The organism is Noviherbaspirillum pedocola (assembly GCF_016632335.1).
Taxonomy (GTDB): Bacteria; Pseudomonadota; Gammaproteobacteria; order Burkholderiales; family Burkholderiaceae_D; genus Noviherbaspirillum_A; species Noviherbaspirillum_A pedocola.
Genome location: NZ_JAEPBG010000002.1, coordinates 115,344 through 171,270 on the forward strand (window position 1 = coordinate 115,344; position 55,927 = coordinate 171,270).

Here is a 55,927-nt window from a genome sequence, read left to right on the forward strand (position 1 = left end):
CGACGCCTTTCCTGGCCCTTGTCTGTTCCGCAAAGTGCTTCTTTTCCTCTTCGGACAATTGCTGGTATTGCTGCCATTCGGCGCTTTTCTGATCCGGTTGCAGCTTGCGAGCCCGGGCATAGTTTTCGCGGGCGATTCGGCGCTGTTCCGGCGTGAGCGTCGCCCAGGCGCCCATCCTTTCCTGCATCCGCGCCTGCTGTTCAGGCGAAAGCTCCGCATAGCGGTGAGCCATGGTCAACCATTTGCGCTTGCGCGCGCCCGGCATGCCATTCCATTCCGGCTCGAGCGGCTTCAATACTTCCTTCTGTACCAGCGACAGGTCCTTCCATGCCGGTCCGGTCGTTGCTGCGGCAGCCGGGCGCGGCGTCGGCGTCCCCTGGGGGCCGATGCTGTTGGCCGAGGCGCCAAGCGCAGCTGTCAACAGCAGGGTGCAGCAGGCGAGGCTGACGCAGCGGCGGGACACGGGCATGTTATTCAGCCTGGTTGGAAAGGTAGGCATTGAATCCGTGATCGAGATAGGCATCCAGCGGCAGTTCGTCCACCAGCACCATCGAATCAATCTCGGCAAGCTCCTTGATATGTTCCTGCTTCTCGACCTGATAGATGCCGATCACGCCTGCAATGGCGAAGGCAATCGGCAGTGCTACGCCCATGCGCGCCAGCCAGGACAGACGGCCTGAGGAAAAGTAGCCGCCGGCCGCACCGGCGAAGACCGGGCGCGACGCATGAATACGGCGCGGAGAATCGGGTTTCTTGCGGGAGAGCGCGGCCTGGCGGGCAGCTGCAAGGCGATCAACTGTGGCGGTGGGCAAGCGATCGAGGTTTTCATTGAGTGCGTGACGCACCCGGTAGGCAAAGTTGATTTCGTTGGCATTCATAACCGTATTCCCCTGGATTTGAGAGCCTGGGCCAGCGCATGTGTGGCGCGTGAACAATGAGTTTTCACGCTGCCCTCGGAACATCCCATGGTCGCGGCAGTTTCCGCGACGTCCAAATCCTGCCAGTAACGCAGAAGAAAGGCTTCCCGTTGACGCCCCGGTAGCTTTTGAATTTCTTCATCGATCGCTGTCAATACCTGTCCACGCGCGACCTTGTCCTCGCTCGACTCAGCGGCCTCGCTGCCGGCTTCGGCCTCGTAGCTTTCGAGCAGGTCGAATTCTTCACTTTCCTCGGCATTGCCGCGCAAACCGGAAAACAGGGTCACCCAGGTGCCACGCACCTTCTCGCGGCGGAAGTAATCATGAATGGTGTTCTGCAGAATCCGCTGGAACAGCATCGGCAGTTCACCGGCCGGCTTGTCGCCATACTTTTCGGCGAGCTTGATCATGGCATCCTGGACGATGTCGAGCGCCGCCTCGTCCTTGCGGACAGCGTATGCAGCTTGCTTGAATGCGCGCCGTTCGACGCTTTCCAGGAAATCGGAGAGTTCTTTGTCGGATGCCATTGGTACGGCGTGTTGTCGGGTTCCGGAGCGCGGGAGAAAGTGGCTCCGCGGGGTCATGCGATTTCGCAATGTCGCGCATCCTAGCAAAAAAGACTTTCCCTGTGGGATTCGACAGCGCGGCCAAGCAGAGCGTATCGACAGCCGATTCGGACTGCTTTGTCAATATTTATCTTGACCAAGCTTGCGTAGCGCAGTACCGTTACGATCCTTCGCAAATCGAAGAAATCCCGTCTTTCGGCGCGCGACCCATGATGACGCCACCGACTTAGACCCGCTTCATACGTAAGCTGTTTGCTCTAACCCGCGCCACAAGCGCGAGAAATCCGTATCAGGAATGCAGCACCCCGGGCTGAACGAGTCGCGCTCAGCGCCAGTTTGAAACGCATACAACTCTGCGCAACGAACCGGCGTCACCGCACAAGAAAGGGATGCCCCCGCACTGCCTTCCCTTCGGATTCGCCAGGAGAGAGCATCCGATCAATCTCCTATGGACCTTGAAAGGACTTGTAGCATGACTCAGGAACTTACCGGCGCAGACATCGTTGTCCGCTGCCTGGCAGAAGAAGGCGTCGAACATGTGTTCGGCTATCCCGGCGGCGCAGTGCTCTATATCTACGACGCCATATTCAAGCAGGACAAATTCCAGCACATCCTGGTCCGCCATGAACAGGCGGCCATCCATGCGGCCGATGCCTATTCGCGCAGCTCGGAAAAGGTGGGCGTAGCGATCGTCACTTCCGGCCCCGGCGTCACCAACGCGGTGACCGGCCTCGCGACCGCATACATGGATTCCATTCCGATGGTGATCATTTCCGGCCAGGTGCCGTCCACGGCCATCGGCCAGGACGCCTTCCAGGAATGCGATACCGTCGGCATCACCCGCCCCTGCGTCAAGCACAACTTCCTGGTGAAGGATGTGAAGGACCTGGCGGAGACGATGAAGAAAGCCTTCTTTATCGCCACTACCGGCCGTCCCGGTCCGGTGCTGGTCGACATCCCGAAGGACATCACCACCCACACCTGCGCCTACGAATATCCGCAGACGCTGGAAATGCGTTCGTACAAGCCGGTGGACAAGGGCCATGCCGGCCAGATCCGCAAGGCAGTGCAGCTGCTGCTGTCGGCTGAGCGCCCGATGATCTACACCGGCGGCGGCGTGATCCTCGCGAATGCCTCGCCCGAGCTGAACAAGCTTGTCGATCGCCTCGGCTATCCGTGCACCAATACCCTGATGGGCCTGGGCGCCTACCCAGCTTCCAGCGAGCGTTTTGTCGGCATGCCTGGCATGCACGGCACCTATGAAGCCAACATGGCAATGCAGCACTGCGATGTGCTCATCGCCATCGGCGCGCGCTTCGACGACCGCGTGATCGGCAATCCGAAGCATTTCGCTTCGCATCCGCGCAAGATCATCCATATCGACATCGACCCGTCTTCGATCTCCAAGCGGGTGAAGGTTGATATCCCCATCGTCGGCAATGTGCGCGACGTGCTGCAGGAACTGAATGCGCAGCTGGATGCGGCTGAAGCCCAGGGCACGAAGCCGAATGCGGCAGCACTGTCGCAATGGTGGGGGCAGATCAGCGAATGGCGCGGCCGCGAATGCCTGAAGTATCCGACCTCGCGCGAAGTGATCAAGCCGCAATCGGTGGTCGAGACGCTGTGGAAAGTGACCGACGGCGACGCCTTCATCACCTCCGACGTCGGCCAGCACCAGATGTGGGCGGCGCAGTATTACGGCTTCGACAAGCCGCGCCGCTGGATCAATTCCGGCGGCCTGGGCACCATGGGCGTGGGCCTGCCGTACGCCATGGGCGTGCAGATGGCCAATCCGGATGCAACGGTCGCCTGCATCACCGGCGAAGCCTCGATCCAGATGTGCATCCAGGAGCTCGCCACCTGCAAGCAGTACCACCTGACGCCGAAGATCATCCTGCTGAACAACCGCTTCCTCGGCATGGTGCGCCAGTGGCAGCAGATCGATTACGGCTCGCGCTATTCCGAGTCCTATATGGATTCGCTGCCGGACTTCACCAAGCTGGCGGAATCCTTCGGCCACGTCGGCATGAAGATCGAGAATCCGAACGATGTCGAAGGCGCCATGCGCGAAGCCTTTGCGATGAAGGATCGCCTGGTGTTCATGAACTTCCTGACCGATCAGACCGAAAACGTCTGGCCGATGGTGAAGGCAGGCAAGGGCCTGACGGAAATGCTGCTCGGTTCGGAGGATCTGTAATGCGCCATATCATTTCTGTGCTGCTGGAAAATGAAGCCGGCGCATTGTCCCGCGTGGTGGGCCTGTTCTCGGCGCGCGGCTACAACATCGAGACGCTCACCGTCGCCCCGACCGAGGATGCAACGCTGTCGCGCATGACCATCGTCACCTCGGGTTCCGATGACGTAATCGAGCAGATCACCAAGCACCTGAACCGCCTGATCGAGGTGGTCAAGGTGGTCGACCTGACCGAAGGCGCCCATATCGAGCGCGAACTGATGCTCATCAAGGTGCGTGCCGTCGGCAAGGAGCGCGAAGAGATGAAGCGCACCGCGGACATCTTCCGCGGCCGCATCATCGATGTGACCGAGAAGACCTACACCATCGAGCTGACCGGCAACAAGAGCAAGCTCGACGCCTTCATCGAATCCATCGATCGCACCGCGATCCTTGAAACCGTGCGCACCGGCGGCTCCGGCATCGGCCGCGGCGAACGCATTCTCAAAGTTTGAACAAAGCCACACCATAACCCCTTAGGAAGATCATGAAAGTTTTCTACGATAAAGACTGCGACCTGTCCCTCATCAAGGGCAAGAACGTCGCCATCATCGGCTACGGCTCGCAAGGCCATGCACACGCCCAGAATCTGAACGATTCCGGCGTCAACGTCACCGTCGGTCTGCGCAAGGGCGGCGCTTCCTGGAACAAGGTCGAGGCTGCGGGCCTCAAGGTGGCTGAAGTCAATGAAGCGGTGAAGGCTGCCGACATCATCATGATCCTGCTGCCGGATGAGAACATCGCCCAGGTCTACAACGAGAATGTCGCCCCTAACGCCAAGGAAGGCGCTGTGCTGGCCTTTGCCCACGGCTTCAACGTGCACTACGGCCAGGTCGTGCCGCGCGCCGACCTCGACGTGATCATGGTCGCACCGAAAGCACCGGGCCACACCGTGCGCTCGACCTACAGCCAGGGTGGCGGCGTGCCGCACCTGGTGGCCGTGTACCAGGACAAGTCCGGCAATGCCCGCGACATCGCGCTGTCGTATGCCATGGCCAACGGCGGCGGCCGCGCCGGCATCATCGAGACCAACTTCCGCGAAGAGACCGAGACCGACCTGTTCGGCGAGCAAGCCGTGCTGTGCGGCGGCACCGTGGAACTGATCAAGGCCGGTTTCGAGACGCTGGTGGAAGCCGGCTACGCGCCCGAGATGGCTTACTTCGAATGCCTGCACGAGCTGAAGCTGATCGTCGACCTGATCTATGAAGGCGGCATCGCCAACATGAACTACTCGATCTCCAACAACGCGGAATACGGCGAATACGTGACCGGCCCGCGCGTGGTGACCGAAGACACCAAGAACGCAATGCGCCAGTGCCTGAAGGACATCCAGACCGGCGAATACGCGAAGAGCTTCATCCTGGAAAACAAGGCCGGCGCCCCGACCCTGATTTCCCGTCGCCGCCTGAACGCCGAGCACCAGATCGAAACGGTCGGTTCGAAGCTGCGGGCGATGATGCCCTGGATCGCCAAGAACAAGCTGGTCGATCAGTCGAAGAACTAAGCTGCATTTTCATCCACAAAAAGCTGTGCACTGCACAGCTTTTTTTTCGTTCATCGAATCGCTGTGGATCGTAGGGTGGGCGCAGCCCACGCGTCGATTGCGCGGGCGTGAGCCGCGTGGGCTGCGCCCACCCTACCGGAATGGCAGGATGCCGCCTCTGAATGCCTCCACCTCAATAACACCGCCTCTTCTGCTGAAAGCCAAACATGCGCAAACTTCTTCTCGCCATATTCGTTGCATTGCTACCGCTTGCCACGCTCGCGCAGCAATCCGCCCAGACCTCCGGCACGCTGATCGTCCTGCCGGCATCCGGCGAGGTACGCCACGCGAATGACCGGGCAACACTGCTATTCGTGGTGGAAGAGCAGGATCGCGACAAGTCGGCAGCGGCATCGCGCGTGAACCAGAAGATGAAGCAGGGCATCGATATCCTGAAGAGCCGGGATCCGTCCGCGCAACTGAAGACGCAGGGCTATTCCAGCTATCCGGTCTATCCTCAGCAGGAGGCGCGCACCAACGGGACGATGCGCCAGCCGGTCGGCTGGCGGGTGCGCCAGGCGCTCGAACTCACCACCGGCGATCTCGCCGGCCTGCCGGCTACAGTAGCTGCGGCCCAGGGCGTGCTGGCTCTGGCGCAGCTGCGCTTCGGCCTTGCCGATGCGACCGCAAGAAAGATGGACGAGGACCGCATCGCTGCAACTTACCGCAACCTCGGTGAACGCATGGTGGCGGTGGCCAGAGCAATGGGCCGCAATCCCGCGGACGCGGTCCTGGAAAGCGTGGATTTTGAAGCCTCGGGCGACATCGTTCCGGCAGCCGTCATGGCGAAATCGATGGCAATGTCCGCCGCACCCGCACCCGCAGTCGAAGAGCCCAGCTTCGAGCCCGGCGAAACCACGCTGCAAATGCGCGCCGTTGGCAAGATCCGTTTCCGATAAGCAGGAAGCGCGCGTGTTTGCATCCGTCGCGAAACAGGGCCACCGCTTATAATCACGGCTTTCCATTCGCGCAGCACCCGGCGCGGATCCACCGGCTCGGCTTGCAAAGAGGGGCGACGGCCGGCAAGAAGACGCAATCGATCTCAACGATTCCTATGCAAACATTCAACCGGCGCAAGCCCAAGGGCAACGTCACGCAATTTCCGCGCATGGGCCGCGCATTCCGGCAGGGCTTGCGCCGCGCGCCGCAGGCTGAAGGCACTCCTCCGGAGGTGCAGCCGCCGCGCCGGCGCGGCATTTATCTGCTGCCGAATGCCTTCACCACTGCTGCGCTGTTCTTCGGTTTCTATGCGATCGTGATGGCGATGAACCAGCGCTTCGATCTGGCCGCGATCGGCATCTTCGCCGCGATGGTGCTGGATGCGGTCGATGGCAGGGTCGCACGGCTGACCAATACCCAGAGTGAATTTGGCGCGCAATACGACAGCCTGTCCGACATGGTTTCCTTCGGCGCCGCACCGGCGCTCGTGATTTATGAATGGTCGCTGCGCGGCCTTGGCAAGCTCGGCTGGCTGGCGGCTTTCATTTATTGCGCCAGCGGCGCGCTGCGCCTGGCACGCTTCAATACGAATATCGCGGTGGTGGACAAGCGCTATTTCCAGGGCTTGCCGAGCCCGGCTGCGGCTGCCCTGGTCGCCGGCTTTGTCTGGCTCATGGATGACATGGGATTCGCCGGCGCCGAATTGACCTGGTTCGGCTGGGCCATCACGCTGTTCGCCGGCCTGACCATGGTCACGAATGTGCCGTTCTACAGTTTCAAGGATGTGAACTTCAAGAAGTCGGTGCCGTTCATCGCGGTGTTCGTGATCGTGCTGATTTTTGTCGCGATCTCGAGCGATCCGCCGAAGATGCTCTTCGGCCTGTTCGTGCTGTATGGCTTGTCCGGCTATGCCGTGTTCTTCTGGCGTCTGGCCAAAGGCAAGCCGGTCAGCATCGTGCAGACTGAACCGGAGCCGGAACATCATGACGAACACGAGTGAACGTCCGTTTCGAATCATCCCCATTTGCTAGGAGTGCCGCCATGGCCGCCAGTTCTGAAAAGCTGATCATCTTCGACACCACCCTGCGCGATGGCGAGCAATCGCCCGGCGCGTCAATGACCAAGGATGAAAAGGTCCGCATCGCGCGCCAGCTCGAGCGACTGAAGGTCGATGTGATCGAAGCCGGTTTTGCCGCCTCTTCGCAAGGCGACTTTGAAGCGATCCGGGCGATCGCGTCCCTCATCAAGGATTCCACGGTGTGCTCGCTGTCACGCGCGAACGATCGCGACATCTCGCGCGCGGCCGAAGCGCTGGCCGGCGCGCAGCGCAAGCGCATTCATACCTTCATCGCGACGTCCGCGCTGCACATGGAAAAGAAGCTGCGCATGTCGCCCGAGCAGGTGCTGGAGCAGGCGAAACTGGCGGTGCGCTTCGCGCGGCAGTTCACCGATGACGTGGAGTTCAGCCCGGAAGATGGCAGCCGTTCCGACATGGACTTCCTGTGCCGCGTGCTCGAAGCCGTGATCGCCGAAGGCGCGACCACGATCAATTTCGCCGACACCGTCGGCTATGGCGTGCCCGAGCTGTACGGCAACATGCTCAAGACGCTGCGCGAGCGCATTCCGAATTCCGATAAGGCAGTCTGGTCGGTGCATTGCCACAACGACCTCGGCATGGCGGTGGCGAATTCGCTGGCCGGCGTGATGATCGGTGGCGCACGTCAGGTTGAGTGCACGATCAATGGTCTTGGCGAACGTGCCGGCAATACCGCGCTGGAAGAGATTGTCATGGCGGTGAAGACCCGACGCGATTATTTTGGTCTCGACGTTGGCATCGACACTGCGCAGATCGTGCCGACCTCGAAGCTGGTATCGCAGATCACCGGTTTCGCGGTGCAGCCGAACAAGTCGGTCGTCGGCGCCAATGCCTTTGCGCATGCGTCAGGCATCCACCAGGACGGCATCCTGAAGGCACGCGATACCTACGAAATCATGCGCGCCGAAGACGTGGGCTGGACCGCGAACAAGATCGTGCTCGGCAAGCTGTCCGGCCGCAATGCGTTCAAGCAGCGTTTGGAAGAGCTGGGCGTGGAGCTGGAATCGGAAGCCGAGGTCAATGCCGCTTTCGCCCGCTTCAAGGAACTCGCCGATCGGAAGTCGGAAATCTTCGACGAAGACATCATGGCGCTGGTTGGCGACGAGCAGCAGGCGCATGAGGATGAGCATTACCGCTTCGTGTCGCTGTCGCAGCATTCCGAGACCGGCGAGCGTCCTACGGCGAATATCGTGTTCTCGGTGGGCGGCAAGGAAGTGCGCTGCCAGGGGCAGGGCAATGGCCCCGTGGATGCGATCGTCAACGCGATCGAATCGCAGGCACAGAGTGGTTGCGAACTGCTGCTGTTCTCGGTGAATGCCATTACCACCGGCACGCAGTCGCAGGGCGAGGTGACGATGCGGCTGTCGAAGTCGGGGCGCATCGTCAATGGCGTCGGCGCGGATCTCGACATCGTGGTGGCGAGCGCGAAGGCGTATCTTTCGGCACTGAACAAGCTCCATTCCAAGGCAGAGAAGCTCAATCCTCAGCTCTGAACGCAGGGATGGGCAAGAAAAAAGGCCGTGCATTGCACGGCCTTTTTCATGACTGCGACGACGGCTTGCCGGATCGGGAACTCACTGGATCGCGATCTGCTTCGGCTGGTCTTCCGCCTTCTTCGGCAACGTCAGCGTAAGCACGCCGTTTTCCAGTTTTGCGACGGCCGCTTCGCTGTTGACTTCCTGCGGCAGCACGATGCTACGCGCGAACTTCTGGACTACGCGCTCGGTCAGCAATGCCTTGCTGCCTTCAGGCTTTTCGGTTTCCCGCTTGGTTTCCGCCTCGATTGATACGCGCTTGCCATCGACCGAAATCTTCACGTCCTCCTTGGCAACGCCGGGCAAGTCGGCTTCCACCTGGTAGGCGGCGTCGGTCTCGCTCACATTGATGCGCGGCGCGACCGGGGCATTGTCGACGAGGTTATTGACGAGGCGCTCAAAGCCTCGGTCGAAGGTGCGGGTGGAAAGCAGCGGGAAGGCACGGCTATGCAGAATCAAACTCATGTTCTTTCTCCTATCTGGCATGGAGCACACCGCTCCGATGCTCGATAGATAGGGCGGTGCAGGTTGCTTTCAAGAGTCCGAAAATGGCGAATCATGAAAAATTTCGCCATTCATGGAAGACCGCTTGTCGAGCTCAGAGTCCGCTTCCCGGCATACCGAGACCCGGTGTGCGGCGCCGGTCGGGACCATTCTGCAGCGAGCGCACGATGCCGCCGTCGTCGAAGTAGACGTGCATCACCGAGTCCCAGGTATTGGCTTCGCGATACGGATAGGACCAGACTTCGCGCTGCATCCGCGGGAAGTAGCTGGTATCGCTCGGCGCGCCTATGGTGCGTAGCACATCGTCCTTGGTGAACTTGTCCGGGACGATCTTTGCGAAATGCGCGGTGTCGAGCACTTGTTCATAAGACACCAGCCGCCCATCGCTGCCGATGCGCGCCATGAATGTGGCCTGGCCCCAGGGGCCGGTCATGTATTCCAGCAGATGATTGTTGCCTTCGCCATAACGGTGCGTCGGCTCGCCGAGCCGCTCGATGACCTGTGTTTCCGATTCGCCCGGTTGCGGCGGCGCGGAGTAGACGCGCATCGCGGCGCAGCCGGAAAGCAGCAGGGCGACGCCGGCGAACATCCATCCCGGGAATCCTTTCATATCGGTGTTTCTCCTTGTTTCATTGCGGGTGCGAAAAGTGTTTGAACCCGATGTTTGTGTCGCCGCGCGCGATCCGCTATACTCGCCGGTCTGGCCGATTCCGGCCAGTTTTCATCAACCCCCATCACGGTGCACCGGGGTGCAGACTCCAGGCATCGCATGTGAAAGGCAAATCATGAGCGTAGAAAAAAGCAGCAAGGCAGCCATCATCGCGGACAACGCGCGTGGCCAGAATGATACCGGTTCCCCGGAAGTGCAGGTGGCATTGCTGACCGCCCGCATCAACGACCTCAACAACCACTTCAAGGCCCACACCAAGGATCACCATTCCCGCCGCGGCCTGATCATGATGGTCAACCGCCGCAAGAGCCTGCTGTCTTACCTGAAGAGCAAGGACGCCAACCGTTATCGCGCACTGATCGAAAAGCTCGGTCTGCGCAAGTAAAAGACGGCGCGTTGCCAGCACTGGAATCCCATGTCGAAATGCCTGCGTCAGCCTCCTGATGCGGGCATTTTGCGTTTGTCGTTCCGGTTGGCATGCAGTAAGTCGATGCGCAGAGTGAAGCGTCGGCTGTGGTGAGGTGAACGACAGCCCCTGAAAATCTGTCGGCAAAAAGAGAAAGGAATCACCGTGTTCAATAAAGTAACCAAGACCTTCCAGTACGGACAGCATCAAGTCACGCTGGAAACCGGCGAGATCGCGCGCCAGGCTTCCGGCGCCGTCATGGTGTCGGTTGAAGACACCGTCGTGCTGGCGACCGTGGTCGCCAGGAAGGATCCGAAGCCGGGCCAGGACTTCTTCCCGCTGACCGTCGACTACATCGAGAAGAGCTATGCCGCGGGTCGCATTCCCGGCGGTTTCTTCAAGCGCGAAGGCCGTCCTTCCGAGAAGGAAACCCTGACTTCCCGCCTGATCGATCGTCCGCTGCGCCCGCTGTTCCCGGAAGGCTATCTGAACGAGGTGCAGATCATCATCCACGTGCTGTCGGTGAACCCGGAAATCGATCCGGACATCCCGGCCATGATCGGTGCTTCCGCCGCGCTGTGCGTGGCCGGAATCCCGTTCAACGGCCCGATCGGCGCGGCGCGCGTGGGCTATACCAACGGCGAATACGTGCTGAACCCGACCGTGTCGCAACTGGCGAAATCGGAGATGGACCTGGTGGTCGCCGGTACCGAGACCGCGGTGCTGATGGTGGAATCCGAAGCGCGCGAGCTGTCCGAAGAAGTGATGCTGGGCGCGGTGGTCTATGGCCACGACCAGATGAAGGCCGTCATCGACGCCATCCATGAACTGGTGCGCGACGGCGGCAAGCCGGAAGTGCAATGGGCGCCGCCGGCCAAGAACGACGCGCTGATCGCGCGCGTGACCGAGCTGGCCGAGCCGAAGCTGCGCGAGGCTTACCAGATCCGCGACAAGCAGGCCCGCACCGACAAGCTGCGCGCCGCTTCCGGCGAAGTCAGCGAAGCGCTGGCCGCCCAAGCTGCCGCTGAGGGCGTTTCCGCTCCGGACAGCGTCGAAGTCGGCAATATCCTGTTCGAACTGGAATCGAAGATCGTTCGCTCGCAGATCCTGAACGGCGAGCCCCGCATCGACGGCCGCGACACCCGTACCGTGCGCCCGATCTCGATCCGCACCAGCGTGCTGCCGCGCACTCACGGCTCGGCGCTGTTCACCCGCGGCGAAACCCAGGCGCTGGTGATTGCCACGCTGGGCACCGCGCGCGACGAGCAGAAGATCGACGCGCTGATGGGCGAATACAGCGACCGCTTCATGCTGCACTACAACATGCCGCCGTTCGCCACCGGCGAGACCGGCCGCGTCGGCACGCCGAAGCGCCGCGAAATCGGCCACGGCCGCCTGGCCAAGCGCGCGCTGCTGGCCGCGCTGCCGGCGCCGGAAGAGTTCAGCTATTCCGTGCGCGTGGTGTCCGAGATCACCGAATCCAACGGCTCCTCGTCGATGGCATCGGTGTGCGGCGGCTGCCTGGCGCTGATGGATGCCGGCGTGCCGATGAAATCGCACGTGGCTGGCATTGCGATGGGCCTGATCAAGGAAGGCAGCAAGTTCGCCGTCCTGACCGACATCCTCGGCGATGAAGATCATCTCGGCGACATGGACTTCAAGGTCGCGGGCACTGCCAACGGCGTGACCGCGCTGCAGATGGACATCAAGATCCAGGGCATCACCAAGGAAATCATGCAGGTGGCGCTGGCCCAGGCCAAGGAAGGCCGCATCCACATCCTGGCGAAAATGCAGGAAGCGGTGCCCGCCGGCAATGTCGAGCTGTCCGACTTCGCGCCGCGCCTGATCACCATCAAGATCAACCCGGAAAAGATCCGCGACGTGATCGGCAAGGGCGGCGCGGTCATTCGCGCGCTGACCGAGGAAACTGGCACGCAGATCGACATCACCGACGAAGGCATCGTGACCATCGCGTCCGTCGATGCCGCCGCCGGCCAGGAAGCCAAGCGCCGCATCGAGGAACTGACCGCTTCGGTCGAAGTGGGCAAGACCTACGAAGGCACCGTGCTGAAGCTGCTGGATTTTGGCGCAATCGTGCAGGTGATCCCGGGCAAGGATGGTTTGCTGCATATCAGCCAGATCGCCAACGAGCGCGTGAACGCGGTTTCCGACTACCTCAAGGAAGGCCAGCAGGTGCGCGTGAAGGTCATCGAGACCGACGATCGCGGCCGCCTGAAGCTGTCGATGAAGGCAGTCGCCGCCGAAGCGGCGGAAACGCCGGCGGAATAAGTTCTCCGGCATTGCGCTGTAAGCAACCGCCCGTGTCGCGAGACTCGGGCGGTTTTTTTACGTTTGTTCGCGCTAGGTTAATATAATGGCCATTTTGGCTCGTCCCACGGGGCTCGCCATCCACACGAGCAACGGCGCCGCCGTTGCCGCAAGCGACCTGGCTTATGACGCATATCGTGATCCTTGGCTGCGGCTTCGGAGGTTTGGCCGCAGTGCGCGAGCTGTCCCGCGCGGATGTACGCATTACCCTGATCGACCGCAGCAACCACCACCTGTTTCAACCGCTGCTGTACCAGGTCGCCACCGCTGGCCTGTCCGCGCCGGCGATCGCCGCGCCGATACGTCATATCCTCGCGCGGCAGCCGAATGTCACGACGCTGATGGCCTGCGTGAGCGATATCGATGTCGGGCGTCGCATGGTGCTGTTGAAGGATGGCGGTGCGGTGACTTACGACTATCTGATCGTCGCCACGGGTTCCACCCACAGTTATTTCGGCCACGATGAATGGGCCGAGGCCGCGCCCGGCCTGAAGACGCTGGGCGATGCCTTTGAAATCCGGCGCCGCATCCTGCTCGCCTTCGAGCATGCCGAGCGCGAAGTGCTGGACGATTTACGCACTCCATGGCTGACCTTCGCCGTCATCGGCGCCGGCGCTACCGGCGTGGAAATGGCCGGCACCATGTCCGAAGTGGCGCGGCATACGCTGGCCGATGAATTCCGCCGCATCGATCCGCGCAAGGCAAGAGTGGTGCTAATCGAAGGCAATGACCGGGTGCTCGGCAGCTACCCGGAAGATTTGTCAGCCAAGGCGCAGCGCCAGCTCGAAGCGCTCGGCGTGGAGGTGCGCACTGGCTGCAAGGTGACCGCGATCGATGAGACTGGCATCAGTTTCACTGGGCCGTCCGGCGATGAGCGGCTGCCGGCGCGCACCGTGATCTGGTCCGCGGGCGTGGCGGCATCGCCTATCGGCAAGTCGCTTGGCGTGCCGCTGGATCGGGCGGGCAGGGTGATCGTGCAGCCGGATCTGTCCATTCCCGGGCATCCGGAAATCTTCGTCATCGGCGACCTGGCCGCCGCCAAATCCGACGGCAAGCCGGTGCCCGGCGTCTCTCCCGCGGCCAAGCAGATGGGGCGCGTCGCGGCGCGCAATATCCTGAGCCAGCGGCGCGGCTTGCCGGGTCAGGCGTTTCGCTATCGCGACTATGGCGCGCTGGCCACGATCGGCCGCAAGTCGGCTGTGGCGCAGGTCGGCAGGTTCAAGTTTTCGGGCTTGTCCGCCTGGCTGTTCTGGCTCTTCGTGCACGTCTATTTTCTGATCGGCTTTCGTAACAGGATGATGGTGATGACCGACTGGGCTTTCGCCTATTTCACCTTTCAGCGCAACGCCCGCGTGGTGGCCAGCACCGAAGACGATCCGGAAGTGCTCGAAGGCGGCTGGACACACCGGCATGCACGCGCTGCCGAGGAGCCTGCGCCCGAAGTCGGACATGCTCCCGAGGCCGGGCCTGCGCAGCCCTGAGCCGTTTTTCCTTTTCCTACAACAACCAACCGAATGGATATCCGATGCGAGCAATAGAAATTACCCAACCCGGCGGTCCCGAAGTGCTGCAGCTGTGCGAGCGCCCCATGCCGGAAACCCGTGCGGGCGAAGTGCTGATCCGTGTGCACGCGGCCGGCATCAATCGTCCCGATGTGCTGCAGCGTACCGGCAACTACCCGGTGCCGCCGGGCGCTTCCGATCTGCCGGGCCTGGAAGTCGCGGGCGAGATCGTCGGCGGCGATATCGAAGGCAGCGGCTTTGCCAAGGGCGACATGGTCTGCGCGCTGGTGCAGGGCGGCGGCTATGCCGAATACTGCGCCGCACCGGCAGCGCAATGCCTGCCGATACCGAAAGGCCTGTCCGCGGTGGAAGCAGCCTCCCTGCCGGAAACCTTCTTCACCGTATGGAGCAATGTGTTCGACCGCGCGCGCTTGTCCGGCAACGAGACGCTGCTGGTGCAGGGCGGCACCTCGGGCATCGGCGTGACCGCGATTCAGATGGCGACCGCGCTCGGCCACAAGGTGTATGCGACCGCGGGCTCGGACGATAAATGCCGCGCCTGCGAAAGCCTGGGCGCGGTGCGCGGCATCAATTACCGTAGCGAGGACTTTGTACAAGTTGTCAAGGAAGCCGCTGGCGGACGCGGCGTCGACGTGGTGCTCGACATGGTCGGCGGCGACTATCTGCCGCGCGAGCTGAGCAGCCTGGCCGATGACGGCCGCATCGTCATCATCGCCTTGCTGGGTGGTGCAAAAGCGCAGGTACACCTTGGCGAGATCCTGCGACGCCGCCTGACCGTGACCGGTTCCACGCTGCGCCCGCGGCCGGTGGAATTCAAGCGCGCGATCGCGCAGAAGCTGCGTGAGAACGTGTGGCCGCTGATCGAGTCCGGGAAGATTCGTCCGGTCATTTTCAAAACTTTCCCGCTTGACGCGGCAAAGGATGCGCATGCGCTGATGGAAAGCAGCACGCACGTCGGCAAGATCGTGCTCGAAGTGAAATGAGGTGAAGGAATCCGTCGCGCCACGGTATAGCGGATTCCTGATATTTCCCGGCGGCCGTTTGTCCGCCGGGGAAGGTATTTCCTGCTCCATGACGCTGCATCCAAAGCGGAATGCCGTTCCGTCATTGTTTGACCGCGCAATCAGGACCAAGCTAGAATCGCGGGTTCCCAAAAACGCGAAAATTTATGCGGCGCAAACTGATCAGCGGCAACTGGAAGATGAATGGCATTCTCGCGGCCAATGCCGCGCTGCTTGAGGGCATTAAGGCAGGCGTCGGCCAGGCGAAGTCCGAAATTGCAGTCTGCGCGCCGGCGCCTTATCTCGCGCAATGTCAGCAGCTGTTGTCCGACACGCCGATCGTGTGGGGCGCGCAGGATGTTTCGGAACATGATGCTGGCGCCTACACCGGTGAAGTGTCCGCGACGATGCTGACCGATTTTGGTTGCCGTTTCGTGATACTTGGTCACTCCGAGCGTCGTGCCTATCATGGGGAAAGCGATGCGCTGGTCGGTCGCAAGACGGTGCGCGCGCTGGCGCATGGTTTGACTCCCATCGTCTGCGTCGGTGAAACGCTGGAAGAGCGTGAGGCGGGCCAGACCGAAGCTGTTGTCGGTCGCCAGCTCGATGCGGTGCTCGCGGCTGTCGGAGTTGCAGGACTCGCGAACATCGTCGTGGCCTATGAGCCGGTCTGGGCAATCGGCACCGGCAAGACCGCCACGCCGCAAATGGCGCAGGACGTTCATGCTTTCCTGCGCGCGCGCATGGCGGAAGTCGATGCCGCTGCCGCGCAAGGCGTACGTATTCTCTATGGTGGCAGCATGAAGCCCGACAATGCCGCCGAACTGCTCGCCATGTCCGACATCGATGGCGGCCTTATCGGCGGTGCTGCGTTGAAGGCTGACGATTTCCTTTCCATCATCCGCGCAGCCGGCTGATCCATACCGATTTAAAGATTTCTGAAGGTTTTATCAATGAACATCCTGCTTACCTTAATCGTCGTGATCCAAGTCGTCGCGGCACTCACCATCATTGGTCTGGTGCTGCTGCAGCACGGCAAGGGTGCCGACATGGGTGCCGCCTTTGGCTCGGGCGCATCCGGCAGCCTGTTTGGCGCTTCCGGCTCATCCAACTTTCTTTCGAAATCGACTGCCATCGCCGCTGCCGTCTTCTTTGCCGCGACGCTGGCGTTGGCGTTTTACGGTAATCGCTCGGCCGGTGTAAGCGGCGGCGTGATGGACAAGCTCCCGGTCGCCCCAGCAAACGCCCCCGCGCCCGCAGCGCCTGCCAATACCGCGCCTGTCGCTCCGGCCACGCCCGCTGCCCCGGCGGCGCAGGGTGGGGCAGGCGAGATTCCCAAGTAATTCCGCAAATATATTTCTGGATTGACTGCAAGCTGCATTGAATAAAGACAGTCAACCGGTTAAAATAAGCGGCTTGCCGACGTGGTGAAATTGGTAGACACGCTATCTTGAGGGGGTAGTGGCGAAAGCTGTGCGAGTTCGAGTCTCGCCGTCGGCACCAAAACAATAAAGCCAGCGAGGGGATACCCAAGCTGGCTTTTTCTCGAGAATGTTGTCCGGTTGGCCATTTCTCGCCGCCGGAATCCAGAAACGGCGATTCATTGTGAACCTCGAAAATTACCTCCCCGTACTGTTGTTCATCCTCGTCGGCATCGGCGTGGGTGTCGCTCCTCAAGTCCTCGGTCGCCTGATCGGTCCGCACCGACCCGACGTGCAAAAGAACTCTCCTTACGAATGCGGCTTCGAAGCATTCGAAGATGCGCGCATGAAGTTCGACGTGCGCTACTACCTGGTTGCAATCCTTTTTATCTTGTTTGATCTGGAAACCGCGTTCTTCTTCCCGTGGGGTGTCGCCATGCGCGACCTTGGCTGGAGCGGCTTCATCACGATGCTGGTGTTTATCGTCGAATTCGTGGTTGGCTTCTGGTACATCTGGAAGCGGGGCGCGCTGGATTGGGAATAAGTCATGGCTATTGAAGGTGTATTGAACGAAGGCTTTGTCACCACCACGGCTGACAAGCTTCTGAACTGGACCCGTACTGGCTCGATGTGGCCGATGACCTTCGGTCTGGCCTGCTGCGCTGTTGAAATGATGCATGCAGGCGCATCCCGTTACGACCTCGACCGTTTCGGCGTGGTGTTCCGTCCGTCCCCGCGTCAGTCCGACGTAATGATCGTCGCCGGCACGCTGTGCAACAAGATGGCGCCGGCATTGCGCAAGGTGTACGACCAGATGGCCGAGCCGCGCTGGGTCATCTCGATGGGATCCTGCGCCAACGGCGGCGGCTATTACCACTACTCGTATTCCGTGGTGCGTGGCTGTGACCGCATCGTGCCGGTCGATATCTATGTGCCGGGCTGCCCGCCGACTGCCGAAGCGCTGCTCTACGGCATCATGCAATTGCAGAACAAGATCAAGCGCACCAACACCATTGCGCGCTGATCCGGCGCGATAAGCACTATGACGACGAAACTTGAAACGCTGGAAGCCGCGCTGCGCAATGCGCTCGGCGATCGACTGCAGGCGCTCACCAACCGGCTAGGCGAAATCACTATCCTGGTAAAGGCATCGGACTACGCCGAATCCATGCGCATGCTGCGTGATCACGTCGAGCTGAAGTTCGACGAGATGATCGACCTGTGTGGCGTCGATTATTCGGCCTTTGGCGACGGCCTCTACGATGGCCCGCGCTTCGCGGTGGTGCTGCACCTGCTGTCCGTGGCGCACAACTGGCGGCTGCGCGTGCGCGTTTTCGCGCCGGACGACGACCTGCCCATCGTGCCTTCGGTCATCCCGGTCTGGCCCGCTGCCGATTGGTACGAGCGCGAGGCATTCGACCTGCTTGGCATCCTCTTCGAAGGCCATCCCGATCTGCGCCGCATCCTCACCGACTATGGCTTCATTGGCCATCCGTTCCGCAAGGACTTCCCGGTCACCGGTTACGTGGAAATGCGTTACGACCCTGAGCAGAAGCGGGTGATCTACCAACCGGTCACCATCGAGCCGCGTGAGAATGTGCCGCGCGTGATTCGTGAAGAAAACTACGGTGTCAAATAATGGCTGAGATCAAGAATTACACCCTCAACTTCGGTCCGCAGCATCCGGCCGCGCACGGCGTGCTGCGCCTGGTGCTGGAGCTCGACGGCGAAGTGATTCAACGCGCCGACCCGCATATCGGCCTGCTGCATCGCGCCACCGAAAAGCTGGCCGAGCAGAAGACTTTCCTGCAAGCGCTGCCGTACATGGATCGTCTCGACTATGTGTCGATGATGTGCAATGAGCACGCCTATGTGCTGGCGATCGAGAAGATGCTCGATGTCGAAGTGCCGCTGCGCGCGCAGTACATCCGTGTGCTGTTCTCCGAAATCACCCGTCTGTTGAACCACTTGCTGTGGCTGGGCGCGCATGCGCTGGACGTGGGCGCGATGGGCGTGTTCCTGTATGCGTTCCGCGAGCGCGAAGACCTGATGGACTGCTATGAAGCGGTGTCGGGCGCGCGCATGCATGCGGCTTACTTCCGTCCGGGCGGCGTGTATCGCGATCTGCCGGACTCGATGCCGCAATACACGGCGTCGAAATTCCGCAATGAAAAGGCGATTCGCCAGCTCAACGAAACTCGTCAGGGCTCACTGCTGGACTTCATCGAGGACTTCACCAACCGCTTCCCGGGGTATGTCGACGAGTATGAAACCCTGCTCACCGACAACCGTATCTGGAAGCAGCGCCTGGTAGGCATCGGCGTGGTGTCGCCCGAACTGGCAAAGTCCATGGGCTTCACCGGTCCGATGCTGCGTGGCTCCGGCATTGCCTGGGACCTGCGCAAGAAGCAGCCCTATGAAGTCTACGACCTGATGGACTTCGACATCCCCATCGGCACCAACGGCGACTGCTATGACCGTTACCTGGTGCGCGTGCAGGAGATGCGCGAATCCAACCGGATCATCAAGCAGTGCGTGGAATGGCTGCGCAACAATCCGGGCCCGGTGATGACCGACAACCACAAGGTTGCGCCGCCGGCACGCGTGGACATGAAGTCCAATATGGAAGAGCTGATCCACCACTTCAAGCTGTTCACCGAGGGCTTCCACATGCCCGAAGGCGAGGCTTATGCGGCGGTCGAGCATCCGAAGGGCGAGTTCGGCATTTACATGATTTCCGATGGCGCGAACAAGCCTTACCGCTTGAAGATCCGCGCGCCGGGTTTCGCGCATCTGCAGGGGCTCAACGAGATGGCCAAGGGTCACATGATCGCCGACGCGGTCACCATCATCGGTACCCAGGACATCGTGTTCGGCGAAATCGACCGCTGAGGCGCTTCCATCGCATATCGGATCGCGCGTGCAAGCGCAGCATCGAATATTGAGGCTTAAGACTATGGTGTTATCAGAACAGGCGTATCAGAAGATCGATCGCGAAGTTGCCAAGTTCCCGCCGGACCAGAAGCAGTCCGCGGTAATGGCGGCGCTGGCGATCGCGCAAAACGAGGCCGGCTGGCTTTCCCCGCAGCTGATGGAGGAAATCGCGGTTTACCTGGGCATGGCGCCGATCGCGGTCCAGGAAGTGGCGACCTTTTATGCGATGTACAACCTGAAGCCGATCGGCAAGCACAAGATCACCGTGTGCACCAACCTGCCGTGTGCATTGTCCGGTGGCGAAAGGGCGGCGCATCACCTGAAGCAGAAGCTCGGCATCAACTATCGCGAAACCACCGATGACGGCGAGTTCACGCTGATGGAAGGCGAATGCATGGGCGCCTGCGGCGATGCGCCGGTACTCCTGGTGAACAACGAGCGCATGTGCAGCCTCATGTCGAACGACAAGCTCGATGCGCTGCTGGAGGAATTGAAGAAATGACCAGCCTGCACAACCGCCACATCAAGCCGCTGATCCTGGCTGGCCTGGACGGCGACAACTGGCACCTGAAGGATTACGTTGCGCGCGGCGGCTACGAGTCGCTGCGCCGCATCCTGACCGAAGGCATTACGCCGGAACAGATCATTGCCGAGCTGAAGACTTCCTCGCTGCGCGGACGCGGCGGTGCCGGCTTTCCGACCGGACTTAAGTGGAGCTTCATGCCGCGCCAGTTCCCGGGTCAGAAATATTTGGTCTGCAATACCGACGAAGGCGAGCCAGGCACCTTCAAGGATCGCGACATCATCCGTTACAACCCGCATGCGCTGATCGAAGGCATGGCCATCGGCGCGTATGCCATGGGCATCACCGTCGGCTACAACTACATCCACGGCGAGATCTGGGCCGAGTATCAGCGTTTCGAAGAAGCGCTGGAAGAAGCGCGCGCCGCGGGTTTCCTGGGCGACGGCATCATGGGCAGCAGCTTCAATTTCCAGCTGCATGCCTTTCATGGTTACGGCGCTTATATCTGCGGCGAGGAAACCGCGCTGCTCGAATCGCTGGAAGGCAAGAAGGGCCAGCCGCGCTTCAAGCCGCCGTTCCCAGCCAGCTTCGGCCTGTACGGCAAGCCGACCACGATCAACAACACCGAGACCTTCGCTGCCGTGCCCTTCATCCTGAAGATGGGCGGGGAAGCGTATGCGGCGCTGGGCAAGCCGAACAATGGCGGCACCAAGATCTTTTCGATTTCCGGCGACGTCGAGCGTCCCGGCAATTACGAGATCCCGCTGGGCACGCCGTTCTCGACGCTGCTTGATCTCGCCGGCGGCATGCGCGGCGGCAAGAAGATCAAGGCCGTCATTCCGGGCGGCTCATCCGCTCCGGTGGTGCGCGGCGAAGTGATGATGGACACCACGATGGACTATGACGCCATCGCCAAGGCCGGCTCGATGCTCGGTTCCGGCGCGGTCATCGTGATGGACGAAACCCGCTGCATGGTGAAGTCGCTGCTGCGCCTGTCCTACTTCTATTACGAGGAATCCTGCGGCCAGTGCACGCCGTGCCGCGAAGGCACTGGCTGGCTCTATCGCATGGTGGACCGTATCGAGAACGGCGCAGGCCGTCCCGAAGACATGGACATGTTGAACACCGTCGCCGACAACATTCAGGGCCGCACCATCTGCGCGCTGGGAGATGCCGCTGCAATGCCGGTGCGCGGGATGATCAAAGCCTTCCGCGATGAGTTCGCCTACCACATCGAACACAAGCGCTGCATGGTGCCGACTTATCTGTAAGCGACAAGGGCGCGCCTGCCAATGAAGTGCGCGCCCGTCACGGGAAAAGACAAGCATGATTGAAATTGAAATAGACGGCAAAAAGGTCGAGGTGCGCGAAGGCAGCATGGTGATGGAAGCCGCCAACAAGGTCGGCACCTACATCCCGCATTTCTGCTACCACAAGAAGCTGTCGATCGCGGCCAACTGCCGCATGTGCCTGGTGGAAGTCGAGAAGGCGCCCAAGCCGTTGCCGGCCTGCGCGACTCCGGTCACCAACGGCATGATCGTCCGCACCCACAGCGAAAAGGCAGTGACGGCGCAGAAGAGCGTGATGGAATTCCTGCTGATCAACCATCCGCTGGATTGCCCGATCTGCGATCAGGGTGGCGAATGCCAGCTGCAGGACCTGGCCGTTGGCTATGGTCCGTCGTCCTCGCGCTATGAAGAAGACAAGCGCGTCGTCGTGCCCAAGGATGCCGGTCCGCTGATCTCGATGCGCGAAATGGCGCGCTGCATTCATTGCACCCGCTGCGTGCGCTTCGGCCAGGAAGTGGCCGGCGTGATGGAATTCGGCATGCTGAATCGCGGCGAGCACTCGGAAATCACTTCCTTCGTCGGCAAGACCGTCGACTCCGAGCTGTCCGGCAACATGATCGACCTGTGCCCGGTCGGCGCGCTGACCTCCAAGCCATTCCGCTACAAGGCCCGCACCTGGGAGCTGTCGCGTCGCAAATCCGTCAGCCCGCACGACGGCCTCGGCTCGAACCTGATCGTTCAGGTCAAGGCCGGCGAAGTGATGCGCGTGCTGCCGCTGGAAAACGAAGAGATCAACGAATGCTGGCTGTCCGACCGCGACCGCTTTTCGTATGAGGGTCTCAAGGCCGAGCAGCGCCTGAAGCATCCAATGCTCAAGCAGGATGGCAAGTGGATCGAGACCGATTGGCAGACCGCGCTGGAATATGTCGCGCACGGCCTGCGCAACATCCGTCACGAGCATGGCGCCGACGCGATCGCCGCATTGGCTGCGCCATACTCGACGCTGGAAGAGCTGTCGCTCCTGAAGAAGCTGGTCAAGGGCATCGGTTCCGAAAACATCGACTTCCGCCTGCGTCAGTCCGACTTCGCGCTGTCCGGCGAAGTCACACCGTGGCTGGGCATGAGCATTGCCGAATTCAGCCAGATCAAGCGTGCCTTCGTCATCGGTTCGTTCCTGCGCAAGGACCATCCGCTGCTCGCGGCCAAGCTGCGCAGCGCGGTCAAGGGCGGCGCGCAATTGTCGGTGCTGCATGCCAGCGACGATGAACTGCTGATTGCGACCGCGAACAAGCTCATCGCTGCGCCGTCGGCCTGGCTGTCGGCGCTTGGCGAGATCATGTCTGCTGTCGCGGCCGCGAAATCGGTCGCGCTGCCGGCCGGCTTCAACAATGTTGAAGCCTCTGCCGAAGCCAAGGGCATTGCCACCAGCCTGATGTCCGGCGAGCCACGCGCGATCTTCCTCGGCAATGCCGCGGTCCAGCATCCGCAGGCGTCACAGCTGCACGCCGCCGCGCAATGGCTGGCCGAGCAAACCGGCGCTACCCTCGGTTATCTGACCGAAGCGGCGAATACCGTGGGCGGCCACATCGTCGGCGCGTACCCAGGCAATGGCGCGAACGCGCTGCAATTGGTGCAACAGCCGCGCAAGGCCTACATCCTGCTGCATGCGGAGCCCGAACTCGATACTTACGATCCGCAAGCTGCACGCGCTGCGCTCAGTGGCGCCGAGATGGTGGTCGTGATGTCGCCGTATGCCCATGGCGCAGACTATGCCGACGTGCTGCTGCCGATCGCGCCCTTCAGCGAGACCGCCGGCACCTTCGTCAACTGCGAAGGCCGCGCGCAAAGTTTCAATGGCAGCGTCAAGCCGATGGCGGAAACCCGTCCGGCATGGAAGGTGCTGCGCGTGCTTGGCAATCTGCTGGATCTGCAGGGCTTCAATTACGAGACCTCGGAAGAGGTACGCAATGAAGCGCTCGGTTTCGCGTTGAACGAGAAGAACATCGACGGTGACCTGCGCAGCCGCCTGTCCAACCGCTCGAAGCTGGCGCCGCAAGCCGTCGCTGCTTCCTCCGGCGAGACGGTCGAGCGCATCGCTCCGGTGCCGATCTATCAGACGGACGCCATCGTGCGCCGCTCGCCGCCGCTGCAGGAAACCCGCGACGCGCTGCCGCCGGTGGCTGCCATGTCGCCGGCGCTGGCAACAAAGCTCGCCGTAATCGATGGCGACATGGTGCGCGTCACCCAGGGCAATGGCAGCGCGGTGCTGCCGGCAGCCATCGACGCGCGCCTGCCGCAGAACGTGGTCCGGGTCGCCGCTGCGCACCCGAGCACCAGCATGCTGGGCGGCATGTTCGGTGAAGTCCGAGTGGAGAAAGCGTGATGGACGGATTGCTGCTCAATATTCAGAACGGTGGACAAGCCGTGTTCGGCGTAATCTGGCCGGTGGTCTGGAACCTGATCAAGATCATTTGCGTGGTGCTGCCCATCATGGGTTGCGTCGCCTACCTCACGCTGTGGGAACGCAAGATGATCGGCTGGATGCACGTGCGTATCGGCCCGAACCGCGTCGGTCCCGCCGGCCTCTTGCAGCCGATCGCCGATGCGTTAAAGCTTTTGACGAAGGAAATCATCGTCCCGGCCCGCGCGAACAAGGCGCTGTTCATCATTGCGCCGATCATGACCATCATGCCGGCGCTGGCCGCATGGTCGGTGATCCCGTTCGGCCCGGAAGTCGCGCTGGCCAACATCAACGCCGGCCTCTTGCTAGTGATGGCGATTACCTCGATGGAGGTGTACGGCATCATCATCGCCGGCTGGGCATCGAACTCGAAGTACGCGTTCATCGGCGCGATGCGGGCCTCGGCGCAGATGGTGTCCTACGAAATCGCGATGGGCTTTGCGCTGGTGATCGTGCTGATGGTGTCCGGCAGCCTGAACTTCACCGACATCGTCGTCGGCCAGAACACCGGCATGTTCGCGTCGCGCGGCCTGAACTTCCTGTCGTGGAACTGGCTGCCGCTGCTGCCGGTGTTCTTCGTCTACGTGATTTCCGGCATCGCTGAAACCAACCGCCATCCGTTCGACGTGGTGGAAGGCGAGTCCGAGATCGTCGCCGGCCACATGGTCGAGTATTCGGGCATGTCGTTTGCGATGTTCTTCCTGGCGGAATACGCGAACATGATCCTGATCTCGGCGCTGGCTTCGCTGATGTTCCTCGGCGGCTGGGCGTCGCCGCTGGACTTCGCGCCGTTCAACTGGATTCCGGGCTGGATCTGGCTCGGCATCAAGACCTTCCTGGTCGTATCGATCTTCATCTGGGTACGCGCATCCTTCCCGCGCTACCGCTATGACCAGATCATGCGCCTGGGCTGGAAAGTGTTCATTCCGCTGACCCTGGCGTATCTGCTGATCGTCGCGATCTGGATGCAGACGTCCTGGAACATCTGGAAGTAAGAGGAGAGGCTGAATCAAATGGAAGCCATCAGAGATTTTTTCAGCAGCCTGATGCTGCGCGAGCTGTTCAAGGGCCTGGCCCTGACCGGCCGCTATATGTTCGCCCGCAAGATCACGGTGCAGTTCCCGGAAGAGAAGACGCCGCTGTCGCCGCGCTTCCGTGGCCTGCATGCGCTGCGCCGCTACCCCAACGGCGAAGAGCGCTGCATCGCCTGCAAGCTGTGCGAAGCGGTGTGTCCGGCCATGGCAATCTCGATCGAGTCCGATGTGCGTGACGACGGCACCCGCCGCACCACGCGCTACGACATCGACCTGACCAAATGCATTTTCTGCGGATTCTGCGAGGAATCCTGCCCGGTGGACTCGATCGTGGAAACCAACATCCTGGAATACCACGGCGAAAAGCGGGGCGACCTGTACTTCACCAAGGAAATGCTGCTGGCGGTCGGCGATCGCTACGAACCGTCCATCGCCGCCAACCGCGCGGCAGACGCCCCTTACCGTTGATTTGATTAATGCGATGCCGGCGCGCGCCGACTCAGGTCGGCGCCGTGGGCGGATGATCACCCTGGTCCATCATGGAATTTAAAACTGCGTTGTTCTACGTGTTCTCGGCCATCCTTGTGGTAGCCGCGACGCGCGTCATCACGGATCGCAACCCGGTGCATGCCGCGTTGTACCTCGTGCTTTCCTTCTTCTCGGCCGCCGGTATCTGGATGTTGCTGAAGGCGGAATTCCTCGCCATCGTGCTGGTGCTCGTCTACGTCGGCGCGGTGATGGTGCTGTTCCTGTTCGTCGTGATGATGCTGGACATCGACATGGACAAGTTGCGGCAGGGCTTCTGGGGTTACTTCCCGTTTGCCGCGACCATCGGCGTGATCATCGTGCTCGAGATGTCCACCGTGCTGTTCCGCGGCTTCATCACCCTGGACAGCCAGGCACCGGCCGCCGCGAACACCATCGGCAATACCCGCGAGCTCGGCAAGCTGATCTATACCCAGTACGTGTATGCGTTCGAGATCGCCGCGGTGATCCTGCTCGTGGCAATCGTCGCGGCTGTCGCGCTGACGCTGCGCCGTCGCAAGGACATCAAGTACTTCGATCCGGCCAGCGCGGTGAAGGTCAAGAGCACCGATCGTCTGCGCATCGTCAAAGTTCAACCCGAGTCGGTACGCAGGGCCGCGCCCAGCGCTTCCATGCCGGCCAACCCGGAACAATAAGGGCTGCATCGTGAATCTGTCTCTCGCTCATTACCTGGTCCTCGGCGCGATCCTGTTCGCGATCTCGATCGTCGGTATTTTCCTCAACCGCAAGAACATCATCATCCTGCTGATGGCGATCGAGCTGATGCTCCTGGCGGTGAACATGAACTTCATCGCGTTCTCGCACTATCTGGGCGACGCCGCGGGTCAGATCTTCGTGTTCTTCATCCTGACTGTGGCTGCCGCGGAATCCGCGATCGGCCTGGCGATCCTTGTCGTACTGTTCCGCAATCTCGACACCATCAATGTCGAAGATCTGGACAGTCTCAAGGGCTAACAACAAAACAGACGATAAGGTTCATCATGGCGGGGCAACTCAATCCTCAACTCCTCCTGGCCGTACCGCTGGCGCCGCTGGCGGGGTCCGCAATTGCCGGCCTGTTCGGCACCAGGTTCTTCGGCAACAAGATCGGCCGCACGGCATCGCACAGCGTCACCATCCTGGGCGTGCTCATCGCCCTCATCATCTCGGTGCGGACGCTGCTCGCCGTCATGGACGGCGCGACCTACAACGGCACGCTGTACAACTGGATGACGGTCGGCAGCCTGAAGCTCGAGATCGGCTTCATGATCGACAGCCTCACGGCAATGATGATGTGCGTGGTGACCTTCGTCTCGCTGATGGTGCACATCTACACCATCGGCTACATGCATGAGGATCCGGGCTACAACCGCTTCTTCTCCTACATCTCGCTGTTCACCTTCTCGATGCTGATGCTGGTGATGAGCAACAACTTCCTGCAGCTGTTCTTCGGCTGGGAAGCGGTGGGTCTCGTCTCGTATCTGCTGATCGGTTTCTGGTACACCCGCCCGACCGCGATCTACGCGAACATGAAGGCATTCCTGGTGAACCGCGTCGGCGACTTCGGCTTCATCCTCGGCATTGGCCTGTTGCTGGCGTATTCCGGCTCGATGAACTACACCGAAGTCTTCGCCAAGCGTGAAGCGCTGGCCGCGATGACCCTGCCCGGCACCGGCTGGATGCTGCTGACCCCGGCCTGCATCTGCCTGTTCATTGGCGCGATGGGTAAATCCGCGCAATTCCCGCTGCACGTATGGCTGCCGGATTCGATGGAAGGCCCGACCCCGATTTCCGCGCTGATCCACGCCGCGACCATGGTGACCGCGGGCATCTTCATGGTGTCGCGCATGTCGCCGCTGTTCGAGCTGTCGGATGTCGCGCTGTCCTTCGTGCTCGTGATTGGCTCCATCACCGCGCTGTTCATGGGCTTCCTCGGCATCATCCAGAACGACATCAAGCGCGTGGTCGCATACTCCACGCTGTCCCAGCTCGGCTACATGACGGTCGCGCTTGGCGCTTCGGCCTACCAGGTTGCCGTGTTCCACCTGATGACGCACGCGTTCTTCAAGGCGCTGTTGTTCCTCGGCGCCGGCGCGGTCATCATCAGCATGCACCACGACCAGGACATGCGGAACATGGGCGGCCTGCGCAAGTACCTGCCGATCACCTGGATCACTTCGCTGGTCGGCTCGCTGGCCCTGATCGGAACGCCGTTCTTCGCCGGCTTCTACTCGAAGGACAGCATCATCGAAGCGGCCGCCGCGTCGCATATCCCGGGTTCCGGCTTCGCGTACTTCGCGGTGCTGGCCGGCGTGTTCGTCACCGCCTTCTATTCCTTCCGCATGTACTTCCTGGTGTTCCATGGCGAAGAGCGCTTCGGTCTGGAGCATCACCATGACGTGCATCATGCGCGCGCCGAGCATGCGCACACTTCGGACGACATCCACGCCAGCGACGTGGAAGAGGAGGAGGGCCATGATGAGCATCACGGCCTGGCTCCGGGCGAGAAACCGGTGGAAGCGCCTTGGGTCGTGACCCTGCCGCTGATCCTGCTGGCGATCCCGTCGGTCATCATCGGCTACTTTGCGATCGGCCCGATGCTGCATGGCGATTTCTTCAAGGGCGTGATCTTCGTCGGTGAGAACCATCCGGCGATGGAAGAGCTGGCGCATGAATTCCACGGCGCACTGGCCATGGGCCTGCATGGCTTCATGTCGCTGCCGTTCGCCCTGGCGCTGGCCGGCGTGGTCTCGGCCTGGTACTGCTACATGGTCAACCGCAAGGTGCCGGCCTGGTTCTATTCCAAGTTCCACGCCATCTACACGCTGCTGGACAACAAGTACTACATGGACCGCATCAACGAAATCGTCTTCGCCGGTGGTGCACGCCTGCTGGGCCGCGGCCTGTGGAACGTCGGCGATCGCGCGCTGATCGATGGCCTGATCGTCAATGGCAGCGCCCGCTTCGTGGGCTGGTTCTCCGTGGTGACCCGTGCCTTCCAGACCGGCTACATCTACCACTATGCGTTCACGATGATCCTGGGCATTGCGCTGTACCTGGGTTATCTGCTGCTCCATTCCACTGCGAAGTAAGTCGCGCCACCAGAAAAACAGAACATGATGCAGTCATCTCTACCACTACTGAGTCTTTCCATCTGGTTGCCGATCCTTTTCGGCTTGCTCGTGCTGGCCGTCGGCAATGACAGGCAGCCCGGTGTCGCGCGCTGGCTGTCGCTGATTGGTTCCATCATCAGCTTCCTGCCGACGATCCCGCTGATGCATGCATTCGACAAGGCTGCGCATGGCATGCAGTTCGTCGAGCGCGCTTCCTGGATCGCCAGCTTCCACATCGATTACTACCTCGGCATCGACGGCCTGTCGCTGTGGTTTCTGCCGCTGACCGCGTTCATTACCATCATCGTCATCATCGCCGGCTGGGAAGTCATCGAGAACAAGGTGTCGCAATACATGGGCGCCTTCCTGATCCTGTCGGGCATCATGATCGGCGTGTTCTCGGCGCTGGACGGCATGCTGTTCTACGTCTTCTTCGAAGCCACGCTGATCCCGATGTTCATCATCATCGGCGTCTGGGGCGGCGCGAACCGGATGTACGCGGCGGTGAAGTTCTTCCTGTACACCTTCTTCGGCTCGCTGCTGATGCTGATCGCGATCATCTATCTGTACTTCCGCGCCGGCCACAGCTTCGACATTCAAGCCTGGCAGGCGCTGCCGCTGCCGATGTCGGCGCAGGTGCCAATCTTCCTGGCCTTCCTGCTCGGCTTCGCGGTCAAGGTGCCGATGTGGCCGGTGCACACCTGGCTGCCAGATGCCCACGTTGAAGCGCCTACCGGCGGTTCCGTGGTGCTGGCCGCAATCATGCTGAAGCTGGGTGGCTACGGTTTCCTGCGGTTCTCGCTGCCGGTCACGCCGGACGCCAGCCATTACCTCGCGCCGCTAGTGATCACGCTGTCGCTGATCGCGGTGATCTACATCGGCCTCGTGGCCATGGTGCAGGCTGACATGAAGAAGCTGGTCGCTTATTCATCGATCGCGCACATGGGCTTCGTGACCCTGGGCTTCTTCATGTTCAACGACATGTCGGCGCAGGGCGCGATCATGCAAATGATCTCCCACGGTTTCGTCTCTGGCGCGATGTTCCTGTGCATCGGCGTGCTGTACGACCGCATGCATACCCGCCTGATTGCCGAATACGGCGGCGTGGTGAACGTGATGCCGCGCTTTGCCGCGTTCTTCGTGCTGTTCTCGCTGGCCAACGCCGGCCTGCCTGGCACCTCCGGCTTCATCGGCGAATTCATGGTGATCCTGGGCGCGGTCAAGTTCAATTTCTGGATTGGCGTGCTGGCCGGTACCGCGCTGATTCTCGGCGCTGCCTATTCGCTGTGGCTGGTCAAGCGCGTGATTCTCGGTGCGGTTGCCAATGGCAAGGTCGCCGAGCTGTTCGATCTGAATGGCCGCGAGTTCCTGATCCTGGGCATCATGGCCATCGCTACCATCGTCATGGGCGTGTACCCCGCGATGATCGGCGACAGCATCCAGACTTCGGTGGCGGACCTGCTGCATCACGTGTCGATCAGCAAGCTGCAATAAGGCTCATCGCATCCTGATAACGATATTTGCGCAAGCGGAAAACATGAACAACCTCAACCTAGCGCCGCTCTACCCGGAAGTCTTCCTGGTCATCGCGGCATCCGCCATCCTGCTGATCGACATGTTCCTGTCGGATGCGAAGCGGAACCTGACCTACATGATGTCCCTGGCGGCGCTTGTCATCGCCGGCATCCTGACCTGGACCGACTTCAGCAGCGGCGCCACTGTCTATACCTTCCGCAACATGTTCGTGTCCGACCCGATGTCGAACCTGCTGAAGCTGTTCTGCTATCTGGCCGTCGGCCTTACCTTCGTCTATTCGCGTCAGTACGGTTCGTTGCGCAACATGACCAACAACGGCATCGGCGGCGAGTTCTACGTGATGTCGCTGTTCGCGCTGGTCGGGCAGATGGTGATGGTGTCGGCCAACAATTTCCTGGCCATCTATCTCGGCCTGGAACTGATGTCGCTGTCGACCTATGCGCTGGTGGCGCTGCGCCGCGACCATACCGCTTCGACCGAAGCTGCGATGAAGTACTTCATCCTCGGCGCGATGGCTTCCGGCTTCCTGCTGTATGGCATCTCCATGCTGTATGGCGCGACCGGTTCGCTCGATTTGTCCGAGGTGGCGCGCGTGACCGCTTCCGGCACCGCGAACCATACCGTGCTGGTGTTCGGCATCGTGTTCGTCGTTGCTGGTATTGCGTTCAAGCTCGGCGCGGCTCCTTTCCACATGTGGGTGCCGGACGTCTACCAGGGTTCGCCGACTTCGGTCACGCTGATCCTTGGTGGCGCGCCGAAGCTGGCCGTCTTCGGCATGGCAATGCGCCTGCTGGTTGAAGGCATGTGGAGCCTGGCCATCGACTGGCAACAGATGCTGACGGTGCTGGCCGTGGTATCGATGGCGGTCGGTAACATTACCGCGATCGCGCAGACGAACCTGAAGCGCATGCTCGCCTACTCGACGATTTCACAGATGGGCTTCATGCTGCTGGGCATGCTGTCCGGCGTCTATGCCGGCGGCGATGCCAGCGCGGCTGCCAACGCCTACAGCTCGTCGATGTTCTATTCGATCACCTATGTGATCACCACCCTTGGTTCCTTTGGCCTGATCATGCTGCTGTCGCGTGCAGGCTTCGAGGCCGAGAACATCGACGACTTCAAGGGCCTGAATCAGCGCAGCCCGTGGTTCGCGGCGATGATGCTGATCATGATGCTGTCGCTGGCCGGCGTGCCGCCGATGGTTGGATTCTATTCGAAGCTCGCAGTGCTGCAGTCGGTTCTGGCTACCGGCAAGCTCTGGCTGTCGATCGTCGCGGTGATGTTCTCGCTGGTCGGCGCCTACTACTACCTGCGCGTGATCAAGGTGATGTACTTCGACGAAGCCGTGGACAAGACCAAGATCCACGCTTCGGCCGATATGCGCGTGGCGCTGTCGCTCAATGGTGTCGCTGTGCTGGTGCTGGGCCTGCTGCCGGGCCCGCTGATGGCTGCGTGCGTTACCGCCATCGTCCGTACTCTCGCTTCCTGATCCCGGGCGCGGCGTGGATATTTCGGCCTCAAGCTGGCTGGTCATTGTCCTCGCCGTGCTCGCGGCGAATCTTCCCTTCTTCAGCGAACGCGTCTTCGGCATCCTGCCGTGGCGCGCTGCCGGCAAACCTTTCTGGCTGCGCCTGGTCGAACTGATCGTGCTGTACTTCGTGCTTGGCGCGGTCGCGTTCTTCATCGAAGCGCGCCAGGGCAACCGTTTTCAACAGGGCTGGGAATTCTATGCCGTCACGGCATGCCTGTTCCTGGTGCTGGCTTATCCCGGCTTTGTGCTGCGTTACCTGCGTAGGCGTCCGAGCTGATTCACCGAGGAATTCCATGACTGATGCGCATCTGAAGGAAACACGTGTCGATGGCGAAACCGTCTATGACGGCCATTTTCTGAAGGTGCAGAAGGATAGGGTGAAGCTGCCAGACGGCAGTCATTCCGAGCGTGAATTCATACGGCATCCGGGCGCGGTGGTGATACTGCCGGTGCTCGACGATGGCCGCATCCTGATCGAGCGCCAGTACCGCTATCCGAATGACCGTGTGTTCTATGAATTCCCGGCCGGGAAGATCGATCCTGGTGAAGACCATCTTGAATGTGCAAAGCGGGAGTTGAAGGAAGAGACCGGATATACCGCGACTGAATGGAAATTTGTCTGCACCATTCATAACGCGATTGCGTATTCGGATGAGCATCTCGAGATCTTTCTTGCGCGCGGCCTGATCGAAGGCGAGGCCGCGCTCGATGAAGGCGAATTCCTGGAAACGCAGGTCGTGACCGTGGATGAATTGCTGGCTTGGGTCAGGGAAGGGCAGATCAGCGATGTGAAGACAGTGATCGGTAGCTTCTGGCTGGACAAGCTGCGCCGGGGAGAATGGTCGCTGGATTGATATGCGTTGCCCGTAGGGTGGCCGGAATTCACGCCTTCGCCTGATCAAGCTGCTCTGTCCGCGTGGGCTTCGCCCACCCTACGAAAACAAAAAAGCCGCATCACGCGGCTTTTTTGCTAATGCGAACGACCCATTACATGTTTGGGTAGTTCGGCCCGCCGCCACCTTCCGGCGTGACCCACACAATGTTCTGCGTCGGGTCCTTGATGTCGCAGGTCTTGCAGTGCACGCAGTTCTGCGCATTGATCTGCAGACGGTCCTGGCCCTCGTCGCTCTTCACGTACTCATACACGCCCGCCGGGCAATAGCGCTGCTCGGGGCCGGCATAGGTGGGCAGGTTGATCCGGGTCGGCACGCTGGCATCCTTCAGCGTCAGGTGCACCGGCTGGTCTTCACCGTGGTTGGTGTTCGAGATGAATACCGAGGACAGGCGATCGAAGGTCAGCTTGCCGTCCGGCTTCGGATAAGCAATCGGCTTGAAATCCGAAGCGGGGCGCAGGTATTCATGGTCCGCGCGCTTGTGATGCATGGTCCACGGTGCACGGCCCTTGAACAGCACTTGGTCGATGCCGACCATCAGCGTTCCCGACATCAGGCCCAGGCCCATGAATGGCTTGAAGTTGCGCGCCTTGTGCAGTTCCTCGTGCAGCCAGGACTTCTCGAACGCGGCCGGATACGCCGCGAGCTCGTCATGCTGTCGTCCGGCGCCGAGTGCATCGAAAGCGGCTTCGGCGGCCAGCATGCCGGTCTTGATCGCCGCATGGCTACCCTTGATGCGGCTCGCATTCAGAAAGCCCGCATCGCAACCGACCAGCGCGCCGCCCGGGAACACCAGCTTCGGCAGCGACTGCAAGCCACCCGCCGTGATCGCGCGTGCGCCATACGAGATGCGGCGACCGCCTTCGAAGAACTTGCGGATCTCCGGATGGGTCTTGTAGCGCTGGAACTCTTCGTACGGCGAGATATAGGGATTCTCGTAAGCCAGGCCGACCACGTAGCCGACCGCGACCTGGTTGTTCTCGAGGTGGTACAGGAACGAGCCGCCGTAGGTGCTGTTGTCCAGCGGCCAGCCGGCGGTATGGATCACCAGGCCGGGCTGATGCATCTTTGGATCGATCTCCCACAATTCCTTGATGCCGATGCCGTAGGCCTGCGGATCGCGGCCGGCATTCAGGTCGTACTTCGCCATCAGCTGCTTGCCGAGATGGCCACGCGAGCCTTCGGCGAACAGCGTGTATTTCGCATGCAGCTCCATGCCGAGCTGGAAGGCGTCGGTCGGATTGCCTTCGCGGTCCACGCCCATGTTGCCGGTGGCGACGCCTTTCACCGAGCCGTCATCGTTGTACAGGATCTCGGCAGCCGGAAAGCCCGGGAAGATTTCTACGCCCAACGCTTCAGCCTGCTGGCCGAGCCAGCGGGTGACGTTGCCCAGCGAGATGACGTAGTTGCCGTGGTTCTGGAAGCACGCGGGCAGCATCCATCCGGGGGTTTTCCGGGCCTTGGTTTCAGTGAGGAACAGGAAGCGGTCTTCGGAGACGGGCACGTTCAGCGGCGCGCCCATCTCCTTCCAGTTCGGAAAGAGCTCATTGATCGCAATCGGATCCATCACGGCACCGGAGAGGATGTGCGCGCCGACTTCGCCGCCTTTTTCCAGTACGCAGACCGACACCTCCTGTCCACGTTCCGCAGCCAGCTGCTTGAGCCGGATACCGGCCGAGAGGCCAGCGGGTCCGCCGCCGACGATGACGACGTCATACTCCATAGCCTCGCGCGGGCCGTATTGCTCAAGAAGGTTCTGGTTCTGCGTCATGGGTTCCACCACTGTGAATTATTTTCGAACGTCCGTGCTAATTGTCCGGGATTTTACGGCAGAATGCTAGAGCGGTTATTGCGCCGGCAAGCCTCATCCTCTCGAAAGAATGGCTCAACAGGAAGAAACCGCTCTACTTATTGCCGCAATATCCAGTAATCTACTGAGCGTTTTTCCGCGCTCGAAGAATAACAGGCTATTGCCAAATTACTGCGTGTGCCGATCCTGGGACTTGAGGTGCTCACCGTACTATTCGTACGATTCCGTTCCTCAACCCGCTCGCTACGTTTTTCAATAGTCTGACAAGGCATCAGAACAGAAAAAGGGGAACACCATGGGTATCGAAATGAATTTCGAAGGCAAGATCGCGCTGGTCACCGGGGCTTCCAGCGGCCTGGGCGCGCGTTTTGCCAAGGTACTGGCACAGGCCGGTGCGCAAGTCGTGCTGGCGTCGCGCCGCATCGAGCGGCTCAAGGAATTGCGTGCCGAGATCGAAGCCGATGGTGGCGCCGCGCATGTGGTCAGCCTGGACGTGACGGACTACGGCAGTATCAAGGCGGCGATCGCGCATGCGGAAACCGAGGCAGGTCCCATCGATATCCTGGTCAACAATTCCGGCGTCTCCACCACCCAGCGCCTGATCGACGTCACCCCGGACGACTATGCATTCGTCATGGACACCAACCAGCGCGGCGCCTTCTTCGTCGCGCAGGAAGCTGCCAAGCGCATGATTGCCCGCGCCAAGGGGGATCCCAAGAAGCAGCACCGCATCATCAACATCGCTTCGGTCGCGGGCTTGCGGGTACTGCCGCAGATCGGCATCTACTGCGTCAGCAAGGCCGCAGTGGTGCATATGACGAAGTCGATGGCGGTGGAATGGGGCCGCTACAACATCAATGTGAATGCGATTTGCCCCGGCTACATCAGCACCGAGATCAACCAGGAGCATTTCGAAAGCGAGCAGGGCAAGAATCTGATCAACATGCTGCCGCGCAAACGCGTCGGTGAACCGAAGGACCTGGACGGCCTGTTGCTGCTGCTGGCGTCCGACGAAGCGCATTTCATCAATGGCGCAATCATGACCGCCGATGACGGCATGAGCGCGAACTGATGACGGCCGAACGCACGCTGGTGCATGTGACCCGCATGCCGATACGCTGGGGCGACATGGACATGATGGGACATGTCAACAACGCGATGTATTTCACCTATCTCGAGACCGCGCGCATCGACTGGTTCAGCGCGGCCGGCGCGCCGCCGAATCCGCAGGGCGAGGGACCGGTGCTGATCAATGCCAGCTGCACATTCCTGAAGCAGCTGGAGTATCCGGGAGAAATTGAGATCAGGACTTTCGTCGGCGCCTTCGGGCGTTCGAGCTTCGAGACCTATCACGAAATCCGGCGCGTCGATCAGCCCGAAGTGCTGAATGCCGAAGGCGCGGCGAAGGTAGTGTGGGTAGACTTCACTGCGGGGAAATCGAAGCCACTGCCGGAAGAGATGCGGGAGCGGCTTTCTCGTCGCTGCTGAGGATTAACGCGAAATCGTCGCTTCGGTCCGCGGCAGGTCCGCCGCCTGCTTCGTCACACCGAGCAACCTGTTCACCAACTCACTCGACGTCGCTGCAGCGAATTTGCGCATCAGCTTGGCGCGATGCATCTCCACCGTCCGCGGCGACAGACCGATCTGCCGCGCGATCAGCTTGCTGGTCTTGCCCTCCACCAGCAGCGCCGCGATCTCGCGTTCACGTGCGGTCAGCTCGGCGGTGACCGGGCGGCGCGCGCTCAGATCTTCGAAAGTCCAGATGCCGGCTGCATGCGCATCATCCTTGATCAGCGCGCTGCCGGTCACATGGCACCAGAACATCTCACCATTGGCGCGCTTCATGATGCGCTCATCCGAGTAATGCCCGCAGGCATTCATGATCGGCACAATGCGCGCGCCAGTGCGCTCGTACTCATCGGTAGACGGATACAGAACCGAGAACGATTTCCCGATCAGGTCGGTGGGGCCGTATCCGAACATGCGAATCAATGCCTGGTTGCAAGCCTGGATGACCCGTTTCTCGGACACGCACATGCCGATCGGCGCATGCTTGAAGATGATTTCAAAATCGATCGCTGCTGGCTGTCTCATCTGGTGGTAGGCTCGATGGCCCGTTGTTATGTTTGTGCTTCGTACTTCTACGGTATTGTGCCGCGCCGCGCGACGGAATTATCCTTCGGGGCGTTAGCAAAAGGGCATATTCCAAACGGAATGCAACCCACTTTACACAAAGGGAAGCCATGAAGAAAGTTTATCCCGATGCCGCGAGCGCGCTCGCGGACATTGTCAAGGACGGACAGATGATCGCCGTCGGCGGCTTCGGCCTCTGCGGCATCCCGGAAGCGCTGATCGCTGCGCTGCGCGATTCGGGAGTGAAGAACCTCACCGCCATCTCGAACAACGCCGGCGTCGACGGCTTCGGTCTCGGCCTGCTGCTGGGCACGCGCCAGATCCGCAAGATGATCGCTTCCTATGTCGGTGAAAACAAGGAATTCGAGCGGCAGTACCTCGCCGGCGAACTCGAGCTGGAATTCACGCCGCAGGGCACGCTGGCTGAAAAGCTGCGCGCCGGCGGTTCCGGCATCCCGGCTTTCTTTACCAAGACCGGCGTGGGCACCATCGTTGCAGAAGGCAAGGATGTGCGCGAATTCGATGGCGAGCAGTATGTGATGGAGCGCTCGCTGGTGCCGGACATCTCGCTGGTCAAGGCCTACATGGCCGACAAGTCCGGCAACCTGGTCTACAACAAGACCGCGCGCAACTTCAATCCAAACGTGGCCATGGCCGGCAAGATCACCGTGGTAGAAGTCGAGAAGCTGGTCGAGGTTGGTGAGCTCGATCCGGACCAGGTGCACACGCCCAGCATCTTCGTGCATCGCATCGTCGTGAATCCGAACCCGGAGAAGCGCATCGAGCAACGCACCGTACGCGCACAATAATCGGGGGACAAGATCATGGCATGGACACGTGAAGAAATGGCCGCGCGTGCGGCGAAGGAATTGCAGGACGGCTTTTACGTCAACCTCGGCATTGGCATGCCAACGATGGTGGCGAACTATGTGCCGCAAGACATGGAAGTGTGGCTGCAGTCGGAAAACGGCTTGCTTGGCATCGGCCCGTTCCCGACGAATGACTCGGTCGACCCCGACCTGATCAACGCCGGCAAGCAGACCGTGACCGCGCTGCCGGGCTCGTCTTATTTTTCGTCGGCGGATTCATTTGCGATGATCCGGGGCAGCAAGATCAATCTGGCCATTCTTGGCGCGATGCAGGTTTCCGAGCATGGCGACCTGGCGAATTGGATGATCCCGGGCAAGATGGTCAAGGGCATGGGCGGCGCGATGGACCTGGTGGCCGGCGTGAAGCGCGTCGTGGTGCTGATGGAACATGTCGCCAAGGCCAAGGACGGCAGCGTCTCGCACAAGATCCTGAAGCAATGCGATCTGCCGCTGACCGGCGTGGGCGTGGTGAACCGCATCATCACCGACCTCGGTGTGATTGATATCACCGACAAGGGTCTGAAGCTCGCGGAGCTGGCGCCCGGCGTCACCGTTGATGAGATCGTCTCGAAGACCAGCGCACCGCTGGATGTGTCGGCCGTGCAGTAATGCCGGCAGTCATGTAAGAGCAATGGCGCCCGCGGGCGCCATTTTCCTTTGCGGAAGGAATGCAGACCGGCATCGCGGCCGGCCGCCGCGACTCGGTTACTGCGCGACCCAGCCGCCATCCATGTTCCATGCCGCGCCGCGTACCTGCTGCGCGGCGTCGCTGCACAGGAACACGGCCAGCGCGCCGAGCTGCTCGGGCGTGACGAATTCGCCGGAGGGCTGCTTCTCCAGCAGCAGCTTGCGCTTGGCTTCTTCAACGGAGATACCGCCTTCCGCGGCGCGCGCATCAACCTGCTTCTGCACCAGCGGCGTCAACACCCACCCCGGGCAGATCGCATTGCAAGTGATGCCGGTTTGCGCGTTCTCCAGCGCGGTGACCTTGGTCAGTCCGACGATGCCATGCTTGGCCGCGACATAGGCGGACTTTTGCGCGGAAGCGACCAGGCCATGGGCTGACGCGATGTTGATGATGCGTCCCCAGTTGTTGGCCTTCATGCGCGGCAGCGCCAGGCGCGTGGTGTGAAATGCCGAGGACAGGTTGATGGCAATCACCGCATCCCATTTCTCCACCGGGAAATCTTCGATGTTGGCCACATGCTGGATGCCGGCATTGTTGACCAGGATGTCGACGCCGCCGAACTCATCGGCAGCGGCGCGCATCATCAGCTCGATCTCCTGCGGGCGCGACATGTCGGCGTTGTGGTAGGAAGTCTTGATGCCGAATTCCTTGGCCGTGTCCGCCTGCAGCTTGGTGATCGCGGTCGGGTCGCCGAAACCGTTGAACATGATGTTTGCGCCTTGCGCCGCCAGCGCGAGCGCGATTCCCAGGCCGATGCCGGAGGTGGAGCCGGTGACGAGGGCGGTCTTGCCTCTGAGAGTCGTTCCTTGCATAGTATCCTCGGTGGTGAATGACGATGACGGTTGATTCGGCTAATGATTCTAAATGCTGGCATCGTTAGAATGTTGCCTTCATGCCGAGCTGGCCCTTCCTTCAGTACTTCTACGGTAACGCCTATGATTCTTCCCGCAACTTCCGTCCCCGCGCAAAAGACGGTGCAGTGCCTGTCCCCGGCCGGCCTTCATACCATGGCCTACAAGGAATGGGGAGACCCGCGCAATCCGCATGTGCTGGTCTGCGTGCATGGTGTCACCAGGGTATCGGATGACTTCGACGACCTGGCCCGCGTGCTGTGCGATCGTTTCCGTGTCGTCTGCCCGGATGTGGTCGGGCGCGGCCGCTCTTCCTGGCTGCGCAATCCGGCCTTTTATGTGCTGCCGCAGTATGTGTCGGACATGGTCACGCTGCTGGCCCGGCTCGATGCCGAAACGCTGGACTGGTGCGGCACTTCGATGGGTGGTTTGATCGGTATGGGCGTGGCATCGCTGGAAGGCAATCCGCTACGTCGCCTGGTGCTCAATGATGTTGGCCCGGCGCTCAATGGCGAGGCGCTGGCGCGCATCGGCGCCTATATCAGCCTGCAACGCCGCTTCGATAGCCTCGATACCGCGCGCGCCTACATCCGCGAAATCAGCGCGCCTTTCGGGCCGCATACCGAAGACCAGTGGAACAAGATTGCCGACGATGTGTTGAAGCAGGATGCCGACGGCAAGTGGATACGCCATTACGATCCGCAGCTGGCCGCGCCGTTCCAGAGCACGACAGTGGAAAGCGCAGCGCAGGCACAGGCCTTGCTCTGGGCTGCCTATGACGCGATACGCTGCCCGACGCTGCTGTTGCGAGGAAGCGAGTCGGACTTGCTGACTTCCGATGCTGCGCGGGAAATGACGCAACGCGGCCCGAAGCCGCAACTGGTGGAATTCGAAGGCGTCGGTCATGCACCGACGCTGATGCATCTGAACCAGATCGCGGCCGTACAGAATTTCCTGCTCGATTGAGCGGGTTGGAAAAGACAAGAGGAACTGAGATGGATATCAAGCGGCTGCATGTGGGCCCGACGCTGTCGGAAGCCGCGATCTGCAACGGCATCGTCTACCTGGCAGGCCAGATCGCCGAGAACGTCACGCACAATATCGAAGGCCAGACCCGCGAGGTGCTGGGTCATATCGACAGGCTGCTGGCCGAATGCGGCAGCGACAGGACACGCATCCTGATGTGCCAGATCTTTCTTGCTGACATGGCGGATTTCGATGCGATGAATGCGGTATGGAAGGAGTGGGTGCCGCAGGGTCATACGCCGCCGCGCGCAACGGTTGAGGCCAGACTGGCACGACCCGAGCTGCTGGTCGAGATAGTCGTCACTGCAGCCCAGGCGGCACAGCAATAAGCGGCAATGGTCTCCATCGCGGTCGCACAGAACGATGTGTCTTCGCAGCTGATTGCCAGCCTGAGCGAGGAAGAGGGCGCACGGGTGCTGGAGGCGCTGGAATTCGTGCGCCCGCTGTATTCAGGCCACCCGGTAGCCACCGGCCAGGACGCCTTCGTGTTTGCCGGGAATGTGGCGGCAACCCTTGCCTCGCTGCGTACCGATGCGCCGACACGCATTGCCGGACTGCTGTTCGAGCTGCCCGTCATCGATGCCAAGGCCGCGGAAACCATCGAAGCCCGCTTCGGCGCGGAAATCGTGGAACTGGTCGACCGTATCCGCCAGATGATGAAGCTGCACGAAACCACTTTCGGACAGCACAAGGCCGCGCCGGACAAGGGTGCAGCACAGGCTGGCGCGCAGGTGGAAGCGCTGCGCAAGATGCTGCTGGCCATGGCTGCAGACATGCGCGTGGTGCTGGTGCGCCTTGCGTCGCGGCTGACCACGCTGCGATACTTCGCCGACAACAAGATCCAGAACGAACGCACTTCGCAATATGCGCGCGAGACGATGGACCTGTATGCGCCGCTGGCAAACCGGCTCGGCATCTGGCAGCTGAAATGGGAGCTGGAGGATTTGTCCTTCCGCTTCCTCGAGCCGGAAACCTACAAGCGCATTGCCAGCATGCTCGAGGAAAAGCGCATGGGTCGCGAGCAGTTCGTCAATGCCGCGATCGCGCGCCTGAAGGCCGAGCTCGCGGCGGCCGGCATCAAGGCCGAGGTCAGCGGCCGGCCCAAGCACATCTACAGCATCTGGAACAAGATGCGCGGCAAGTCGCTGGACTTTTCCGAGCTCTACGATGTGCGCGCCTTCCGCGTCATCGTCGACGATGTGAAGACCTGTTATGCAGTGCTGGGCATCGTGCACAACATCTGGCAGCCGATACCAAAGGAGTTCGACGACTACATCTCGCGGCCGAAGGCCAATGGCTATCGCTCGCTGCACACCGTGGTGATGGCCGAGGATGGCCGCCCGCTCGAAGTGCAGGTGCGCACCAGCGAGATGCATCACTTCGCCGAATATGGCGTGGCCGCGCATTGGCGCTACAAGGAAAGCCCGGGCTCGGCCGGCCAGAAGTACGACGCGAAGATTGCCTGGCTGCGGCAGTTGCTGGCCTGGAAGAGCGAGGTCGTGGATGCGGTCGTTGGCGGCGAGGAGATCCGGCGCGACTGGGTCGAGCAATTGAAATCAGCAGCGCTGGACGACAAGGTCTATGTATTGACGCCGCAGGCCCGCGTGATCGAACTGCCCAAGGGCGCGACGCCGATCGACTTCGCTTATCACCTGCACAGCGATGTCGGCCATCGCTGCCGCGGGGCGAAGGTCGATGGCGTAATGGTGCCGTTGAATACCCAGCTGCGGAACGGACAGACAGTGGAGATCATTACCGCCAAGGGCGAGGCTGCCGCGACCGGGGCCGCGGGACCGTCGCGCGATTGGCTCTCCGGCGACTATGTCGCCAGCCCGCGCACTCGCACGAAGATACGCGCCTGGTTCAATGCGATCGAGCATCAGGAAACCTTGACCGCAGGCCGCGCGCTGCTGGAGAAGACGCTGCAGCGTGAAGGCAAGACCGCGGTGAACCTGGAAGACCTGGCGCACCGGCTCGGTTTTGCCAAGCTGGATGATTTGCTCGGTGACATCGGACGCGAAAAATTCAGCCTGCGTCATGTCGAACAGGCATTGCATGCGGATGATGAGGACAAGGCCAGCAAGACCGTCAATCCGGATGAGGCGGTCGTGCCGCGCAAGAGTCGCGCATCGAGCGTTGCAGCGGGAGCGAAATCGGGCGTGCTGGTCGTCGGCACTGAAGGCTTGCTGACGCAGCTCGCGCGTTGCTGCAAGCCGGCGCCGCCGGATCCCATCATAGGATTCGTCACCCGCGGCAAGGGCGTATCCATCCACAGGAGCAGCTGCAAAAACTTTCGGGCAATGGAAGCTGCCGCGCCGGAGCGTGTGATCGAAGCCGAATGGGGCGCATCCGGCGCGGGTACGGTGTACCCGGTGGATATCTTCATCCTTGCCCAGGATCGTCAGGGCTTGCTGCGCGATATTTCGGATGTGCTGCTGCGCGAAAAGATCAACGTAATCGGTGTGAGCACGCAATCGAGCAAAGGCCAGGCGCGCATGGGCTTCACCGCGGAGATCGAGTCCACCGAGCAGTTGCAGCGCGCATTGCACATCATTCGGGAGGTGAAGGGTGTGCAGGAAGTGCGCAGAAACTAGGACCCGGAACGGCACTTGCCGAATATTGAAAATGAGCCTTGGCAAAATCGTTTCGCCCCCCTATAATCCTGCTTCCTCAGGCGCGTAGCTCAGCTGGTTAGAGCACTACCTTGACATGGTAGGGGTCGTTGGTTCGAGTCCAATCGTGCCTACCAATGAATGTTGGTCTTCATCAGAGGAACAAGATCCATTGGGCTGAAAAACACCATCCTTGTGATGGTGTTTTTTTTCGTCCTTTCACTTCTTCATTCATGTCCAGCCTGCCTTTGTGGCTGGCGCGACTCACAACCTGTATACCTCTGCTTTTCCTGAGGCTGCGCAATCCGCCCGTTGCTGTAATTTTTGATGTATGTCAAGCGCGCTACTTCAGGTGACGACAAGTGCCGGCTAGTATGAAACTTCGTTCATTCGGCTTAACGCTCGCGCCCTGTCCGGAGGTCGTCATGTCTTCATGCTTCCCTATTGCTGCGGCATTGGTTCTGGCCACTCTTCCACTTTTCGCTGTCGCTGATAACGAAACGGTAAAAAGCTCCGCGGCTGAAACGCGCTACCTGAGCGGCGGTGTGGTCAAGGTGAATGTGCCGGTTGAGGGCGATCTGTATGCCTTTGGCGGGCAGGTGAACGTGGCGCAATCGGTTAGCGGCCTTGCCACGCTGGCCGCGGGGGATGTGCGTGCGGCAGGCGACATGGGCGGCGACCTGCGCGCTGCAGGAGGGAGGGTCAATATCGACGCGCGGGTCGGCAAGGACTTGTCGGCGGCCGGCGGCGAAGTCCACCTCGGTCCTGCCGCGCAGGTGCTTGGCAATGCCAGCATCGCTGGCGGCGAAGTGGCTATCAACGGCAGCATCGATGGCAACGCCAAGGTTTATGCGGGAAAAATCACGCTTGCCGGCAGGGTCGGCGGCGATGCACGTTTGGTTGGTGATGAGCTGCAGCTGCTCCCCGGAGCAGTGATTGTCGGCAATCTGCATTATGCAAGCCGCAATCCCTTGTCCGATGAACAGAGGCACCTAGTGAGAGGGCAGGTGATACGCGAAGACGAAGAACGGCCTGCGGCAGCGCAGGTGAAATCCGGTTTCTGGTTCCACCCGATGTTTGGGCTCAGCATGCTGGCTTGCGGATCGCTGCTTTTCCTGCTGTTCCCGAATGCAATCGGCGGCGTGCAGCAGTCGATCGGACAGGCGCCCTTGCGCAGCGCCTTGCTCGGCTTGGCGACTCTGGTCGCGCTGCCGCTGCTGGCGCTGTTTTTCGTGCTGACCATCATTGGCATTCCGATCGGTTTTACCTTGATGCTGATGTATCCCCTGGTGCTGATGCTCGGTTACCTAGGCGCCGCTTTCGTCATCGGGCGCAAGGCTTGCGAAACGCTGCGCCAACATGACGGCACAACGACGCCCGCAAGACAGATCCTGTTCTTCGCATTGGCGCTGGTGCTGCTCGGTATCGTTGCGGGCATACCGTTTCTTGGTCGGATTCTGGTGTTCTTCGCTCTGATTACCGGCATCGGCGGCTGGGCTGGTTGGGCCTACCGCCGGCTGCGCCAGCAGCGTGCCGTGCCAGGGTCGGAAGTCGCAGTGTAATTACGGCGAGGCAGTGGCATGGGAAGGCGCGTATTGCTGATACAAGGACATCCGGATAACGGCGAGCGGCATTACCTGCATGCGCTGGCGGATGCCTACGCTGATGGCGCAAGGGAGGGCGGGGCAGAATTGCGGCTTATTACGGTCGCTGAACTGAACTTCCCGCTGCTGCACAGCCAAAAGGAATGGGAGCATGAAGCTTGTCCGCAAGCCTTGCTTGCTGCTCAGGATGCGCTGCGCTGGAGCGATCACCTCGTTATTCTTTATCCAATGTGGCTGGGCGAAATGCCCGCATTGATGAAGGGATTTCTCGAGCAGGTGTTGCGGCCGGGATTCGCTTTCGATGCGGCGGGCGCGCGCGCAGCCAAGCCGCTCGCGGGTCGCAGCGCCCGGGTGGTGGTCAGCATGGGAATGCCTGCGCCCGTGTATCGCTGGTTCTTCCGGGCGCACAGTCTCAAGAGTCTGGAACGTAATGTGTTGCGCTTCGTTGGGATTGGCCCGGTCAGATCGACCCTGATTGGTAGTGTTGAGACACAGGGTGACGAGGGGCGTGCGCGCTGGTTGAAGCGGATGCACGATCTCGGGCGCCGGGCTCGCTAGCAAAAGCTTGCGGACTCTGCTATTCTCGGCAGCCTTATTTCCATCCATTTTGTAAGAGCGAGAAAGGCAGCAACGGTTATGACACCGCGAACTACGACTTTGATGTTCCTCACGCGACGCTAGTCGGGTTCTTTTTCGTTCCTGCATCATGAAAAAGCGCGGCTGGTCCGCGTTTTTTTTCGTCCTCGTTTTTCCCTTATTCGATTGCGGCAGGGTGACATCCCGGCCGATGGAGAACACCATGATTTCAGTCAGACTTCCCGATGGTTCGCAGCGACAGTTCGAACAAGCTGTAACGGTAGCGCAAGTCGCGGCCAGTATCGGTTCCGGCCTGGCCAAGGCTGCGCTCGCTGGCAAGGTCGATGGCAAGGTCGTCGACACCTCTTTCCTCATCGATCATGACGTCGATCTGGCCATCGTTACCGACAAGGATCCGGAAGGCATCGACGTCATTCGTCATTCCACGGCGCACTTGCTGGCCTATGCGGTCAAGGAGCTGTTCCCCGAAGCGCAGGTGACCATCGGCCCGGTGATCGAAAATGGTTTCTACTACGACTTTTCCTACAAGCGTCCGTTTACGCCCGAAGATCTGCAGGCAATCGAGAAGAAGATGGCGGAACTGGCCAAAAAGGATGAGCCAGTGACGCGCTCGGTGCTGCCGCGCGACGAGGCTGTCTCTTTCTTCAAGTCGATCGGCGAAGACTACAAGGCGGAAATCATCGCTTCGATTCCGCAGAACGAGGACGTGTCGCTGTACAGCGAAGGCAAGTTCACCGATCTGTGCCGCGGCCCGCACGTGCCATCCACTGGCAAGCTGAAAGTCTTCAAGCTGATGAAGCTTGCCGGAGCCTATTGGCGCGGCGATTCGAAGAACGAGATGCTGCAGCGTATCTACGGCACCGCATGGACGAAGAAGGAAGATCAGGAAGCCTATCTGCATATGCTGGAAGAGGCGGAAAAGCGCGACCATCGCAAGCTCGGCCGCCAGCTCGATTTGTTCCATTTCCAGGACGAGGCGCCAGGCCTTATCTTCTGGCATCCAAAAGGTTGGACGATCTGGCAGCAGGTCGAGCAATACATGCGGCGCGTGTACCAGGAGAATGGTTTCCAGGAAGTGAAGGCGCCGCAGATTCTCGATCGCAGCCTGTGGGAGAAATCCGGCCACTGGGAAAACTACAAGGAGAACATGTTCACGACGGAATCGGAAAACCGCGCCTATGCGTTGAAACCGATGAATTGTCCGGGACATGTGCAGATCTTCCGATCCAATCTGCATTCCTATCGCGAACTGCCGCTGCGTTACGGCGAGTTTGGACAGTGCCATCGCAACGAGCCGTCGGGTTCACTGCACGGCATGATGCGGGTGCGTGGTTTTACGCAGGATGATGGCCACATTTTCTGCACCGAGGATCAAATCCTCGATGAATGCGTAAATGCGACCGCACTGCTGCAAAAGGTTTATCGGGATTTCGGTTTCAACGAGATCATCTACAAGGTCGCTACTCGCCCCGAGAAGCGTGTTGGTGCGGATGAGTTGTGGGACAAGGCGGAGCAGGCGCTGATCGAGTCGCTGCGTCGTTCCGGTTGCGAGTTTGAAATCGCTCCAGGCGAGGGCGCTTTCTATGGCCCGAAAATCGAATACACGTTGAAGGATGCGATCGGCCGCATGTGGCAGTGCGGCACTATCCAGGTTGACTTTTCAATGCCAGTTCGTCTCGACGCCGAGTATGTCGCGGAAGACAACACGCGCAAGACGCCGGTAATGCTGCATCGCGCGATCCTCGGTTCGCTCGAGCGTTTCATCGGCATGCTCATCGAAAACCATGCGGGTGCATTACCCCTTTGGCTGGCGCCAGTGCAGGTCGTTGTGCTCAATATTTCGGATGCACAGGCTGAATATGCACAAAATGTTGCACAAGCTCTGAAAAAACAAGGATTTAGAGTCAACGCCGATTTGCGGAACGAGAAAATAACCTATAAAATACGCGAGCATTCTGTCCAAAAAATCCCATACATTGTTGTTGTTGGCGATAAGGAAAGGGATGCAAACACAGTGGCCGTGCGCGCGCGTGGCAATGTCGATCTAGGCAGCATGCCGATCGACGCCTTGGTGGAACGCCTGGCAATGGAACGTGACACCAAAGCCTGAAGCGAAGCTCCACCGAGCATAGGCGCGGTCTAATCTTTAGATTTTCCAAAGGAAACTACGATAGCTACTGACAAGTCGCATCGCATCAATGGCGAAATTCATGCGCCGGAGGTGCGTCTATCCGGGATCGAGAACGAGCCTTTGGGCATCGTTAGCCTGGCCGAAGCCTTCCGCATGGCGGAAGAAAAAAACGTGGACCTGGTCGAAATCGCACCGAACGCGGTTCCTCCGGTGTGTCGCCTGATGGACTATGGCAAGTTCAAGTACCAGGAACAGAAGCGCGCCCACGAAGCCAAGCTCAAGCAGAAAATTATCTCGGTCAAGGAAATCAAATTCCGCCCTGGCACGGATGATGGTGATTACAACATCAAGTTGCGTAACCTCATCAAGTTCCTTGAAGAGGGTGACAAGACCAAGATCACCTTGCGTTTTCGTGGTCGCGAGATGGCGCACCAGGATATCGGTATGCGCATGCTGGAACGTCTGAAGGCAGATCTCGAGCCTTTTGGCCAGGTTGAGCAATGGCCAAAGATGGAAGGTCGCCAGATGGTGATGGTTTTGGCGCCGAAGAAGAAAAAGTAAGCGTAGCGTCGCGGTTTCCGAAAAAGAATTTGTGCAGACGCCTTTTGCGGGCGTTTCGCGCGAACTGCGCCAGTCATTCAGGCTGGTGACAAACAAGTGAGTGCAGGCATCCAAGTGCAGCCACAGGCTGCCACCTGCAATCATGTCAAAAATGGAGCTGTCCATAAGGACAGGTATTGTTATGCCAAAAATGAAAACGAAGAGCAGCGCCAAAAAGCGCTTTCGTGTACGTCCGGGTGGCACCGTCAAGCGCGGTCAAGCCTTCAAGCGCCACATCCTGACCAAGAAAACCACCAAGAACAAACGCCAGCTGCGCGGTGCTGAGAACGTCCATGCGACGAACCTCGATTCCGTTCGCGCAATGATGCCGTTCGCCTAACCTCACATTAAGGAGTTAACATGCCTAGAGTAAAACGTGGGGTCACGGCACGGGCCCGTCACAAGAAAGTTCTTGACGCCGCCAAGGGTTACCGCGGCCGTCGCAGCAAAGTCTTCCGCGTCGCCAAGCAGGCGGTTATGCGCGCTGGGCAATATGCCTATCGCGACCGCCGTAACAAGAAGCGCGTATTCCGTGCACTGTGGATTGCGCGTATCAACGCCGCTTCCCGTTCGCATGGCCTGACCTACAGCGTCTTCATGAATGGCCTGAAGCGCGCCGCGATCGAACTGGACCGCAAGGTCTTGGCCGATATGGCGGTGACTGACAAGCCGGCATTCGCCGCAATCGTCAACCAAGTCAAAGCCACGATCGCCGCTTGAGCGGTTGTTGCCATCGCCCGTAAAGGGTGAGCGCCAAGCGGGGCACAGGGTCACACCTTTGCCCCGCTTTGTTTGTCGGGCCGAATCAGGCTCGCCTGTTTTGGCTTTTCATGAATGCGGGAAATCATCGCATGAGCTCCTTAGAAGACATCGTAGCAGCGGCCCAGGCCGATTTTGCCTTGGCGCCGGACGCCGTGGCGCTGGAAAACGCAAAGGCCAAATACCTAGGCAAGACCGGCCAGATCACCGAGCAGATGAAAGGCCTTGGCAAGCTTGCGCCGGAAGAAAGGCGCTCTCAAGGCGCCATCATCAACGCCGCGAAGGAAAAAATCGAGGCCGCGCTGACGGCGCGCCGTGATGCGCTTGCCAATGCGCAGATGCAGTCCCGTTTAAATGCGGAAGCCATCGATGTCACGCTTCCGGGGCGCGGTCGCCGCTTCGGCGGCATTCATCCGGTAATGCGTACCTGGCAGCGCATTGAGGAAATCTTCGGTTCGATCGGTTTCGAGGTGGCGGACGGCCCGGAAATCGAGAACGACTGGACCAATTTCACCGCACTGAACAGCCCGGAAAATCATCCCGCACGTTCGATGCAGGACACCTTCTATGTCGACGGCAAGGATAGCCAGGGTAAGCCGCTGCTGCTGCGCACCCATACCAGCCCGATGCAGGTGCGTTACGCGCGCATGAACCAGCCGCCGATCAAGGTCATCGCTCCGGGACGGACCTACCGCGTAGACAGTGATGCCACGCATTCGCCGATGTTCCATCAGGTCGAAGGCCTGTGGCTGGACCGGGACATCAGCTTCGCCGATCTCAAGGGCGTTTATCTGAACTTCGTGCGCGCCTTTTTTGAAACCGATGATTTGCAGGTGCGGTTTCGTCCATCCTATTTCCCGTTTACCGAACCTTCGGCCGAGATCGATATTGCTTTCGGCAGCGGTCCGTTGAAGGGCCGCTGGCTCGAGGTTTCCGGAGCCGGGCAGGTGCATCCAACAGTCATCCGGAACATGGGCTTCGATCCGGAGCAAATCACCGGTTTCGCATTCGGCTCGGGTTTGGAACGGCTGACGATGCTGCGCTATGGCATCAACGACTTGCGTCTGTTTTACGAAGGCGACCTGCGCTTCCTAAAACAATTCAATTAAGCAATTAGGCACGGTTCACTATGCAATTCTCCGAAAGCTGGCTGCGCACGATGGCCAATCCGAAAATCACTTCGGATGAACTGGCGCATCTGTTGACGATGTCTGGTCTGGAAGTGGAAGAGGTGGAGCCCGTGGCGCCGCCGTTCACCGGGGTCGTGGTGGCAAAGGTGGTCGAGGTGACTCGCCATCCGAATGCGGATCGGCTCAATGTGTGCCAGGTCGATGCCGGCTCCGGTTCCCTGCTCAATATTGTTTGCGGAGCGCCCAACGTTCGCGCGGGAATGCATGTGCCGTGCGCATTGCCAGGCGCATCGCTGCCACCCGGCGAGGACGGCAAGGCTTTCGAAATCAAGATAGGCAAACTTCGCGGCGTAGAGTCTCAGGGAATGTTGTGCTCGGCGCGCGAACTCGGTTTGTCCGAGGATCATGGCGGCCTGCTCGAATTGCCGGTCGATGCGCCAATCGGAAAGAATTTCCGTGATTACTATCGCCTCAACGACCTCAAATTCACCATCAAGCTGACACCGAATCGGGCGGATTGCCTTTCGGTACTCGGCGTGGCGAGGGAAGTGTCCGCGCTGACCGGCGTGCCCTTGCATGCGCCGACGTCCCAGCCCGTGATACCAAACTCCGATGAGAAGCTGCCGGTGCGGATTTCGGCACCTGATCTGTGTGGACGGTTCTCGGGACGGATCATCCGCGGCCTGAATGCGCGTGCGGCAACGCCCGACTGGATGAAGCAGCGCCTGGAGCGCAGCGGCCAACGCTCGATTTCGGCTCTGGTGGATATCTCCAACTATGTAATGCTCGAACTGGGCCGACCGACGCATGTCTTCGATCTCGACAAGATTCATGGCGGACTGGATGTGCGCTGGGGGCGCAAGGGCGAAAGCCTGAAGCTGTTGAACGGCAATACGGTCGAGCTTGATGAGTGGGTCGGCGTGATCGCTGATGAGCAGCAAGTCGAATCCCTGGCGGGCATCATGGGCGGCGACGCTACTGCGGTGAGCCTAGATACCGTCAACATTTATCTCGAAGCCGCATTCTGGCACCCCCAGGCGCTGCAGGGCCGTGCACGTCGCTACAATTTTTCCACCGACGCCGCCCATCGTTTCGAGCGCGGCGTCGACTATGCGACCACGGTTGAACATATCGAGCGCATCACCGCGCTAATCGTAGAGATTTGTGGTCAATCTGGCATTACGATGATTGGGCCGGTGGAAGATCAGATCACCACGCTTCCGGAGCGCAAGCCAGTTTCAGTGCGCACAGCGCGTGCGCAGAAGATCATTGGTGTGCCGCTGAATGATGAGCAGATTGCCGATATCTTCACGCGACTCGGCTTGCCGTTCAGCCACGAACCAGGCCTGTTCAGTGTGACGCCGCCAACTTACCGCTTCGATATCGACATCGAGGAAGACCTGATCGAAGAAATCGCGCGCGTGTACGGATTCGAGAACATTCCGGCACAGCCGCCGGTTGCCGCGAACGCAATGCGCATTCGTCCGGAAAATCAGCGTTCGCTCTTTACGATACGCCGTGAACTCGCGGATCTGGATTACCAGGAAGTCGTCAATTTCAGTTTCGTTGAAGAATCCTGGGAGCAGGATTTTGCCAATAACACCAATCCCATTCGCTTGCTGAACCCGATCGCCAGCCAGATGAGCGTCATGCGTTCGACCCTGATCGGCGGTCTGATTGCCAATGTACGTTACAACCTGAACCGGAAGAACAACCGGGTTCGCATCTTCGAAATTGGTTCAGCTTTCCTGCGCGACAGCCAATCCCAAGACGGTCCGCTTTCGGTGGCGGGTTATGTGCAGCCGAAGCGGGTGGCAGCGCTGGCGTATGGTCAAGCTCTAACCGAGCAATGGGGAGCGCCGGCACGCAATGTCGATTACTTTGATGTAAAAGCCGACCTTGAAGCGATGTTCGACGCTGATAGCTTGCGCTTTGCACGTACCAACCACCCGGCCTTGCATCCGGGACGCTCGGCTGCAGTGATGTTTGAAGGACGGGAAATCGGCCTCATCGGAGAGCTGCATCCGCGCTGGCAGCAGAAGTACGAGCTGCCTTTGGCTCCGGTTTTGTTTGAAGTCGATGCATTGGCATTGCAAGCGCAAAGGGTGCCTGTCTATCAAGAAATTTCGAAATTTCCGGCAGTTAACCGAGACCTCGCCTTGTTGGTGAAAAGCCACGTTCAGTCACAAGATTTATTGGATGTTTTTTCCTCTGAGAAATTATCGAATCCACTTGGCCGATTGGTCCAAGCCATTGTTTTATTTGATGAATATCGCGGGAAAGGCTTGCAAAATGATGAAAAAAGCCTTGCTTTCCGATTCACATTGCAAGATACTCAAACGACTCTGAACGACAACAATGTGGACGCCGCGATGGCTGCATTCATTGAGGCTGCCCAACAAAAATGCGGTGCTACGCTCCGCGCCTGACTTGGGTGGAGATAACCGAAATGAATGATGTGAACTCAGCCGAATTTCAATCCGTATTGGCCGCCGACCTCGATCGCGCATTAATGGAAGCCCAGGCGCGCTCACAGGCGCAAAAAGAGCTGCCAACCTTGACCAAGGCTGAGCTGGCCGAGCTGCTTTTCGAGCAGGTCGGTTTGAACAAGCGTGAGGCCAAGGACATGGTGGAAACCTTCTTCCTTGAGATACGCGATGCGCTTGAGCGTGGTGAGCAGGTGAAATTGTCCGGCTTCGGCAATTTCCAATTGCGCGATAAACCGCAGCGTCCGGGCCGCAATCCAAAAACTGGCGAAGCTATCCCAATTACCGCACGCCGCGTCGTCACTTTTCATGCCAGCCAGAAACTGAAAGGTTTGGTCGAAGCGGCTAGCCGCAAGCCACTTACCCGCGTGGTGTAATTCGTGTCCATGACTGATAAGAACAACAAGCAAGAACTGATCGAACTTCCGCCGATACCGGCCAAACGTTATTTCACCATTGGGGAAGTCAGCGAATTGTGCGGCGTTAAGCCGCATGTGCTGCGCTATTGGGAGCAGGAATTCACCCAATTGCGACCGGTAAAACGTCGTGGCAACCGGCGCTATTACCAGCATCATGAAGTACTGCTGATAAGGCGTATTCGTGAATTGCTCTACGAGCAGGGTTTTACGATTAGCGGTGCACGTAACAAGCTCGGACGTCGCCTGGCTGAGTTCGGCGACCTCGAAGATGAACCCGTTACACCGCCGCCTCCAGTTGTCGACGTGGCCGAGCTGCGCAGTGAATTAAGCCAGATTCTTGCGCTGCTGCAGCGTTAACACTGCAAATCCCCGCTTGACAATCCATCCGCCGAGCACTTATGGTGCTCGGATGCCTCCCGCATCCCGTCAATTGTTCCCGTTCTCGCTATCCGCTCCTGCGGCCCTGGCGCTACGACTACGCCTAGCGTAAATACGCACTCTGCACCGCCACAAGGCGGGCGCCCATCTCCGGCGCAGGCAACGGTCAACAGAACGCAGGAACGACGAGCATGCATTTCAAACTGATCCCCGCAACACGAATCGACGGCGAAATTTTCGGCCTGCATGTCTTTGCACGTGCACTTGCGCTGCTACCGCTAGCGATCGGTTGCCTGGCCTCGCGTTGACGTGGCAGCCAGGCAGCCGGAATAAGCCACGATGCCCCATTCACGGCGGAGCCGAAATCCGCCGCCGACACAGACAAGGACCGATCATGATGTTGAGCAATCCCTCAAGCAAATATGCCCCCTTTGCGCCAGTAGGCCTGAAGGACCGTACTTGGCCAGACCAAGTCATCGCCAAGCCGCCAATCTGGATGAGCACCGATCTGCGCGATGGCAACCAGGCACTGATTGAGCCAATGAGTCCAGAGCGCAAGCTGCGATTTTTTAATCTTCTGCTGCAAACCGGCCTGAAGGAAATCGAAGTGGGCTTTCCTTCGGCTTCGCAGACCGACTTCGATTTTGTGCGCATGCTCATCGAGGAAAACCGTATACCGGAAGACGTCACGATCATCGTTCTGACGCAGTCGCGTGAGGAGTTGATCCGGCGCACGGTGGAAGCGGTGCAGGGCGCGAAGCGGGCGATCATTCACCTGTATAACTCGACGGCGCCGGCATTCCGGCGCGTCGTTTTCAATCTGCCGCGCGAAGAAATCAAGGGCATCGCGGTGCGTGGCGCGCGCCTGGTGAAGCATCTCACCGCCGATCTGCCGGAGACCGATTGGGGCTTTGAATACACCCCCGAATCCTTCAGCCAGACTGAACTGGATTTCGCCAAGGAAGTTTGCGATGCCGTATCCGAGGTATGGCAGCCGACGCCGGAACGCAAGATGATCATCAACCTGCCGTCCACCGTGGAAAGCAGCACACCAAACGTCTACGCCGACCAGATCGAATGGATGCACCGCCATCTCGCCAGGCGCGACGCCATCATCCTGAGCGTGCATCCGCACAATGATCGCGGCACGGCCATCGCTGCAGCGGAATTTGCCGTCATGGCCGGCGCGCAGCGGGTGGAGGGCTGCCTGTTCGGTAATGGCGAGCGCACCGGCAATGTTGACTTGGTCACCCTCGCGCTGAACCTCTATACCCAAGGCGTGCATCCGGGACTGGACTTCTCGGACATCGATGCGGTGCGCCAGTGTGTCGAAGAGTGCAATCAGATTCCAGTGCATCCGCGCCACCCCTATGTTGGCGACCTGGTATTCACCGCATTCTCGGGATCGCACCAGGATGCGATCAAGAAGGGCTTTGCGCAGTACCGCCCGGGCGACGTCTGGGACATTCCCTACCTGCCGATCGACCCCGCCGACCTCGGCCGAAATTATGATGCGGTGATTCGGGTCAACAGTCAGTCTGGGAAGGGCGGCATGGCGTATCTGCTCGAACAGGAATACGGCCTGGCCTTGCCGCGCCGCTTGCAGATTGAATTCAGCAAGGCAGTGCAGGCTGCTGCGGATGACACCGGCAAGGAAATCACCGCCCGGGAAATCCATCGCATCTTCAGCGCCGAATACCTGGAAGGGGAAACGCCTTATGCCTATGTCGGCCACCGGATGAGTGAAAACACCTCGGATCCGGAACCAGTGCAGATTGACGCCGTGCTGCGGCACGATGGCATGGCTCTCGAGGTGAAAGGCGCAGGCAACGGGCCGATCGATGCATTCGTGCGCGCGCTCGCACTAGACGTGCGCGTGATGGATTACCACGAACATGCGATCGGCAGCGGGGCGGATGCGAAGGCGGCGAGCTACATTGAACTCCGGGTCGGCAATGGGCCGACCACCTTTGGGGTTGGCATCGACGCGAACATCGCAACGGCATCGTTCAAAGCGGTGATCAGCGCGATCAACCGCGATCTCTGCCGCCGCCAAGCCTGATGGCGCCTGCGGCCTGACGAGCGGCGTTCAGCGCAGGCGCAAGCGCAGCAGCAGTGCTTCGGTTTGCGCCTGTGATGCCGCTTTCAAACCGATGCGCCATGCGTCCTGCAGCTGCGAAACCGATTGCCGCATCATCTGGAACGCAGTGGCGGCCGCCTCGATCGGGCTGCCGGCGCGCGCGCGCCGGATTTCTATAACCTCCAGCAATTCCTCCAGCGCGGCCTGATGCCGCGCTGGAGCTGTATCAACTGCCTGACGCAACATCTTGCGTCGATAACGCTCAAACGCTTCAGGATCCTGTTCGTGCAGCCGTACCAGAACATCGAATTCGGGCAGTCCGTTTTCCATGGCATCACCGACCCATGAGTTGCAATGTTGCTAAGTTTATCCGAATCCGGGAATTGATATTTATGCAATGTCAACGCTGGGCAGAGATAGGTAGGGCAGCGCACAGACAGTGCCTGAAAATCGCATTACATTGGGTTTTCTTATCAAGGGAGCCAAAACCATGAAACACCCCAATGCTTATCTACAATCCTGTTGTGCCGGCATTGTCATCGCTGTCAGCACAATGCTTGTCTGCTCGCCAAGCTTTGCGGCGGGTAAAGCCAAGTCTTCCGGGACCGACGACAGTTATCAGCAGCAACGTGCCGATTGTCTTGCCGGCCGAACTGCCGAAGACCAGGCGACTTGTTTGCGCGAAGCGGGCGCTGCACGCCAGGCGGCGCAAAAAGGCGATCTGAGCAATGGTTCGGATTACCAGCGTAACGCAATGCAGCGTTGCCAGCCCTTGCCGCCGGATGACCGTGCCGACTGCGAACGGCGCGTGCGCGGCGAAGGAAGCACCAGCGGCAGCGTTGGCGGCGGTGGTATTTACCGGGAATTGCGCACCACGAAACCAGCTCCGGAAGATGGCAAGCAGTAGGGCCGGACAGCGACTTCCGGCATCACGATTGCAAGCTTGCCGGATGCGCTCCTGATCCTTACCGCTAAATTTCGGACGCGGCCGCTTGAACCATGTCATGCCTTTGGCGCCAACATGACTGGAAAAGCCCAGTCGTGGTTGAATCGATTCCTGCCATCGTGCTGTCATGCCGAAACGCGCCGTCGCACCGATACGGCATGCAGGATGCACAATGCGACAAGCCTCTCGTTCGCTGGCTTGCGCCGGCGGACCGGTCTAACCCTGATGAAGTCAAGAAAGGAGTGATAACCATGCCCTCGCAGCAATACACTCGCAGCACCGGAAAA

Annotated in this window: 57 protein-coding genes and 2 tRNA genes (2 of these 59 only partly in view); 50 read left to right on the forward strand and 9 right to left on the reverse strand. The window is 60.2% G+C overall.

Annotated features, from left to right (window positions below; translation table 11 throughout):
- The 3 genes in view from JJB74_RS05665 to JJB74_RS05675 are tightly spaced (at most 1 nt apart) and all read right to left on the reverse strand, a layout consistent with a single transcriptional unit that may run on beyond the window.
- Positions 1-469, reverse strand: the 5' portion of a protein-coding gene (locus tag JJB74_RS05665; protein ID WP_200590869.1) for a DUF3106 domain-containing protein. The gene continues 206 nt to the left of window position 1, outside the view; only the first 469 of its 675 coding nucleotides appear in the window; the start codon lies at positions 467-469; its stop codon lies off the left edge, out of view.
- A 1-nt stretch (position 470) separates the two neighbouring features.
- The gene (locus tag JJB74_RS05670) at positions 471-878 is read right to left on the reverse strand and encodes a DUF3619 family protein (RefSeq protein WP_200590870.1); all 408 of its coding nucleotides are present in this window, start codon (positions 876-878) and stop codon (positions 471-473) included.
- Entirely contained in the window at positions 875-1,444 is a 570-nt protein-coding gene (locus JJB74_RS05675) for an RNA polymerase sigma factor (RefSeq protein ID WP_200591361.1), read from the reverse strand. The genes JJB74_RS05670 and JJB74_RS05675 overlap by 4 nt, the downstream gene beginning before the upstream one ends.
- A 511-nt stretch (positions 1,445-1,955) precedes the next feature.
- On the opposite strand from JJB74_RS05675, the gene JJB74_RS05680 reads away from it, so the two are divergent.
- The 6 genes from JJB74_RS05680 (at position 1,956) to JJB74_RS05705 (ending at position 8,787) form a co-directional block, all read left to right on the forward strand.
- Positions 1,956-3,680 carry an acetolactate synthase 3 catalytic subunit gene (locus tag JJB74_RS05680; protein WP_200590871.1) on the forward strand — a complete coding sequence of 575 codons (1,725 nt, stop codon included), beginning with the start codon at positions 1,956-1,958 and terminating at the stop codon, positions 3,678-3,680.
- Positions 3,680-4,171, forward strand: a complete 492-nt coding sequence (gene ilvN, locus JJB74_RS05685) for an acetolactate synthase small subunit (RefSeq protein WP_119738913.1) — start codon at positions 3,680-3,682, stop codon at positions 4,169-4,171. The genes JJB74_RS05680 and ilvN overlap by 1 nt, the downstream gene beginning before the upstream one ends.
- 32 nt (positions 4,172-4,203) lie before the next feature.
- Entirely contained in the window at positions 4,204-5,220 is a 1,017-nt protein-coding gene (ilvC, locus tag JJB74_RS05690) for a ketol-acid reductoisomerase (protein ID WP_200590872.1), read from the forward strand.
- A 206-nt stretch (positions 5,221-5,426) separates the two neighbouring features.
- Entirely contained in the window at positions 5,427-6,158 is a 732-nt protein-coding gene (locus JJB74_RS05695; RefSeq protein ID WP_200590873.1) for an SIMPL domain-containing protein, read from the forward strand.
- Between the two features lie 155 nt (positions 6,159-6,313).
- Positions 6,314-7,198: a CDP-diacylglycerol--serine O-phosphatidyltransferase gene (pssA, locus tag JJB74_RS05700; protein ID WP_200590874.1), complete on the forward strand. Its 885-nt coding sequence runs from the start codon at positions 6,314-6,316 to the stop codon at positions 7,196-7,198.
- Positions 7,199-7,239: 41 nt separating this feature from the next.
- On the forward strand, positions 7,240-8,787 hold the full coding sequence (locus tag JJB74_RS05705; RefSeq protein ID WP_200590875.1) for a 2-isopropylmalate synthase: 1,548 nt from the start codon (positions 7,240-7,242) through the stop codon (positions 8,785-8,787).
- 81 nt (positions 8,788-8,868) lie between these two features.
- Here JJB74_RS05705 and JJB74_RS05710 read toward each other — a convergent pair whose 3' ends face one another.
- Complete coding sequence (locus tag JJB74_RS05710; RefSeq protein WP_200590876.1) at positions 8,869-9,294, reverse strand: Hsp20/alpha crystallin family protein; 426 nt, start codon at positions 9,292-9,294, stop codon at positions 8,869-8,871.
- A gap of 133 nt (positions 9,295-9,427) precedes the next feature.
- A complete protein-coding gene (locus JJB74_RS05715; RefSeq protein ID WP_200590877.1) occupies positions 9,428-9,943 on the reverse strand; it encodes a hypothetical protein in 516 nt (171 codons plus the stop codon).
- Positions 9,944-10,118: 175 nt separating this feature from the next.
- Here JJB74_RS05715 and rpsO point away from each other — a divergent pair, with 175 nt between their 5' ends.
- The 23 genes from rpsO (at position 10,119) to JJB74_RS05830 (ending at position 32,482) form a co-directional block, all read left to right on the forward strand.
- Complete coding sequence (rpsO, locus tag JJB74_RS05720) at positions 10,119-10,388, forward strand: 30S ribosomal protein S15 (protein WP_200590878.1); 270 nt, start codon at positions 10,119-10,121, stop codon at positions 10,386-10,388.
- 186 nt (positions 10,389-10,574) lie between these two features.
- Positions 10,575-12,698 carry a polyribonucleotide nucleotidyltransferase gene (gene pnp / locus JJB74_RS05725; RefSeq protein WP_200590879.1) on the forward strand — a complete coding sequence of 708 codons (2,124 nt, stop codon included), beginning with the start codon at positions 10,575-10,577 and terminating at the stop codon, positions 12,696-12,698.
- A 164-nt stretch (positions 12,699-12,862) separates the two neighbouring features.
- Positions 12,863-14,218, forward strand: a complete 1,356-nt coding sequence (locus JJB74_RS05730) for an NAD(P)/FAD-dependent oxidoreductase (RefSeq protein ID WP_200590880.1) — start codon at positions 12,863-12,865, stop codon at positions 14,216-14,218.
- A gap of 44 nt (positions 14,219-14,262) precedes the next feature.
- Entirely contained in the window at positions 14,263-15,243 is a 981-nt protein-coding gene (locus JJB74_RS05735) for an NAD(P)H-quinone oxidoreductase (RefSeq protein WP_200590881.1), read from the forward strand.
- Between the two features lie 185 nt (positions 15,244-15,428).
- Positions 15,429-16,178 (forward strand): triose-phosphate isomerase, encoded by a 750-nt coding sequence (tpiA, locus tag JJB74_RS05740; RefSeq protein ID WP_200590882.1) that lies wholly within the window; start codon positions 15,429-15,431, stop codon positions 16,176-16,178.
- 36 nt (positions 16,179-16,214) lie between these two features.
- The gene (secG, locus tag JJB74_RS05745; protein ID WP_200590883.1) at positions 16,215-16,604 is read left to right on the forward strand and encodes a preprotein translocase subunit SecG; all 390 of its coding nucleotides are present in this window, start codon (positions 16,215-16,217) and stop codon (positions 16,602-16,604) included.
- A 75-nt stretch (positions 16,605-16,679) separates the two neighbouring features.
- Positions 16,680-16,764 (forward strand) — tRNA-Leu (locus JJB74_RS05750).
- 102 nt (positions 16,765-16,866) lie between these two features.
- Positions 16,867-17,226 carry an NADH-quinone oxidoreductase subunit A gene (locus JJB74_RS05755; protein WP_200590884.1) on the forward strand — a complete coding sequence of 120 codons (360 nt, stop codon included), beginning with the start codon at positions 16,867-16,869 and terminating at the stop codon, positions 17,224-17,226.
- A 3-nt stretch (positions 17,227-17,229) separates the two neighbouring features.
- Positions 17,230-17,706, forward strand: coding sequence for a NuoB/complex I 20 kDa subunit family protein (locus tag JJB74_RS05760; RefSeq protein ID WP_200590885.1), 477 nt, complete (start codon positions 17,230-17,232; stop codon positions 17,704-17,706).
- Between the two features lie 18 nt (positions 17,707-17,724).
- Positions 17,725-18,321 (forward strand): NADH-quinone oxidoreductase subunit C, encoded by a 597-nt coding sequence (locus JJB74_RS05765; RefSeq protein ID WP_200590886.1) that lies wholly within the window; start codon positions 17,725-17,727, stop codon positions 18,319-18,321.
- Positions 18,321-19,574, forward strand: coding sequence for an NADH-quinone oxidoreductase subunit D (locus JJB74_RS05770; protein ID WP_200590887.1), 1,254 nt, complete (start codon positions 18,321-18,323; stop codon positions 19,572-19,574). Before JJB74_RS05765 ends, JJB74_RS05770 begins: the two co-directional genes overlap by 1 nt.
- Positions 19,575-19,638: 64 nt before the next feature.
- Positions 19,639-20,118 (forward strand): NADH-quinone oxidoreductase subunit NuoE, encoded by a 480-nt coding sequence (gene nuoE / locus JJB74_RS05775; RefSeq protein ID WP_200590888.1) that lies wholly within the window; start codon positions 19,639-19,641, stop codon positions 20,116-20,118.
- A complete protein-coding gene (gene nuoF, locus JJB74_RS05780) occupies positions 20,115-21,410 on the forward strand; it encodes an NADH-quinone oxidoreductase subunit NuoF (RefSeq protein ID WP_200590889.1) in 1,296 nt (431 codons plus the stop codon). The genes nuoE and nuoF overlap by 4 nt, the downstream gene beginning before the upstream one ends.
- Before the next feature lie 55 nt (positions 21,411-21,465).
- Positions 21,466-23,811, forward strand: coding sequence for an NADH-quinone oxidoreductase subunit NuoG (gene nuoG / locus JJB74_RS05785; protein ID WP_200590890.1), 2,346 nt, complete (start codon positions 21,466-21,468; stop codon positions 23,809-23,811).
- Positions 23,811-24,884: an NADH-quinone oxidoreductase subunit NuoH gene (gene nuoH / locus JJB74_RS05790; protein ID WP_200590891.1), complete on the forward strand. Its 1,074-nt coding sequence runs from the start codon at positions 23,811-23,813 to the stop codon at positions 24,882-24,884. The genes nuoG and nuoH overlap by 1 nt, the downstream gene beginning before the upstream one ends.
- Before the next feature lie 18 nt (positions 24,885-24,902).
- Positions 24,903-25,391 carry an NADH-quinone oxidoreductase subunit NuoI gene (nuoI, locus tag JJB74_RS05795; RefSeq protein ID WP_200590892.1) on the forward strand — a complete coding sequence of 163 codons (489 nt, stop codon included), beginning with the start codon at positions 24,903-24,905 and terminating at the stop codon, positions 25,389-25,391.
- 71 nt (positions 25,392-25,462) lie between these two features.
- On the forward strand, positions 25,463-26,104 hold the full coding sequence (locus JJB74_RS05800; RefSeq protein ID WP_200590893.1) for an NADH-quinone oxidoreductase subunit J: 642 nt from the start codon (positions 25,463-25,465) through the stop codon (positions 26,102-26,104).
- Between the two features lie 7 nt (positions 26,105-26,111).
- Complete coding sequence (nuoK, locus tag JJB74_RS05805) at positions 26,112-26,423, forward strand: NADH-quinone oxidoreductase subunit NuoK (RefSeq protein ID WP_200591362.1); 312 nt, start codon at positions 26,112-26,114, stop codon at positions 26,421-26,423.
- Positions 26,424-26,449: 26 nt separating this feature from the next.
- Entirely contained in the window at positions 26,450-28,540 is a 2,091-nt protein-coding gene (gene nuoL, locus JJB74_RS05810) for an NADH-quinone oxidoreductase subunit L (RefSeq protein WP_200590894.1), read from the forward strand.
- 24 nt (positions 28,541-28,564) lie between these two features.
- Entirely contained in the window at positions 28,565-30,055 is a 1,491-nt protein-coding gene (locus JJB74_RS05815; protein WP_200590895.1) for an NADH-quinone oxidoreductase subunit M, read from the forward strand.
- A 43-nt stretch (positions 30,056-30,098) separates the two neighbouring features.
- Positions 30,099-31,586: an NADH-quinone oxidoreductase subunit NuoN gene (gene nuoN / locus JJB74_RS05820; protein ID WP_200590896.1), complete on the forward strand. Its 1,488-nt coding sequence runs from the start codon at positions 30,099-30,101 to the stop codon at positions 31,584-31,586.
- A gap of 13 nt (positions 31,587-31,599) precedes the next feature.
- Complete coding sequence (locus tag JJB74_RS05825) at positions 31,600-31,905, forward strand: DUF2818 family protein (protein ID WP_200590897.1); 306 nt, start codon at positions 31,600-31,602, stop codon at positions 31,903-31,905.
- A gap of 16 nt (positions 31,906-31,921) precedes the next feature.
- On the forward strand, positions 31,922-32,482 hold the full coding sequence (locus tag JJB74_RS05830) for an NUDIX domain-containing protein (protein WP_200590898.1): 561 nt from the start codon (positions 31,922-31,924) through the stop codon (positions 32,480-32,482).
- A gap of 133 nt (positions 32,483-32,615) precedes the next feature.
- On the opposite strand, the gene JJB74_RS05835 is transcribed toward JJB74_RS05830, so the two are convergent.
- Positions 32,616-34,292: an electron transfer flavoprotein-ubiquinone oxidoreductase gene (locus JJB74_RS05835; RefSeq protein WP_200590899.1), complete on the reverse strand. Its 1,677-nt coding sequence runs from the start codon at positions 34,290-34,292 to the stop codon at positions 32,616-32,618.
- A 334-nt stretch (positions 34,293-34,626) separates the two neighbouring features.
- Between JJB74_RS05835 and JJB74_RS05840 the strand changes: the two genes are divergently transcribed.
- Both JJB74_RS05840 and JJB74_RS05845 read left to right on the forward strand, forming a co-directional pair.
- Positions 34,627-35,403, forward strand: a complete 777-nt coding sequence (locus tag JJB74_RS05840; RefSeq protein WP_200590900.1) for an SDR family oxidoreductase — start codon at positions 34,627-34,629, stop codon at positions 35,401-35,403.
- Complete coding sequence (locus JJB74_RS05845) at positions 35,403-35,819, forward strand: acyl-CoA thioesterase (protein ID WP_200590901.1); 417 nt, start codon at positions 35,403-35,405, stop codon at positions 35,817-35,819. The genes JJB74_RS05840 and JJB74_RS05845 overlap by 1 nt, the downstream gene beginning before the upstream one ends.
- Positions 35,820-35,822: 3 nt before the next feature.
- On the opposite strand, the gene JJB74_RS05850 is transcribed toward JJB74_RS05845, so the two are convergent.
- A complete protein-coding gene (locus JJB74_RS05850; protein WP_200590902.1) occupies positions 35,823-36,425 on the reverse strand; it encodes a LuxR C-terminal-related transcriptional regulator in 603 nt (200 codons plus the stop codon).
- Between the two features lie 149 nt (positions 36,426-36,574).
- Between JJB74_RS05850 and JJB74_RS05855 the strand changes: the two genes are divergently transcribed.
- Both JJB74_RS05855 and JJB74_RS05860 read left to right on the forward strand, forming a co-directional pair.
- Entirely contained in the window at positions 36,575-37,273 is a 699-nt protein-coding gene (locus JJB74_RS05855; RefSeq protein ID WP_200590903.1) for a CoA transferase subunit A, read from the forward strand.
- A 15-nt stretch (positions 37,274-37,288) separates the two neighbouring features.
- The gene (locus tag JJB74_RS05860; protein ID WP_200590904.1) at positions 37,289-37,942 is read left to right on the forward strand and encodes a CoA transferase subunit B; all 654 of its coding nucleotides are present in this window, start codon (positions 37,289-37,291) and stop codon (positions 37,940-37,942) included.
- Positions 37,943-38,038: 96 nt separating this feature from the next.
- On the opposite strand, the gene JJB74_RS05865 is transcribed toward JJB74_RS05860, so the two are convergent.
- Complete coding sequence (locus JJB74_RS05865) at positions 38,039-38,833, reverse strand: 3-hydroxybutyrate dehydrogenase (RefSeq protein WP_200590905.1); 795 nt, start codon at positions 38,831-38,833, stop codon at positions 38,039-38,041.
- Positions 38,834-38,956: 123 nt separating this feature from the next.
- On the opposite strand from JJB74_RS05865, the gene JJB74_RS05870 reads away from it, so the two are divergent.
- From JJB74_RS05870 to leuA, 15 genes are all read left to right on the forward strand, one after another.
- Positions 38,957-39,838, forward strand: coding sequence for an alpha/beta fold hydrolase (locus JJB74_RS05870; protein WP_234484003.1), 882 nt, complete (start codon positions 38,957-38,959; stop codon positions 39,836-39,838).
- 29 nt (positions 39,839-39,867) lie between these two features.
- A complete protein-coding gene (locus JJB74_RS05875) occupies positions 39,868-40,227 on the forward strand; it encodes a RidA family protein (protein WP_200590906.1) in 360 nt (119 codons plus the stop codon).
- 6 nt (positions 40,228-40,233) lie between these two features.
- Complete coding sequence (locus JJB74_RS05880) at positions 40,234-42,492, forward strand: RelA/SpoT family protein (RefSeq protein ID WP_200590907.1); 2,259 nt, start codon at positions 40,234-40,236, stop codon at positions 42,490-42,492.
- Positions 42,493-42,570: 78 nt separating this feature from the next.
- Positions 42,571-42,647: transfer RNA gene (locus JJB74_RS05885), tRNA-Val, on the forward strand.
- A 288-nt stretch (positions 42,648-42,935) separates the two neighbouring features.
- Entirely contained in the window at positions 42,936-44,072 is a 1,137-nt protein-coding gene (locus JJB74_RS05890) for a bactofilin family protein (protein WP_200590908.1), read from the forward strand.
- Positions 44,073-44,105: 33 nt separating this feature from the next.
- Positions 44,106-44,672 carry an NAD(P)H-dependent oxidoreductase gene (locus JJB74_RS05895; protein WP_325170095.1) on the forward strand — a complete coding sequence of 189 codons (567 nt, stop codon included), beginning with the start codon at positions 44,106-44,108 and terminating at the stop codon, positions 44,670-44,672.
- Between the two features lie 241 nt (positions 44,673-44,913).
- Positions 44,914-46,821 carry a threonine--tRNA ligase gene (thrS, locus tag JJB74_RS05900; RefSeq protein ID WP_200591364.1) on the forward strand — a complete coding sequence of 636 codons (1,908 nt, stop codon included), beginning with the start codon at positions 44,914-44,916 and terminating at the stop codon, positions 46,819-46,821.
- A gap of 60 nt (positions 46,822-46,881) precedes the next feature.
- A complete protein-coding gene (infC, locus tag JJB74_RS05905) occupies positions 46,882-47,403 on the forward strand; it encodes a translation initiation factor IF-3 (RefSeq protein ID WP_200591365.1) in 522 nt (173 codons plus the stop codon).
- Positions 47,404-47,584: 181 nt separating this feature from the next.
- On the forward strand, positions 47,585-47,782 hold the full coding sequence (gene rpmI / locus JJB74_RS05910; protein WP_200590910.1) for a 50S ribosomal protein L35: 198 nt from the start codon (positions 47,585-47,587) through the stop codon (positions 47,780-47,782).
- A 20-nt stretch (positions 47,783-47,802) separates the two neighbouring features.
- Positions 47,803-48,162 carry a 50S ribosomal protein L20 gene (gene rplT / locus JJB74_RS05915; protein WP_200590911.1) on the forward strand — a complete coding sequence of 120 codons (360 nt, stop codon included), beginning with the start codon at positions 47,803-47,805 and terminating at the stop codon, positions 48,160-48,162.
- A gap of 131 nt (positions 48,163-48,293) precedes the next feature.
- Positions 48,294-49,310: a phenylalanine--tRNA ligase subunit alpha gene (gene pheS, locus JJB74_RS05920; protein WP_200590912.1), complete on the forward strand. Its 1,017-nt coding sequence runs from the start codon at positions 48,294-48,296 to the stop codon at positions 49,308-49,310.
- A 20-nt stretch (positions 49,311-49,330) separates the two neighbouring features.
- Positions 49,331-51,760 carry a phenylalanine--tRNA ligase subunit beta gene (pheT, locus tag JJB74_RS05925; protein ID WP_200590913.1) on the forward strand — a complete coding sequence of 810 codons (2,430 nt, stop codon included), beginning with the start codon at positions 49,331-49,333 and terminating at the stop codon, positions 51,758-51,760.
- Between the two features lie 20 nt (positions 51,761-51,780).
- Positions 51,781-52,194 carry an integration host factor subunit alpha gene (locus JJB74_RS05930; protein WP_200590914.1) on the forward strand — a complete coding sequence of 138 codons (414 nt, stop codon included), beginning with the start codon at positions 51,781-51,783 and terminating at the stop codon, positions 52,192-52,194.
- 9 nt (positions 52,195-52,203) lie between these two features.
- The gene (locus JJB74_RS05935; RefSeq protein ID WP_200590915.1) at positions 52,204-52,593 is read left to right on the forward strand and encodes a MerR family transcriptional regulator; all 390 of its coding nucleotides are present in this window, start codon (positions 52,204-52,206) and stop codon (positions 52,591-52,593) included.
- A 415-nt stretch (positions 52,594-53,008) separates the two neighbouring features.
- Positions 53,009-54,676: a 2-isopropylmalate synthase gene (gene leuA / locus JJB74_RS05940; protein WP_200590916.1), complete on the forward strand. Its 1,668-nt coding sequence runs from the start codon at positions 53,009-53,011 to the stop codon at positions 54,674-54,676.
- Between the two features lie 27 nt (positions 54,677-54,703).
- Here leuA and JJB74_RS05945 read toward each other — a convergent pair whose 3' ends face one another.
- The gene (locus tag JJB74_RS05945) at positions 54,704-55,024 is read right to left on the reverse strand and encodes a DUF3135 domain-containing protein (RefSeq protein WP_200590917.1); all 321 of its coding nucleotides are present in this window, start codon (positions 55,022-55,024) and stop codon (positions 54,704-54,706) included.
- A 109-nt stretch (positions 55,025-55,133) separates the two neighbouring features.
- Here JJB74_RS05945 and JJB74_RS05950 point away from each other — a divergent pair, with 109 nt between their 5' ends.
- Both JJB74_RS05950 and JJB74_RS05955 read left to right on the forward strand, forming a co-directional pair.
- Complete coding sequence (locus JJB74_RS05950) at positions 55,134-55,601, forward strand: hypothetical protein (RefSeq protein ID WP_325170096.1); 468 nt, start codon at positions 55,134-55,136, stop codon at positions 55,599-55,601.
- A 134-nt stretch (positions 55,602-55,735) separates the two neighbouring features.
- Positions 55,736-55,927 carry the 5' portion of a hypothetical protein gene (locus tag JJB74_RS05955; RefSeq protein ID WP_200590918.1) on the forward strand. Its footprint extends 180 nt past the window's final position, so 192 of the gene's 372 nt are visible here — the first part of the coding sequence; it begins with the start codon at positions 55,736-55,738; the stop codon falls past the right edge of the window.

What these genes read in the sequence shown, in the direction of transcription:
- JJB74_RS05670 (WP_200590870.1), bottom strand. Translation starts at nt 878, where the DNA reads ATGAATGCCAACGAAATCAACTTTGCCTACCGGGTGCGTCACGCACTC.
- JJB74_RS05675 (WP_200591361.1), bottom strand. Translation starts at nt 1,444, where the DNA reads ATGGCATCCGACAAAGAACTCTCCGATTTCCTGGAAAGCGTCGAACGG.
- JJB74_RS05680 (WP_200590871.1), top strand. Translation starts at nt 1,956, where the DNA reads ATGACTCAGGAACTTACCGGCGCAGACATCGTTGTCCGCTGCCTGGCA.
- ilvN (WP_119738913.1), top strand. Translation starts at nt 3,680, where the DNA reads ATGCGCCATATCATTTCTGTGCTGCTGGAAAATGAAGCCGGCGCATTG.
- ilvC (WP_200590872.1), top strand. Translation starts at nt 4,204, where the DNA reads ATGAAAGTTTTCTACGATAAAGACTGCGACCTGTCCCTCATCAAGGGC.
- JJB74_RS05695 (WP_200590873.1), top strand. Translation starts at nt 5,427, where the DNA reads ATGCGCAAACTTCTTCTCGCCATATTCGTTGCATTGCTACCGCTTGCC.
- pssA (WP_200590874.1), top strand. Translation starts at nt 6,314, where the DNA reads ATGCAAACATTCAACCGGCGCAAGCCCAAGGGCAACGTCACGCAATTT.
- JJB74_RS05705 (WP_200590875.1), top strand. Translation starts at nt 7,240, where the DNA reads ATGGCCGCCAGTTCTGAAAAGCTGATCATCTTCGACACCACCCTGCGC.
- JJB74_RS05710 (WP_200590876.1), bottom strand. Translation starts at nt 9,294, where the DNA reads ATGAGTTTGATTCTGCATAGCCGTGCCTTCCCGCTGCTTTCCACCCGC.
- JJB74_RS05715 (WP_200590877.1), bottom strand. Translation starts at nt 9,943, where the DNA reads ATGAAAGGATTCCCGGGATGGATGTTCGCCGGCGTCGCCCTGCTGCTT.
- rpsO (WP_200590878.1), top strand. Translation starts at nt 10,119, where the DNA reads ATGAGCGTAGAAAAAAGCAGCAAGGCAGCCATCATCGCGGACAACGCG.
- JJB74_RS05730 (WP_200590880.1), top strand. Translation starts at nt 12,863, where the DNA reads ATGACGCATATCGTGATCCTTGGCTGCGGCTTCGGAGGTTTGGCCGCA.
- JJB74_RS05735 (WP_200590881.1), top strand. Translation starts at nt 14,263, where the DNA reads ATGCGAGCAATAGAAATTACCCAACCCGGCGGTCCCGAAGTGCTGCAG.
- tpiA (WP_200590882.1), top strand. Translation starts at nt 15,429, where the DNA reads ATGCGGCGCAAACTGATCAGCGGCAACTGGAAGATGAATGGCATTCTC.
- secG (WP_200590883.1), top strand. Translation starts at nt 16,215, where the DNA reads ATGAACATCCTGCTTACCTTAATCGTCGTGATCCAAGTCGTCGCGGCA.
- JJB74_RS05760 (WP_200590885.1), top strand. Translation starts at nt 17,230, where the DNA reads ATGGCTATTGAAGGTGTATTGAACGAAGGCTTTGTCACCACCACGGCT.
- JJB74_RS05765 (WP_200590886.1), top strand. Translation starts at nt 17,725, where the DNA reads ATGACGACGAAACTTGAAACGCTGGAAGCCGCGCTGCGCAATGCGCTC.
- JJB74_RS05770 (WP_200590887.1), top strand. Translation starts at nt 18,321, where the DNA reads ATGGCTGAGATCAAGAATTACACCCTCAACTTCGGTCCGCAGCATCCG.
- nuoE (WP_200590888.1), top strand. Translation starts at nt 19,639, where the DNA reads ATGGTGTTATCAGAACAGGCGTATCAGAAGATCGATCGCGAAGTTGCC.
- nuoF (WP_200590889.1), top strand. Translation starts at nt 20,115, where the DNA reads ATGACCAGCCTGCACAACCGCCACATCAAGCCGCTGATCCTGGCTGGC.
- nuoG (WP_200590890.1), top strand. Translation starts at nt 21,466, where the DNA reads ATGATTGAAATTGAAATAGACGGCAAAAAGGTCGAGGTGCGCGAAGGC.
- nuoH (WP_200590891.1), top strand. Translation starts at nt 23,811, where the DNA reads ATGGACGGATTGCTGCTCAATATTCAGAACGGTGGACAAGCCGTGTTC.
- nuoI (WP_200590892.1), top strand. Translation starts at nt 24,903, where the DNA reads ATGGAAGCCATCAGAGATTTTTTCAGCAGCCTGATGCTGCGCGAGCTG.
- JJB74_RS05800 (WP_200590893.1), top strand. Translation starts at nt 25,463, where the DNA reads ATGGAATTTAAAACTGCGTTGTTCTACGTGTTCTCGGCCATCCTTGTG.
- nuoL (WP_200590894.1), top strand. Translation starts at nt 26,450, where the DNA reads ATGGCGGGGCAACTCAATCCTCAACTCCTCCTGGCCGTACCGCTGGCG.
- JJB74_RS05815 (WP_200590895.1), top strand. Translation starts at nt 28,565, where the DNA reads ATGATGCAGTCATCTCTACCACTACTGAGTCTTTCCATCTGGTTGCCG.
- nuoN (WP_200590896.1), top strand. Translation starts at nt 30,099, where the DNA reads ATGAACAACCTCAACCTAGCGCCGCTCTACCCGGAAGTCTTCCTGGTC.
- JJB74_RS05830 (WP_200590898.1), top strand. Translation starts at nt 31,922, where the DNA reads ATGACTGATGCGCATCTGAAGGAAACACGTGTCGATGGCGAAACCGTC.
- JJB74_RS05835 (WP_200590899.1), bottom strand. Translation starts at nt 34,292, where the DNA reads ATGACGCAGAACCAGAACCTTCTTGAGCAATACGGCCCGCGCGAGGCT.
- JJB74_RS05840 (WP_200590900.1), top strand. Translation starts at nt 34,627, where the DNA reads ATGGGTATCGAAATGAATTTCGAAGGCAAGATCGCGCTGGTCACCGGG.
- JJB74_RS05845 (WP_200590901.1), top strand. Translation starts at nt 35,403, where the DNA reads ATGACGGCCGAACGCACGCTGGTGCATGTGACCCGCATGCCGATACGC.
- JJB74_RS05850 (WP_200590902.1), bottom strand. Translation starts at nt 36,425, where the DNA reads ATGAGACAGCCAGCAGCGATCGATTTTGAAATCATCTTCAAGCATGCG.
- JJB74_RS05855 (WP_200590903.1), top strand. Translation starts at nt 36,575, where the DNA reads ATGAAGAAAGTTTATCCCGATGCCGCGAGCGCGCTCGCGGACATTGTC.
- JJB74_RS05860 (WP_200590904.1), top strand. Translation starts at nt 37,289, where the DNA reads ATGGCATGGACACGTGAAGAAATGGCCGCGCGTGCGGCGAAGGAATTG.
- JJB74_RS05865 (WP_200590905.1), bottom strand. Translation starts at nt 38,833, where the DNA reads ATGCAAGGAACGACTCTCAGAGGCAAGACCGCCCTCGTCACCGGCTCC.
- JJB74_RS05870 (WP_234484003.1), top strand. Translation starts at nt 38,957, where the DNA reads ATGATTCTTCCCGCAACTTCCGTCCCCGCGCAAAAGACGGTGCAGTGC.
- JJB74_RS05875 (WP_200590906.1), top strand. Translation starts at nt 39,868, where the DNA reads ATGGATATCAAGCGGCTGCATGTGGGCCCGACGCTGTCGGAAGCCGCG.
- JJB74_RS05880 (WP_200590907.1), top strand. Translation starts at nt 40,234, where the DNA reads ATGGTCTCCATCGCGGTCGCACAGAACGATGTGTCTTCGCAGCTGATT.
- JJB74_RS05890 (WP_200590908.1), top strand. Translation starts at nt 42,936, where the DNA reads ATGTCTTCATGCTTCCCTATTGCTGCGGCATTGGTTCTGGCCACTCTT.
- thrS (WP_200591364.1), top strand. Translation starts at nt 44,914, where the DNA reads ATGATTTCAGTCAGACTTCCCGATGGTTCGCAGCGACAGTTCGAACAA.
- rpmI (WP_200590910.1), top strand. Translation starts at nt 47,585, where the DNA reads ATGCCAAAAATGAAAACGAAGAGCAGCGCCAAAAAGCGCTTTCGTGTA.
- rplT (WP_200590911.1), top strand. Translation starts at nt 47,803, where the DNA reads ATGCCTAGAGTAAAACGTGGGGTCACGGCACGGGCCCGTCACAAGAAA.
- pheS (WP_200590912.1), top strand. Translation starts at nt 48,294, where the DNA reads ATGAGCTCCTTAGAAGACATCGTAGCAGCGGCCCAGGCCGATTTTGCC.
- pheT (WP_200590913.1), top strand. Translation starts at nt 49,331, where the DNA reads ATGCAATTCTCCGAAAGCTGGCTGCGCACGATGGCCAATCCGAAAATC.
- JJB74_RS05930 (WP_200590914.1), top strand. Translation starts at nt 51,781, where the DNA reads ATGAATGATGTGAACTCAGCCGAATTTCAATCCGTATTGGCCGCCGAC.
- JJB74_RS05935 (WP_200590915.1), top strand. Translation starts at nt 52,204, where the DNA reads ATGACTGATAAGAACAACAAGCAAGAACTGATCGAACTTCCGCCGATA.
- leuA (WP_200590916.1), top strand. Translation starts at nt 53,009, where the DNA reads ATGATGTTGAGCAATCCCTCAAGCAAATATGCCCCCTTTGCGCCAGTA.
- JJB74_RS05945 (WP_200590917.1), bottom strand. Translation starts at nt 55,024, where the DNA reads ATGGAAAACGGACTGCCCGAATTCGATGTTCTGGTACGGCTGCACGAA.